This window comes from Bradyrhizobium tropiciagri (assembly GCF_018130505.1).
Taxonomy (GTDB): domain Bacteria; phylum Pseudomonadota; class Alphaproteobacteria; order Rhizobiales; family Xanthobacteraceae; genus Bradyrhizobium; species Bradyrhizobium tropiciagri_B.
Genome location: NZ_JAFCKH010000001.1, coordinates 115,344 through 173,014, shown reverse-complemented (window position 1 = coordinate 173,014; position 57,671 = coordinate 115,344). Strand labels below are relative to the sequence as shown.

45 protein-coding genes (1 of these 45 only partly in view) are annotated in these 57,671 nt (G+C 65.7%); 15 read left to right on the top strand and 30 right to left on the bottom strand.

From position 1 onward, the window contains the following. From mmsA to JQ633_RS00660, 10 genes are all read right to left on the bottom strand, one after another. Nucleotides 1–695, bottom strand: the beginning of a protein-coding gene (gene mmsA / locus JQ633_RS00705) for a multiple monosaccharide ABC transporter ATP-binding protein (protein ID WP_211981317.1). The gene continues 880 nt to the left of window position 1, outside the view; 695 of the gene's 1,575 nt are visible here — the first part of the coding sequence; its start codon is at nt 693–695; its stop codon lies beyond the left edge, outside the window. Between the two features lie 39 nt (nt 696–734). Continuing rightward, entirely contained in the window at nt 735–1,802 is a 1,068-nt protein-coding gene (gene chvE / locus JQ633_RS00700; protein WP_283812728.1) for a multiple monosaccharide ABC transporter substrate-binding protein, read from the bottom strand. A 349-nt stretch (nt 1,803–2,151) separates the two neighbouring features. Further along, nucleotides 2,152–2,868 carry an HAD family hydrolase gene (locus tag JQ633_RS00695; protein ID WP_211981315.1) on the bottom strand — a complete coding sequence of 239 codons (717 nt, stop codon included), beginning with the start codon at nt 2,866–2,868 and terminating at the stop codon, nt 2,152–2,154. Next, complete coding sequence (gene cbbX, locus JQ633_RS00690; RefSeq protein WP_211981314.1) at nt 2,865–3,806, bottom strand: CbbX protein; 942 nt, start codon at nt 3,804–3,806, stop codon at nt 2,865–2,867. The genes JQ633_RS00695 and cbbX overlap by 4 nt, the downstream gene beginning before the upstream one ends. A gap of 114 nt (nt 3,807–3,920) precedes the next feature. Beyond that, nucleotides 3,921–4,346 (bottom strand): ribulose bisphosphate carboxylase small subunit, encoded by a 426-nt coding sequence (locus JQ633_RS00685; protein ID WP_211981312.1) that lies wholly within the window; start codon nt 4,344–4,346, stop codon nt 3,921–3,923. A 12-nt stretch (nt 4,347–4,358) separates the two neighbouring features. Beyond that, entirely contained in the window at nt 4,359–5,816 is a 1,458-nt protein-coding gene (locus JQ633_RS00680; protein WP_433995623.1) for a form I ribulose bisphosphate carboxylase large subunit, read from the bottom strand. 36 nt (nt 5,817–5,852) lie between these two features. Next, on the bottom strand, nt 5,853–6,935 hold the full coding sequence (fba, locus tag JQ633_RS00675; RefSeq protein WP_211981308.1) for a class II fructose-bisphosphate aldolase: 1,083 nt from the start codon (nt 6,933–6,935) through the stop codon (nt 5,853–5,855). 15 nt (nt 6,936–6,950) lie between these two features. Beyond that, complete coding sequence (tkt, locus tag JQ633_RS00670) at nt 6,951–8,969, bottom strand: transketolase (RefSeq protein WP_211981306.1); 2,019 nt, start codon at nt 8,967–8,969, stop codon at nt 6,951–6,953. Further along, on the bottom strand, nt 8,966–9,841 hold the full coding sequence (locus tag JQ633_RS00665) for a phosphoribulokinase (protein WP_211981304.1): 876 nt from the start codon (nt 9,839–9,841) through the stop codon (nt 8,966–8,968). Before JQ633_RS00665 ends, tkt begins: the two co-directional genes overlap by 4 nt. 12 nt (nt 9,842–9,853) lie before the next feature. Next, nucleotides 9,854–10,885 (bottom strand): class 1 fructose-bisphosphatase, encoded by a 1,032-nt coding sequence (locus tag JQ633_RS00660; protein ID WP_433995622.1) that lies wholly within the window; start codon nt 10,883–10,885, stop codon nt 9,854–9,856. A 160-nt stretch (nt 10,886–11,045) separates the two neighbouring features. On the opposite strand from JQ633_RS00660, the gene JQ633_RS00655 reads away from it, so the two are divergent. Both JQ633_RS00655 and JQ633_RS00650 read left to right on the top strand, forming a co-directional pair. Next, nucleotides 11,046–11,972 carry a LysR family transcriptional regulator gene (locus tag JQ633_RS00655; protein ID WP_211981299.1) on the top strand — a complete coding sequence of 309 codons (927 nt, stop codon included), beginning with the start codon at nt 11,046–11,048 and terminating at the stop codon, nt 11,970–11,972. Nucleotides 11,973–12,235: 263 nt separating this feature from the next. Then, entirely contained in the window at nt 12,236–13,930 is a 1,695-nt protein-coding gene (locus JQ633_RS00650) for an ATP-binding protein (RefSeq protein ID WP_249158668.1), read from the top strand. Between the two features lie 21 nt (nt 13,931–13,951). Here JQ633_RS00650 and JQ633_RS00645 read toward each other — a convergent pair whose 3' ends face one another. After that, entirely contained in the window at nt 13,952–14,371 is a 420-nt protein-coding gene (locus JQ633_RS00645; protein WP_211981297.1) for a hypothetical protein, read from the bottom strand. Between the two features lie 11 nt (nt 14,372–14,382). Next, nucleotides 14,383–15,069: a TetR/AcrR family transcriptional regulator gene (locus JQ633_RS00640; protein WP_211981295.1), complete on the bottom strand. Its 687-nt coding sequence runs from the start codon at nt 15,067–15,069 to the stop codon at nt 14,383–14,385. Between the two features lie 159 nt (nt 15,070–15,228). On the opposite strand from JQ633_RS00640, the gene JQ633_RS00635 reads away from it, so the two are divergent. Beyond that, nucleotides 15,229–16,431 (top strand): HlyD family secretion protein, encoded by a 1,203-nt coding sequence (locus JQ633_RS00635; RefSeq protein WP_211981294.1) that lies wholly within the window; start codon nt 15,229–15,231, stop codon nt 16,429–16,431. A 20-nt stretch (nt 16,432–16,451) separates the two neighbouring features. Then, nucleotides 16,452–18,062, top strand: a complete 1,611-nt coding sequence (locus tag JQ633_RS00630; RefSeq protein ID WP_211981291.1) for a DHA2 family efflux MFS transporter permease subunit — start codon at nt 16,452–16,454, stop codon at nt 18,060–18,062. A 37-nt stretch (nt 18,063–18,099) separates the two neighbouring features. On the opposite strand, the gene JQ633_RS00625 is transcribed toward JQ633_RS00630, so the two are convergent. Continuing rightward, entirely contained in the window at nt 18,100–19,743 is a 1,644-nt protein-coding gene (locus JQ633_RS00625) for an AMP-binding protein (protein ID WP_211981290.1), read from the bottom strand. A gap of 166 nt (nt 19,744–19,909) precedes the next feature. Next, a complete protein-coding gene (locus JQ633_RS00620; protein WP_211981289.1) occupies nt 19,910–20,404 on the bottom strand; it encodes a MarR family winged helix-turn-helix transcriptional regulator in 495 nt (164 codons plus the stop codon). A 303-nt stretch (nt 20,405–20,707) separates the two neighbouring features. Between JQ633_RS00620 and JQ633_RS00615 the strand changes: the two genes are divergently transcribed. Both JQ633_RS00615 and JQ633_RS00610 read left to right on the top strand, forming a co-directional pair. After that, a complete protein-coding gene (locus JQ633_RS00615; RefSeq protein ID WP_211981288.1) occupies nt 20,708–21,874 on the top strand; it encodes an ABC transporter substrate-binding protein in 1,167 nt (388 codons plus the stop codon). A 19-nt stretch (nt 21,875–21,893) separates the two neighbouring features. Then, nucleotides 21,894–22,346 carry a cupin domain-containing protein gene (locus JQ633_RS00610; RefSeq protein ID WP_211981277.1) on the top strand — a complete coding sequence of 151 codons (453 nt, stop codon included), beginning with the start codon at nt 21,894–21,896 and terminating at the stop codon, nt 22,344–22,346. Nucleotides 22,347–22,589: 243 nt separating this feature from the next. Here JQ633_RS00610 and JQ633_RS00605 read toward each other — a convergent pair whose 3' ends face one another. The 5 genes from JQ633_RS00605 to JQ633_RS00585 form a co-directional block, all read right to left on the bottom strand. Beyond that, nucleotides 22,590–23,831, bottom strand: a complete 1,242-nt coding sequence (locus JQ633_RS00605) for a flavin-dependent oxidoreductase (RefSeq protein WP_211981275.1) — start codon at nt 23,829–23,831, stop codon at nt 22,590–22,592. Between the two features lie 227 nt (nt 23,832–24,058). Further along, nucleotides 24,059–24,454, bottom strand: a complete 396-nt coding sequence (locus tag JQ633_RS00600; protein WP_211981274.1) for a RidA family protein — start codon at nt 24,452–24,454, stop codon at nt 24,059–24,061. A gap of 1 nt (nt 24,455) precedes the next feature. Continuing rightward, nucleotides 24,456–25,295, bottom strand: a complete 840-nt coding sequence (locus JQ633_RS00595) for an enoyl-CoA hydratase family protein (RefSeq protein ID WP_211981272.1) — start codon at nt 25,293–25,295, stop codon at nt 24,456–24,458. 11 nt (nt 25,296–25,306) lie between these two features. Beyond that, entirely contained in the window at nt 25,307–26,086 is a 780-nt protein-coding gene (locus JQ633_RS00590; RefSeq protein WP_211981270.1) for an SDR family NAD(P)-dependent oxidoreductase, read from the bottom strand. Continuing rightward, nucleotides 26,083–28,398, bottom strand: coding sequence for a bifunctional salicylyl-CoA 5-hydroxylase/oxidoreductase (locus JQ633_RS00585; protein ID WP_211981263.1), 2,316 nt, complete (start codon nt 28,396–28,398; stop codon nt 26,083–26,085). Before JQ633_RS00585 ends, JQ633_RS00590 begins: the two co-directional genes overlap by 4 nt. A gap of 683 nt (nt 28,399–29,081) precedes the next feature. Between JQ633_RS00585 and ilvD the strand changes: the two genes are divergently transcribed. After that, the gene (ilvD, locus tag JQ633_RS00580) at nt 29,082–30,929 is read left to right on the top strand and encodes a dihydroxy-acid dehydratase (protein WP_211981261.1); all 1,848 of its coding nucleotides are present in this window, start codon (nt 29,082–29,084) and stop codon (nt 30,927–30,929) included. A gap of 97 nt (nt 30,930–31,026) precedes the next feature. On the opposite strand, the gene JQ633_RS00575 is transcribed toward ilvD, so the two are convergent. The 4 genes from JQ633_RS00575 to JQ633_RS00560 form a co-directional block, all read right to left on the bottom strand. Then, complete coding sequence (locus JQ633_RS00575) at nt 31,027–31,242, bottom strand: hypothetical protein (RefSeq protein WP_211981260.1); 216 nt, start codon at nt 31,240–31,242, stop codon at nt 31,027–31,029. 355 nt (nt 31,243–31,597) lie between these two features. Beyond that, nucleotides 31,598–32,647, bottom strand: coding sequence for a hydroxyacid dehydrogenase (locus JQ633_RS00570; RefSeq protein WP_211981259.1), 1,050 nt, complete (start codon nt 32,645–32,647; stop codon nt 31,598–31,600). Nucleotides 32,648–32,662: 15 nt separating this feature from the next. After that, complete coding sequence (locus tag JQ633_RS00565) at nt 32,663–33,559, bottom strand: amidohydrolase family protein (RefSeq protein WP_211981258.1); 897 nt, start codon at nt 33,557–33,559, stop codon at nt 32,663–32,665. Nucleotides 33,560–33,563: 4 nt separating this feature from the next. Then, nucleotides 33,564–34,529: a Bug family tripartite tricarboxylate transporter substrate binding protein gene (locus JQ633_RS00560; RefSeq protein ID WP_211981257.1), complete on the bottom strand. Its 966-nt coding sequence runs from the start codon at nt 34,527–34,529 to the stop codon at nt 33,564–33,566. 172 nt (nt 34,530–34,701) lie between these two features. Here JQ633_RS00560 and JQ633_RS00555 point away from each other — a divergent pair, with 172 nt between their 5' ends. Both JQ633_RS00555 and JQ633_RS00550 read left to right on the top strand, forming a co-directional pair. Further along, complete coding sequence (locus JQ633_RS00555; RefSeq protein WP_211981256.1) at nt 34,702–35,256, top strand: thiamine pyrophosphate-binding protein; 555 nt, start codon at nt 34,702–34,704, stop codon at nt 35,254–35,256. A gap of 8 nt (nt 35,257–35,264) precedes the next feature. Next, nucleotides 35,265–35,867 (top strand): thiamine pyrophosphate-dependent enzyme, encoded by a 603-nt coding sequence (locus JQ633_RS00550; RefSeq protein ID WP_211981255.1) that lies wholly within the window; start codon nt 35,265–35,267, stop codon nt 35,865–35,867. Nucleotides 35,868–36,061: 194 nt separating this feature from the next. Here the strand turns inward: JQ633_RS00550 and JQ633_RS00545 are convergent, their stop codons facing one another. The 5 genes from JQ633_RS00545 to JQ633_RS00525 all read right to left on the bottom strand — a co-directional run bounded on the left by JQ633_RS00545 (nt 36,062) and on the right by JQ633_RS00525 (nt 41,597). Beyond that, nucleotides 36,062–37,123, bottom strand: a complete 1,062-nt coding sequence (locus JQ633_RS00545; protein WP_211981253.1) for a ketopantoate reductase family protein — start codon at nt 37,121–37,123, stop codon at nt 36,062–36,064. A 248-nt stretch (nt 37,124–37,371) separates the two neighbouring features. Beyond that, the gene (locus JQ633_RS00540; protein WP_211981252.1) at nt 37,372–37,758 is read right to left on the bottom strand and encodes a DUF1236 domain-containing protein; all 387 of its coding nucleotides are present in this window, start codon (nt 37,756–37,758) and stop codon (nt 37,372–37,374) included. A 210-nt stretch (nt 37,759–37,968) separates the two neighbouring features. Further along, nucleotides 37,969–38,751 carry an NYN domain-containing protein gene (locus JQ633_RS00535; protein WP_211981250.1) on the bottom strand — a complete coding sequence of 261 codons (783 nt, stop codon included), beginning with the start codon at nt 38,749–38,751 and terminating at the stop codon, nt 37,969–37,971. Nucleotides 38,752–38,872: 121 nt separating this feature from the next. Then, nucleotides 38,873–39,280 carry a hypothetical protein gene (locus JQ633_RS00530; protein ID WP_211981248.1) on the bottom strand — a complete coding sequence of 136 codons (408 nt, stop codon included), beginning with the start codon at nt 39,278–39,280 and terminating at the stop codon, nt 38,873–38,875. A gap of 187 nt (nt 39,281–39,467) precedes the next feature. Next, nucleotides 39,468–41,597: an acetate--CoA ligase family protein gene (locus tag JQ633_RS00525; protein ID WP_211981246.1), complete on the bottom strand. Its 2,130-nt coding sequence runs from the start codon at nt 41,595–41,597 to the stop codon at nt 39,468–39,470. A 215-nt stretch (nt 41,598–41,812) separates the two neighbouring features. Between JQ633_RS00525 and JQ633_RS00520 the strand changes: the two genes are divergently transcribed. The 3 genes from JQ633_RS00520 to frc all read left to right on the top strand — a co-directional run bounded on the left by JQ633_RS00520 (nt 41,813) and on the right by frc (nt 45,648). Further along, a complete protein-coding gene (locus JQ633_RS00520) occupies nt 41,813–42,508 on the top strand; it encodes a GntR family transcriptional regulator (RefSeq protein WP_211982702.1) in 696 nt (231 codons plus the stop codon). 60 nt (nt 42,509–42,568) lie between these two features. Then, nucleotides 42,569–44,302 carry an oxalyl-CoA decarboxylase gene (gene oxc / locus JQ633_RS00515; RefSeq protein WP_211981244.1) on the top strand — a complete coding sequence of 578 codons (1,734 nt, stop codon included), beginning with the start codon at nt 42,569–42,571 and terminating at the stop codon, nt 44,300–44,302. 68 nt (nt 44,303–44,370) lie between these two features. Beyond that, a complete protein-coding gene (gene frc, locus JQ633_RS00510; RefSeq protein ID WP_211981237.1) occupies nt 44,371–45,648 on the top strand; it encodes a formyl-CoA transferase in 1,278 nt (425 codons plus the stop codon). Nucleotides 45,649–45,854: 206 nt separating this feature from the next. On the opposite strand, the gene JQ633_RS00505 is transcribed toward frc, so the two are convergent. Then, on the bottom strand, nt 45,855–48,053 hold the full coding sequence (locus JQ633_RS00505; protein WP_211981235.1) for an Ig-like domain-containing protein: 2,199 nt from the start codon (nt 48,051–48,053) through the stop codon (nt 45,855–45,857). Nucleotides 48,054–48,821: 768 nt separating this feature from the next. Here JQ633_RS00505 and JQ633_RS00500 point away from each other — a divergent pair. Continuing rightward, nucleotides 48,822–49,388 carry a hypothetical protein gene (locus tag JQ633_RS00500; protein ID WP_211981234.1) on the top strand — a complete coding sequence of 189 codons (567 nt, stop codon included), beginning with the start codon at nt 48,822–48,824 and terminating at the stop codon, nt 49,386–49,388. Between the two features lie 63 nt (nt 49,389–49,451). Here the strand turns inward: JQ633_RS00500 and JQ633_RS00495 are convergent, their stop codons facing one another. Then, entirely contained in the window at nt 49,452–50,324 is an 873-nt protein-coding gene (locus JQ633_RS00495) for a LysR family transcriptional regulator (RefSeq protein ID WP_249158666.1), read from the bottom strand. Nucleotides 50,325–50,424: 100 nt separating this feature from the next. Between JQ633_RS00495 and JQ633_RS00490 the strand changes: the two genes are divergently transcribed. Further along, the gene (locus JQ633_RS00490; RefSeq protein WP_211981232.1) at nt 50,425–50,823 is read left to right on the top strand and encodes a tautomerase family protein; all 399 of its coding nucleotides are present in this window, start codon (nt 50,425–50,427) and stop codon (nt 50,821–50,823) included. 341 nt (nt 50,824–51,164) lie between these two features. Beyond that, on the top strand, nt 51,165–57,629 hold the full coding sequence (locus tag JQ633_RS00485) for an autotransporter-associated beta strand repeat-containing protein (RefSeq protein ID WP_211981230.1): 6,465 nt from the start codon (nt 51,165–51,167) through the stop codon (nt 57,627–57,629). Nucleotides 57,630–57,671: the final 42 nt, after the last annotated feature.

Genomic DNA, 57,671 nt, shown 5'->3' with positions numbered 1-57,671 from the left:
TCGATCCGCTCGTTGCGGCAATCGAGGCTGTCGACGGTACGGCCGTCGCGCAGCACCGTGATGCGGTCGGCGACGCGCGCGACCTCGTTCAGCTTGTGCGAGATCAGGATCGAGGCGATGCCCTGGTCGCGAAACGCCAACAGGCGCTCGAGCAGCGCGGCGCTGTCGGCCTCGTTGAGGCTCGCGGTCGGCTCGTCGAGGATCAGCAGCCGCACCCGCTTCGACAGCGCCTTGGCGATCTCGACGAGCTGCTGCTTGCCGACGCCGAGATCGGTGACCAGCGTATCGGGCTGCTCCCGCAAGCCGACCTGCGCCAGCAGTTCGGCCGTGCGCCGGTGCACGATGTTGCGGTCGATCACGCCGAACCGCGACGGCGGGTGCGACAGGAAGATGTTCTCGGCGATCGACATCAGCGGGATCAGCGCCAGCTCCTGGTGGATGATGATGATCCCGAGCGCCTCGCTATCGTTGATGTCGCGGAAGCGGCGCTCCTCGCCATCGAAGATGATGGCGCCCTCATAGCTGCCGGCGGGATAGACCCCGCTCAGCACCTTCATCAGCGTCGACTTGCCGGCGCCGTTCTCGCCGACCAGCGCGTGGATCTGGCCGGCCTCCACGGAGAAGTTGACGTCGCGCAGCGCCTGCACGCCCGCAAAGCTCTTGCTGACGCCGCACATCTCAAGCATTGCCGTCATCGGATCACGTCCCGCAGCGCCCGCCTGCCTCGGTGCGCGCTAGTCGAATTGCGCGCGCTTGTAGTAGCCGCTGTCAATCAGGACTTTCTCCCAATTGGTCTTGTCCACCACAACCGGCTTGAGCAGATAGGATGGAACCACCTTGACGCCATTGTTGTAGGTCTTGGTGTCGTTGACGGCGACGTCCTTCTTGTTGAGCACGGCATCGACCATATCGGCCGTCACCTTGGCAAGGTCGCGGGTATCCTTGAAGATGGTCGAATACTGTTCGCCGCGCAGCATCGCCTTGATCGAGGGTACCTCGGCATCCTGGCCGCTAACGAACGGCATCGGCTGGTCCTTGCTGCCATAGCCGACGCCCTTCAGCGAGGAGATGATGCCGATCGACAGCCCGTCATAGGGCGACAGCACCGCATCGACGCGCTTCTTGCCGTAGAAGGCGCTGAGCAGATTGTCCATGCGCGCCTGCGCGGTGGCGCCGTCCCAGCGCAAGGTCGCGACCTTGTCCATGCCCATCTGGCCGCTGGCGACGACGAGCTTGCCGCTGTCGATGTAGGGCTTCAGCACCGACATCGCCCCATCGTAGAAGAAGTAGGCGTTGTTGTCGTCGGGCGAGCCGCCGAACAGCTCGATGTTGAAGGGGCCCTTGCCCTCCTTCAGCCCGAGCGCCTTCTCGATCGACTGTGCCTGCAGCACCCCGACCTGGAAATTGTCGAAGGTCGCGTAGTAGTCGACATTGGGCGTGTCGCGGATCAGGCGGTCATAGGCGATCACGGTGATGCCCTGCGTCTTGGCCTGCTTCAGCACATCCGACAGCGTGGTGCCGTCAATCGCCGCGATCACCAGCACCTTGGCGCCCTTGGCCACCATGTTCTCGACCTGGGAAAGCTGATTCGGGATGTCGTCCTCGGCATATTGCAGGTCGGTGCCGTAGCCGCGCTCCTTCAGCACCTTGACCATGTTGTTGCCGTCGTCGATCCAGCGCGCCGAGGATTTGGTCGGCATCGCAATGCCGATGCTGGGCTTGCCCTGGGCCAGCGCGTCCGATGCGGCGGCGGAAAGACCGGCCAACGCGAGCGCAAACAAGGTGGCCTTCAACCTGAACATGCGTCACTCCCTTTCTTGTTGAACTGTTTTCGTTTGGCGGACCGCGTCAGTCGTCGTTCACCGCGCGCCCGCTCGCAGCCTCACTGGGCGCAACGCCCCGGATTCAAGGTGTTATGGCACCGCTTGGCGACCCTCTTGCGGGGTACAGCGCTACTATTCCACGGAAGGAATGCCACGACTAGTCATATTATTTGACTATTGGCCGGTGACTAGCCGGGCGAGGCGGCTCTGGGGAGATTGAATAGCGGTTCAACACATCCAGTGTCGTCCCTGCCTAGTGCGCAATTGCGCACCAGGCAGGGACGACACCGAATGTTTGGTGCCGTTCGCGAGTCATCCATTCGCATTCTCAGATATCGATCTCCGAGAGATCATCGACGACCAACAGCGCCCCGGTCCAGTCGTCGTCGCTGAAATAGGCGCTGCGGGTGATGATGACGGGAATGCCGGCCTGCGAGGCCGAAGCCAGCCCGTTGCCGGAATCCTCGATGGCGATGCAGTCGGCGGGCCCGAGCTTCAGCCGGGCAAGGACTTCGACATAAACATCGGGCGCCGGCTTCTTGCGCGGAACATCGTCGCCGGCGACGATCGCCTCGAACAGTGCGGCCCAGTCCCTACCGAGCGCGATCGAGAGCAGCGCATCGATATTGCCGTGCGAGGTCGTGGTGGCGATCGCGAGACGCTGGCCGCGCTCGCGCGCAGCGGCAAGCCAGGCTTCCACGCCAGGCCGCAGCGGACAACCGCCGGCCGCGATCAGCGCGGCGTAATGCGCCGTCTTGGCCCGATGCAGCTCGGCGATCTCGGCAAAGGACAGCGCCGGCGCAGCGTTGCGCTCATCGAACGCACGGATGCGCTCCTTGCCGCCGGTGACGCGCAGCAGCCGGCCGTAGGTCGGCCGATCCCAGACCCAGTCGAGGCCGGCCTCGGCAAACGCGTCGTTGAAGGCGCGGCGATGCACCTCCTCGGTTTCGGCGAGCGTGCCGTCGACATCGAAGATCAGCGCCCGCGCGGTCGCGATGACGTTCCGCATGCCGGCGGTCCGGATCGCCGCGAGCGCCGGGTTCATCGCCCCTCGCCCGCCGCGCCCGTTCCCTTGGCGAACACGCGGCTGGCCAGCACGTCGCCGGCCTCGATCGCCATCACGTCGTCGGCGGTCAGCGTGCGGTCGAGCTTCGCCACGATCCGGTTGGCCTGGCGCAGCCGGATGCGGTCCAGCGCGTTGCGGATCGAGCGGGCGTTGGAGAACAGCGGCTGCGTCTTGCGCGCGGCGATGTAGCGAACGAAAGCCTCGCGTGCTTCCGGAGAGAAACGATAATTCTGCTGCTGCAGCATCAGTTCAGCAATCCAGAGCAGCTCCGCATCCGAATAATCGGGGAAGTCGACGTGATGGGCGATGCGCGAGCGGAAGCCGGGATTGCTCTGGAAGAACTTTTCCATCCGGTCGCCATAGCCGGCGAGGATCACCACCATGTCCTCGCGCTGCTGCTCCATCACCTGCAGCAGGATCTCGATCGCCTCCTGGCCGTAGTCGCGCTCGTTCTCGGGCCGGTAGAGATAATAGGCCTCGTCGATGAACAGCACGCCGCCCATCGCCTTCTTCAGGATCTCCTTGGTCTTCGGCGCGGTGTGGCCGATATATTGCCCGACCAGATCGTCGCGCGTGACGCTGATGACGTGGCCGCGGCGCACGAAGCCGAGCTTGTGCAGGATGCCGGCCATCCGCAGCGCCACCGTCGTCTTGCCGGTGCCTGGGTTGCCGGTGAACGACATGTGCAGGGTCGGAAACGTCGTCGCCAGCGCCATCTTCTGCCTGATGCGCTCGACCAGCAGCAGCGAGGCGATCTCGCGGATGCGCGTCTTCACCGGCTTCAGCCCGATCAATTCGGTATCGAGCTGGTCGAGCACCGTGCCGACGCCGAGGTCGGCGAATTCATGCCGGAGGTCGACGGACGCGAGCGGCGCCTCTTGGGTCTGTTCTTTGGTCTGTTCTTGCAATTGGGTCATCGTCCTCTCTCAATCGAAAAGCTCCGTCGCCGCACGGCGGGCGACGACGGAGAAGTGCATCCGGACCAGGGCGGTCGAGGGAGCAATCCACCCTGGCTTGTGTACCGGACGCGGTCACTGGTCTGCGTAACGCTCGCCCTCCGGGCGCGCGGCGGCATAGGAATGCGTGGCGTAGCGGATGTTGCGGCCGACGGATTCCTGGCGGTCGAGCCGGAAGCCGGGCTCCTCGCGTGGTCGGTTGACGATGAAGGAGATGCGGACCGACTCCCAGCCATGGCTCGAATCGAAGCCGGAGATCCGGATGTAACGGTCGCCATAGACCCGCCGGCAATCTGCGAGCTCCTTCATGATCCCTGCGGCATCGCGCAGGTCGAACATCGGCAGGCCCCACATGTCCCAATAGGTGTTGCGGGGATGCGGATCGTCGGTGAACTCGATGTTCACCGCGAAACCCTTGTCGAGGCAGTATTGCACTTGGGCCGCGATCTGATCGTCGGTCAGATCGGGCAGGAACGAGAAACAGCCTTGGGTGACGCGCATGAAAAACTCCTCTCAGACTGCCATGCTCGGCGTGGGGACGAAATCGGGGGCATCGGTCGATTCGTAGTTGAAGGTGACGTCCTTCCAGACGTCGAGCGCCTCGCGCAGCGGCGTGCAGGTCTGCGCCGCCTTGGCCAGGATCTCCGGGCCTTCATGGACGTAGTCGCGGCCCTCGTTGCGGGCGAGGATCATCGCCTCCAGCGCGACGCGGTTGGCGGTGGCGCCGGCCTGGATGCCCTTGGGATGGCCGATGGTGCCGCCACCGAACTGCAGCACGACGTCCTCGCCGAGATGGTCGAGCAGCTGGTGCATCTGGCCGGCATGAATGCCGCCGGAGGCCACCGGCATCAGCTTGTTGAGGCTCGCCCAGTTCTGGTCGAAGAACACGCCATGCTCGAGTTGCAGCGGGTTGAAGTCTTCGCGGCAGATGTCGTAGAAGCCGCGCGTCGTCTTCGGATCGCCCTCGAGCTTGCCGACCACGGTGCCGGCGTGGATGTGATCGACACCGGCGAGCCGCATCCATTTGGCGATGACGCGGAACGAGACGCCGTGGCTGCGCTGGCGTGTGTAGGTCGAATGGCCGGCGCGATGCAGGTGCAGGATCATGTTGTGCTTGCGCGCCCACTTCGCCATCGACTGGATCGCGGTGTAGCCGATCACCAGATCGATCATGATGATGTTGGAGCCGATCTCATTCGCGAACTCGGCGCGCTCGTACATGTCCTCCATGGTCCCGGCGGTGACGTTGAGATAGGTGCCCTTGATCTCGCCGGTCGCAGCCTGGGCGCGGTTGACCGCCTCCATGCAGTACAGGAAGCGCTCGCGCCAGTGCATGAAGGGCTGCGAGTTGATGTTCTCGTCGTCCTTGGTGAAGTCGAGCCCGCCTTTCAAGGCTTCATACACAACACGGCCGTAGTTGCGGCCGGACAGGCCGAGCTTCGGCTTCACGGTGGCGCCGAGCAACGGACGGCCGAACTTGTCGAGCCGCTCGCGCTCGACCACGATGCCGGTGGCCGGGCCCTGGAACGTCTTCACATAGGCGACCGGCAGCCGCATGTCCTCGAGCCGCAGCGCCTTCAGCGGCTTGAAGCCGAACACATTGCCGATGATCGACGCGGTCAGGTTCGCGATCGAGCCCGGCTCGAACAGATCGAGGTCATAGGCGATATAGGCGAAGTAGCTGCCCGGCGAATTCGGCACCGGATCGACGCGGTAGCACTTCGCGCGGTATTTCTCCGCGGCCGTCAGCCGGTCGGTCCACACCACGGTCCAGGTCGCGGTCGAGGACTCGCCCGCCACCGCGGCGCAGGCCTCGGTCGGATCGACGCCGTCCTGCGGCGTCACGCGGAACAGCGCGATGACGTCGGTGTCCTTGGGCTCGTAATTCGGCTCCCAATAGCCCATCCGCTTGTATTCCATCACACCGGACTTGTAGCGATCCTTGCCGCGCACGGTGATCGACTGCTGCATATTCATGTAACTCTCCTGTCGTTCGTGGCGGCCGGTTCAGGCGGCCTGGGTCATGCTTCCAATCTGCGGGTCGAGCGCGCCGGCCCGATAACGCCGCGCCATTTCCGGCAACGGCACCACCTTGATCTTCGCGGCATTGCCGGCGGTGCCGAACTGCTCGAAGCGGTCGCGGCAGAGTTCGCGCAAGGCATCCATCGCCGGCTTGAGGAACTTGCGCGGATCGAACTCGCTCTTCGACTGCACCGCGACCTTGCGGAACGCCGCGGCCATCGCGAGGCGACAGTCGGTGTCGATGTTGACCTTGCGCACGCCGTGGCGGATGCCGCGGACGATCTCCTCGACCGGCACGCCCCAGGTCTGCGGCATCTCGCCGCCGAACGCGTTGAACATGTCCTGCAGCGGCTGCGGCACCGAGGACGAGCCGTGCATCACCAGATGCGTGTTCGGCAGCCGGGTGTGGATCTCCTCGACCACGCGCATCGCCAGGATCTCGCCGTCGGGCCGCCGCGTGAACTTGTAGGCGCCGTGCGAGGTGCCCATCGCGATCGCCAGAGCATCGACCTTGGTGGCGCGGACGAAATCGACGGCCTGGTCGGGATCGGTGAGCAGTTGGTCGTGGCTGACCGTGCCTTCGACGCCGTGTCCATCCTCCTGCTCGCCGCCGCCATGCTCGAGCGAACCGAGCACGCCGAGCTCGCCTTCGACGGAGGCGCCGACCCAGTGCGCCATGTCGACGACCCGGCGGGTGATGTCGACATTGTAGTCATAGTCGGCCGCGGTCTTGGCGTCGGCCTTCAACGAGCCGTCCATCATCACGGAGGTGAAGCCGTAGCGGATCGCGGTGGCGCAGGTCGCTTCCTCGTTGCCGTGGTCGAGGTGCAGGCAGAGCGGGATCTGCGGGTGCATCTCCTCCAGCGCATCGATCATCCTGGCCAGCATGATGTCGTTGGCATAGGACCGTGCGCCGCGCGAGGCCTGGATGATGACCGGCGCATCGCAGGATGCCGCCGCCTCCATGATGGCAAGGCCCTGCTCCATGTTGTTGATGTTGAACGCGGGCACGCCGTAGCCACGCTCTGCGGCGTGATCCAGCAACTGCCTCAGGGTAATCCGCGCCATGGTGACGTCCTCCTTTCAGTTCGATCGACGGATCACGCGCTTCGCCGCCGCGGTGACGGCTGCCGGCGTGATGGCAAATTCGCGGTAGAGCACGTCGGCGGGCGCGGAGGCGCCAAAGCCGGTCATGCCGATGAATTCTCCGTCGTCGCCGAGCCAGCGCGCCCAGTCGCCTTCGACCGCCGCCTCGACGCCGACGCGCGGGACGCTGCCCAGCACCTTGGCGCGATAGTCGCGCGGCTGCTGGCGGAACAGGTCGAAGCACGGCGCGGAAACGACCGCCGCCTTCACCCCTTCTTCCGCCAGCAGCTTTGCGGCTTCGAGCGCGATCGTCACCTCCGAACCCGTTGCAATCAGGGTGACGTCCCGCCCGAAGGCCGGCTCGACGAGGACATAGGCGCCGAGCCCGACCTGGTTGTTCTTGCCGCCGTCGCGAACCGTCGGCAGCGCCTGCCGCGACAGACAGAGGATCGACGGCGAGGTCTCCGCCCGCAGCGCGCAGTCCCAGGCCTCCGCCGTCTCGACCGCATCGGCGGGACGGAACACCAGCAGGTTCGGAATCGCGCGCAGCGAGGCCAGATGCTCGACCGGCTGATGCGTCGGCCCGTCTTCGCCGAGGCCGATCGAGTCGTGCGTCATCACATGGATGACGCGGATGCCCATCAGCGCCGCGAGTCGGATCGCGGGCCGGTTGTAGTCGGCGAAGGAGAGGAACGTGCCGCCATAGGGAATGAAACCGCCATGCAGCGCGATGCCATTCATCGCCGCCGCCATGCCGTGCTCGCGGATGCCATAATGGATGTAGCTGCCGTCGAGCGTTCCCGGCCGCACCGGAACCTGGCTCTTCGCCATCGTCAGGTTGGAATGCGTGAGATCGGCCGAGCCGCCGAGCAGGTTGGGCAACGCCTCGGCGATCACGTCGATGACCTGCTGCGAGGCCTGCCTGGTCGCGAGCTTCGGCCGCTCCGTCGCGAACTTCGCAATCAGCCTCGCCATCGCCTCGGCATAGGCGCAGGGCAGCTTGCGGTTCAGCGCGTCGTGGAACGGCGAGCGGTCGCCATTGCCGGCACGTCGCGAGCGATCGATCCAGGCCCGCCGCGCCTCGCGGCCGCGCGCGCCGATCTCGCGCCATTCGGTCAGCACCGCATCCGGCACTTCGAACGCCGGATAGGGCCAGCCCAGCGCAGCGCGGGTCTTCTCGGTCTCGTCGGCGCCGAGCGGCGCACCATGCACCTTCTCGCTGCCCTGCCGGTTCGGCGCGCCGAACCCGATCACGGTGCGGCAGGCGATCAGCGACGGGCGATCGCTCCCCTTCGCCAGCCTGATCGCCGCCGCGATCGCCTGCGGATCGTGGCCGTCGATGCGGCAGACGTTCCAGCCGCTCGCCGCAAAGCGCGCGGTCTGATCGTCCGAACACGACAGCGAGGTGGCACCATCGATCGAGATCTGATTGTCGTCGAACAGCACGATCAGGCGGTTCAGCCGCAGATGGCCGGCAAACGAGATCGCCTCGTGGCTGATGCCTTCCATCAGGCAGCCGTCGCCGGCGATCACATAGGTGAAGTGATCGACCAGGTCGTCGCCGAACCGCGCGTTCATCAATCGCTCGGCGAGCGCCATGCCGACCGCGGTGGCAATGCCCTGCCCGAGCGGACCTGTCGTGGTCTCGACACCCGGCGTGTGGCCGTACTCCGGATGTCCGGGCGTCTTCGAGCCCCACTGCCGGAAGGCCTTGAGCTGGTCGAGCGTCATGCTCTCGTAGCCGGTCAGATAAAGCAGCGCGTACAGCAGCATCGAGCCGTGGCCGGCGGAAAGCACGAAGCGGTCGCGGTCAGGCCAGGCCGGGTCCGTAGGATCGAACTTCAGGAAATCGCCGAACAGCACGGTCGCGACATCGGCCATGCCCATCGGCATGCCGGGGTGGCCGGATTTCGCCTGCTCGGCCGCGTCGATGGCGAGGAAGCGGATGGCGTTGGCCATCTCGGCATGGCCGACGTCGGCGCGCGGGCGGCTGGCAACGGACGCAAGTGCGGTCATATCGTTCGCCTCTTTCGTTCGATCAGTTGCAGGATCAGCGGCGTGAGGATGAGCTGCATCGCAAGGTCGAGCTTGGCGCCGTGAATCACGATCGAATTGGCGCGCGACATGAAGCTGCCCGGGATCATCGACAGCAGATACGGGAAGTCGATGCCGCGCGGGTTCTTCAGCCGGATCACGACCATCGATTCGTCCGGGGTCGGGATCCAGCGCGCGATGAACGGGTTCGACGTGTCGACCGTCGGCACGCGCTGGAAGTTGATGTCGGTCTCGGTGAATTGCGGACAGATGTAGTTCACGTAGTCGGGCATCCGGCGCAGGATGGTGTCGGTCACGGCCTCGGTGGAGTAGCCGCGATGGCTGCGGTCGCGGTGCAGCTTCTGGATCCATTCGAGGTTGATCACCGGCACCACGCCGATCTTCAGATCCGCATGCTGCGCGACGTTCACCGTGTCGGTGACGACGGCGCCATGCAGGCCCTCGTAGAACAACAGATCCGAGTTCTCCGGCAGCGCCTCCCAGGCGGTGAAGGTGCCGGGCTTGGCGCCGTAGAGGCGGGCTTCCTCCTCGTCGTGAACATAGTGCCGCGTCGTTCCGGTGCCGGTCTCGGCATAGTCGCGGAACAGCTTTTCCAGGTCCTCGAACAGATTGGTCTCGGGACTGAAATGGCTGAAGTGCTTGTTGCCGCGCTCGGCCTCCTCCGACATCTTGCTGCGCATTTCGGCGCGATCGTAGCGGTGGAAGGCATCGCCTTCGATGTAGGCCGCGACCACGTTCTCGCGGCGGAAGATGTTTTCGAACGTCTTCCGCACCGAGGTGGTGCCGGCACCGGAGGACCCGGCGATCGAGATGATGGGATGTCGGCGAGACATGCGATTTCCCCGTCAGCGAAACAGGCCGCGCCGCGCGAACAGCGGGGCATCGCTGCTCTCGAACAAGGGCTCGACCGTGAGGTGGACCGCATCGACATCGCGCACGGCGCGGGTCGATCCCATGATCAGAGGCACGCGCTGGTGCGGCGTGCGTGCCGACAATTCGAGGATGCGCGAGCGGCCGTCCGAGGCGGCGCCGCCGGCCCATTCCATGATCAGCGCGATCGGATGCGCTTCGTACAGCAGCCGCAGCCGGCCCTCGCGATAGCCCTGGCGCGCGTCCGCCGGATACAGGAACACGCCGCCGCGCATCAGGATGCGATAGGCCTCGGCAACCAGCGAGCCGATCCAGCGCATGTTGTAGTCCTGCCCGCGCTCGCCGTTCACTCCGGCGAGGCACTGGTCGATATAGCCGCGCACCGCGCCGCTCCAGTGCCGCCGGTTCGAGGCGTTGATCGCGAACTCCGCGGTGTCCGGCGGCACCTGCAGGTCGCGCCCGGTGAGGACGAATTCACCGGTGCGCTGGTCGAGCGTGAAGCAGTCGACGCACTGGTCGAGCGCCAGCACCAGCACCGTCTGCGGGCCGTAGATAAAGCAGCCGGCGGCGCATTGCGCCGTGCCGGGCTCGAAGAAGGTCGAGATGGCGTCGCGGGTCTTCGGCCGGATCGAGAAGATGGTGCCGACCGAGATGTTGTTCTCCAGATTGGCGGAGCCGTCGAGCGGATCGATCGCAACGCAAAGCGGCGCATCGGCGTCGAGCGTCTCGGGGAGCTCGACTTCCTCCGACACCACGGCGGCGACCGGCGCTGTGCGCAGCGCGTCGCGCATCAGGCGGTCGGCCACGACGTCGAGAGCTTTCTGGCGGTCGCCGTCGGGATTGATGGCGCCGCTCTCGCCGCCGACCGAAGCAAGCGAACCGGCGGCGATGGTGCGGGCGAGCTCGATGGCGGCGCCGGCCAGCGCCTCGATCACGGCGACGGTGGCGGCGCGCGTCGGATTCTGCCGCGCCGGCCACTCCAGATAGGCATGCAATGCAGGACGAATCTCCACGGGTCTCTCCCTTTGATCACGCCCTCTGTGCCGAGGCTGCTTCGATCTGCGACCCGCATCGGAGTCGCCTTCGCCACTATCAACGCGCGATTTGCCGAATTAGGGAAATTTCTTTATCTTTGGCGACGCCAAAGTTTTTCTTATGGAGCCTGCGATGGCCGGCCACTTCACGCGAGACCTCACCATCCGCCAGCTGCGCGCGCTGTCCGCGGTGCACGAGGCCGGCTCGATCACCGCGGCGGCCAACCGCCTCAATCTGACGCAGCCCGCGGTGACGCTGCAGCTGCGCAATCTGCAGGAGCTGGCCGGCCTGCCGCTGATCCAGCGCACCGGCGAGGGCATGGCCGTGACCGATGCCGGCGCGCACGTGCTGTCGCTAATCGAACGGATCGAGGCGGCGCTAAAGGACTGCGAGCAATCGCTCGACATGATCGCGGGCCGCAGCGGCGGACGCGTGGCGATGGGCGCGGTCTCGACCGCGAAGTATTTCGTGCCGTTCGCGATCGCCGGGTTCTCGCGCCGTTTTCCCAAGATCGAGGTCACGCTTCGGATCGGCAACCGTGAGGAGATTCGCGACGCGCTGCGCGGCTACGATCTCGACATCGCGGTGATGGGCGCGCCGCCGGCCGACGTCGAGGTCGAGATGAAGCCGCTCGGCCGGCATCCGCACTACATCGTCGCCGCGTCCGACCACCGGCTGGCACGGCGCCGGCACGTCGAGATATCGGAGCTCGCCAACGAGACCTTCATCACCCGCGAACAGGGATCGGGCACGCGGATGCTGATGCAGCAGTTCTTCGAGCGGGTCGGCCTCGCGCCGAAGATCGGCATGGCGATGGACAGCAACGAGACCATCAAGCAGGCGGTGATGGCCGGGCTCGGCATCGCCTTCATCTCCCAGCACACCATCCATCACGAGCTGGAGGACGGCCGCCTCGTCGTGCTCAAGGTCCGCGGCCTGCCGATCGTCCGGCAGTGGCACGCCATCCGACGCGCCGACAAGGTCCTGCTGCCGCCGGCGAAGGCGATGCTGGACTTCCTCGGCAAGGACGGCTGGCGCTATCTGCCGAACACACGCTAGCGGGCACAAACATAGCGGAACGATTGGATCGCGTTGCTTGCGGCTCGCCTATCGCGCTTGCCACCTCGTTAACGCAACTGCCGGTGCGTGGAACCCGGTGCCACCCAGCGCTGCGCGCCGCAGCAAATGGCCGAAAAGCCAAGTCGACACCATACGTTAAGCATTGCGCTCGCCCGATGCGCGTGCCACATCTTTGGTCGTGGAGCGCGCGCTGGACCATAGCCACTGCGAGGGAGGCTGACCTGCAGACCCCGTCCCCGCCCATGCCTGACTTCAAGGCGCTGTTCGAAGGCGCACCCGGCCCTTATCTCGTGCTGACGTCGCCCGACTTCCGCATCGTGGCCGTCACCGATGCGTATCTGCGCGCCACGATGACCGAGCGTGCGATGATCGTCGGACGCTGGCTGTTCGACGTGTTCCCCGACAATCCCGACGATCCCGCCGCCGACGGCGTGCGGAACCTGCGGGCCTCGCTCGAGCGCGTCGTCCAGAATCGTCGCCCCGACACGATGTCGGTGCAGAAATACGATATCCGCAAGCCCGACTCGGAAGGCGGCGGTTTCCAGGAGAAGTTCTGGAGCCCGCGCAACACGCCGGTGTTCGGACATAACGGGCAGATCGCCTACATCATCCACCGCGTCGAGGACGTCACCGAATTCATCCAGCTGAAGCGGCGCGGCGCCGAGCAGGACAAGCTGACCGACCGGCTGCGCGAACGCACCGAGCAGATGGAAGCCGAGATCTTCATGCGCGCGCGCGAGGTCGAGGCCGCCCGCGAGCAGCTCGAGGCCGAACAGAAGCTGCGCCAGGTGCAGAAGATGGAGGCGGTCGGCCACCTCACCGGCGGCATCGCCCACGACTTCAACAACATCCTCACGGTCGTCACCGGCCTGATCGATATCCTCGCCGACGCAGTGGCGCATGATGCCGCGCTGTCCTCGGTCACAAAGATGATCAGCGATGCGGCCTCGCGCGGCGCCGAGGTGACCAAGCATCTGCTCGCCTTCTCGCGCCAGCAGCCGCTGCAGCCGCGTGAAGCCAACCTCAACACGCTGGTGCAGGACACCGCGCGCCTGCTGCGCCCCTCGCTCGGCGAGCAGATCGAGATCGACACCTCGCTCGAGCCCGATGCATGGCCGGCTTTCATCGATCCCAACCATCTGGCGACCGCGCTGCTCAACCTCGCAGTCAATGCGCGCGACGCGATGCCCGAGGGCGGCAAGCTGATGATCGAGACCAGCAACGTCATCCTCGACGAGACCTATGCCGCCAGCAATCTGGATGTGCGCGCCGGCGAATACGTGATGGTCGCGGTCAGCGACACCGGCGCCGGAATTCCGGAGGCGATCCGCGAGAAGGTGTTCGAGCCGTTCTTCACCACCAAGGACACCGGCAAGGGCACCGGCCTCGGCCTCAGCATGGTCTACGGCTTCATCAAGCAGTCCGACGGGCACCTCAAGATCTACTCCGAGGAGGGTCACGGCACGTCGGTAAAGCTCTATCTGCCGCGCAGCAGCGGCGACGGGGTCGACGCCGAGCCGGTGCCCGTCGTCGATGCCCGGGGCGGCAGCGAGTCCATTCTCGTCGTCGAGGACGATCCGCTGGTCCGCAACTATGTCAGCGCCCAGCTCGAGCAGCTCGGCTACCACACCATGGTCACCGCCAACGGCCCGGAGGCGCTGGCCGCGATCGACAAGGGCTTCGTCTGCGATCTGCTGTTCACCGATGTCATCATGTCCGGCGGCATGAACGGCCGGCAGGTGGCCGATGCCGTCACCGCCAAGCTGCCCTCAGTGCGTGTGCTCTTCACTTCCGGCTACACCGAGGACGCGATCTTCCATCACGGCCGGCTCGACCCTGACGTGACGCTGCTGCCGAAGCCCTATCGCAAATCCGACCTCGCCCGCATGATCCGGCAGGTCCTCGCGCAACCGCCTGCGTCGGTCGCGGCGAAGTGACGGCGATCAGGTGACGTCTGCTTACGGTCCAAAGCTCGAGCGGCTCTGGATCTTCCATTCGCCGCCGGACAGGCTCAACACATAGAGCGAGTCGTAGACGCCGATGATCGAGCCGTCCGCGCGATAGCGCGTGTAGCGCAGGGCATAGTGCGCCTTCACCGGCGACGACTGGACGAGCCTGATCTCGTTCCAGGCGCTGTGGTGCCAGCCGTCCTGCACCCGCAACCGCTCGAACAGATCCATCGGATTGCTGCCGGCCTGCTGATAGACGGTCACGCTACCGCCGGCGATCCGCGCATGCGGGAAGTGCATCAGGGCATCCATCGCCGCCGCATCGTAGCGATTGAGCGCCGTCATCCAGCGCGTCAGTACGTCCTGGCATTTCGCCTCGTCGTCAGGCGAGATCCGCGCATCGACGGTAAAGGTTTCGGCCGGCATCATGCATCTCCGCTCTACGTCTTGCTGTCGGCGCGCGTGGCGGCCCCCGAGAGGAAGAGCGCCGCGCAAGCTTTTGCGCGAACTTCGAGCTCCTGCCGCGACGGCGCCGGCCGGCGTCCGTACATGACGTCGCGCTGCGGCTGGAACACGAGCATGCCGAGCAGCATGCCGGCCGCTGCCTGTGCATTGTCGACCGTGATCCGTCCCCGCCTCTGCTGCGTACCCAACCACGCGGCCAGCGCACCGAGCGTGCGCTGCATCGCCTTCTCGTAGAACATCTCGGCGATGTCGGGGAATTTGTCGCTCTCGGCGAGGATGATCCGCTGCAGCGCGATCACCTCGGCATCGAGGATCAGTTCGGCGCAGCTCAGCAGCGCCGCCTCCAGCGCCGCCGCGATGTCGCGGCCGTCGCAGGCACCGAGACTCACGATCGACACGAAGTGGTCCATCCGGTCGGTGACCGTGCTCTCGAACAACGCGAGCTTGGTCGGGATCAACCGATAGAGCGTCTTGGTGGACACGCCGGCGCGGCAGGCGACGTCGGCCATGCTGGTCACGGCAAAGCCGCGAGTCGCGAATTCATGCCGTGCGGCCTCGTAGATGACGGCGCGCGTCTCGTCGTCGGAGCGAAGCTGCGGCCGCCCGCGGCCGCGCCGCTCCGTTGCGCTGCTCTCGGCCTGCGCCTTGTCCTTTCCGTTCATGCCGCGATCCGAGCCATGCTTTTAGATGATGCCTGTCATTCCATTGACAGTCCCAATATGCGCTCTATTTTGGAAAACATCAAGTTTCCTAATTAGCCGGACGAGATCCGGATGAATTTTGAAGACTTTCCAAAGGGATAGACGATCAGGAGCGCCGCCATGAGCCAGCACGAGACGTCCTTCGAGGCCGAGAGCAAGGTTCCGGCCGAAACCGCCAAGCAATTGATAGCCACCGCCGAAGTGGCGCCTCCCACCCCCGCCGCCGCGAAGGGCAAGCTTCGCCGCCTGCTGCTCGCCGGCGCCGCCGCCGTCGTTCTCGCGGGCGCGGCCTGGTACGGCTGGGACTACTGGACCGTCGGCCGCTTCGAGGTGTCGACCGACGATGCCTATGTGAAGGCCGACAACACCACGATCGCACCCAAGGTCTCCGGCTATCTCAGCGCCGTGATGGTCGGCGACAACGAGCATGTGCATGCCGGCCAGGTGCTGGCGCGGATCGACGATCGCGACTTCAAGGTGGCGCTCGATCAGGCCAAGGCCGATGTCGCCGCAGCCGAGGCCGCCGTCGCGAGCAAGCACGCCCAGCTCGACGTCCAGCAATCCGTGATCCAGGCGGCGCGGGCGACGCTCGACGTCGACACCGCGACGCAGACCTTCGCCGCGCAGGAAAACAAGCGCTACACCGACCTCGCCGGCACCGGCTATGGCAGCCTGCAGAACGCGCAGCAGGCCCAGTCGCGCTATGCCAGCGCCCAGGCCGCGGTCGCCCGCGATACCGCGAACCTCGCCTCCGCATTGCGCCAGGTCGAATTGCTCAAGGCCGAGATCGCCCAGGCCGTCGCGGCGTCGGGACGCGCCGCCGCGCTGCAGCGCCAGGCCGAGCTCAATCTCGGCTACACCACCATCACGGCGCCGATCGACGCTGTCGTCGGCAACCGCACGCTGCGCACCGGCCAGTTCGTCCAGGCCGGCACGCAGCTGATGTCGCTGGTGCCGGCGACCGGCGCCTATGTCATCGCGAACTACAAGGAGACGCAGCTCACCAACGTCCGCAAGGGCCAGCCGGTCGAGATCGAAGTCGACATGTTCCCCGGCCATCTCGTGCGCGGCCATGTCGACAGCCTGGCGCCGGCGAGCGGCCAGGAATTCGCGCTGCTGCCGCCGGACAATGCGACCGGCAACTTCACCAAAGTGGTGCAGCGCATTCCGGTGAAAATCGTGCTCGACGCCACTCCGGTCGAGCTGCGGCCGGGCATGTCGGTGATCCCGACCATCGCGACGCTGTCGCGGCCGGCGGAGCAGGCCCCGACCGCCAAAGCCAAGGTCACACCGAAGCTTGCTGTTGCCTCGTCCAATAGGTGATGCCGTAGATAGGTGATGTCATGTCCGACCTCGCGCTCTCCTCCCCCGCCGCGGCGCCTCGCCCAGTAGCCGCCGCCGATCCCAACCGCGCCAGCATGGCGGTCTGGATCTCGATCGTCGCCGCCATGATCGGCGCCTTCATGGCGATCCTGAACATCCAGATCACCAATGCCTCGCTGCTCAATATCGAAGGCGGCATCGGCACCGGCGTCGACAACGGCTCCTGGATCTCGACGTCGTACCTGATCGGCGAGATCGTGGTGATCCCGCTCACCGACTATCTCAGCCGCGTGTTCTCGTTCCGCAAGATCATCATCAGTTTCGCGACGCTGTTCGCGATCTTCTCGGTGGCCTGCGCCTTCACCCACGACCTGCCGTCGATGATCGCGATGCGCGGCTTGCAGGGCTTTTTCGGCGGCGTGCTGATCCCGATGGCATTCACGCTCGTCTTCACCAAGCTGCCGAAGGCCCAGCAGCCGATCGGCCTTGCGATGTTCGCGCTCGCCGTGACCTTTGCGCCGGCGATCGGCCCGACCATCGGCGGCTACCTCACCGAGAACTACGGCTGGCAGACCATCTTCTTCGTGAACGTGCTGCCCACCGCGGTGATGGTCGTCACGCTGTTCTTCACGCTGGAACGGCAGCCGATGCAGCTTGATCTGCTCCGCGAGGGCGACTGGCTCGGCATCATCACGATGGCGGTCGGCCTGTCGTCGCTGCAGGCGGTGCTCGAGGAAGGCAACAAGGACGACTGGTTCGGCTCGCCATTCATCGTCAAGCTCGCGGTGATCGCCGCGGTCAGCCTGACCCTGTTCATCTGGATCGAGCTCGTCGTCGAGAAGCCGCTGCTGCGGCTGCGGCTGTTGACCCAGCGCAGCTTCGGTTTCGGCACCATCTCGGCGGTGTTCGTCGGCTTCGCGCTGTTCGGCTCGGTCTACCTTTTGCCCGCCTATCTCGGCCAGGTGCAGCGCTACAACGCCGAGCAGATCGGCCAGGTGCTGGCCTGGACCGGGCTGCCGCAGCTGATCCTGATCCCGCTGGTGCCGAAGCTGATGCAGCGCTTCGATGCCCGCTTCATCGCCTTCACCGGCATGATCCTGTTCGCGGTGTCATCCTTCATGAACATCTCGATGTCGCTCGACTATTCCGGCGACCAGTTCTTCGTCCCGAACATCGTCCGCGCCGTCGGCCAGGCGATCATGCTGGCGCCGCTGTCCGCGGTCAGCCTCGGCAGCGTCGCGCCGCAGGACGCGGCCGCCGCCTCCGGCATCTCCAACATGATGCGCAATCTCGGCGGCGCGATCGGCACCGCGCTGCTCGCCACCATCGTCACCAAGCGCGAGCAGTTCCACTCCAACATCATCGGCCAGTCCGTCGACCTCGGCCGCGAGGAGGTGCGGAGCAGGATCGCCCAGGTGACCGACTACTTCCTCAGCCACGGCATCTCCGACCCGGCCACCGCGCACCACCAGGCGATCGTCGCGCTCGGCAATATCGTCAAGCGCCAGGCGCTGGTGCTCGGCTTCAGCGACACGTTTGCAGTGATCGGCATCGTGCTGGTGCTTGCCGCGATCGCGATCCTCTTGACCGGCAAGCCCAAGACCACGGCCGGCGGCGGCGCGGCGCATTGACTTTCGCGGGCGACGGTCACGCGCCGTTGCCCCGCCCTCAGCTCGCCTCGCGCAGCTTGAAGCGCTGGATCTTTCCGGTCTGCGTCTTCGGCAGGGCCTCCACGAACGAGACCGCGCGGGGATATTTGTACGGTGCGATCGTCGCCTTGACGTGATCCTGCAGCAGCTTGATCTCCGACTCGTCGCTGCATGCCCCGGGCTTCAGCACCACGAACGCCGAGACGATCTGTCCGCGCTCGTCGTCCGGCGCGCCGATGACGGCGCATTCGGCAACATCGGGATGGCCCAGCAATGCGGCCTCGACCTCGGGACCGGCGATGTTGTAGCCGGCTGAGATGATCATGTCGTCGGCGCGCGCGACGAAGGACAGCCGGCCGTTCGCGTCACAGACGAAAGCGTCACCAGTGATGTTCCAGCCATCGCGAACATATTTGCTCTGCCGTTCGTCCGCGAGATAGCGGCAGCCGGTCGGGCCGCGCACCGCCAGCTTGCCGATTTCGCCGGCCGGCAAATCATTCATGTTGTCGTCGACGATCTTCGCCTCGTAGCCGCCGACCGGCGTTCCCGTCGTTCCGCCGACCGCGCTGCCGACGCGGTTGGTGATGAAGATGTGCAACAGCTCGGTGCTGCCGATGCCGTCGAGAATCGGCTTGCCGGTCTTCTTGGTCCAGCTCTCGAACACCGGCGCCGGCAGGGTCTCGCCCGCCGAGACCGCAAGCCGCAGCGACGACAGGTCGGCGCCCTTGTCCATCGCCGCCATCATCGCCCGATAGGCGGTCGGCGCGGTGAAGCAGATCGTCGCCTTGTAGGTCTCGATGATCCTGATCATCTCGCTCGGCGCCGCGTTCTCCAGCAGCGTCGCGGTGGCGCCGAAGCGCAGCGGGAAGATCGCGAGCCCGCCGAGGCCGAAGGTGAAGGCAAGCGGCGGCGAACCGACGAACACGTCGTCCGGCGTCACCTTGAGCACTTCCCGGGCATAGCCGTCCGCGACGATCAGGAGATCGCGGTGGAAATGCATCGTCGCCTTCGGCTCGCCCGTGGTGCCTGAGGTGAAGCCGAGCAGCGCGACGTCGTCGCGGCCGGTCTTCACCGCGTCGAACTTCACCGGCTTGTTCAGCGCGATGCGGTCGAGCTCGGCATCGTGGTTCTGGGTGCCGTCGAAATTGACCACTTGCTTGAGGAATTTGCTGGTCTTGGCGCAGGCCACCAGCTCATCGGCGATGCGGCTGTCGGTCAGCGCCAGCGCGATCTCGGCCTTGTCGACGATCTTGGCGAGCTCACCGGCGCGCAGCATCGGCATGGTGTTGACGACGACGGCGCCGGCCTTGGTCGCGGCGAGCCAGGCGGCGACCAGCGCCGGATTGTTGCCGGAGCGGATCAGCACGCGATGGCCCGGCTTGACGCCGTAATTCTCCACCAGCGCATGCGCAAGGCGGTTCGACCAGTCGGTGAGCTCCTTGTAGGTGCGCTGGCGGCCATTGCCGATCAGCGCGATGCGATCGCCCATGCCCTGCTCGACGATGCGATCGGTCAGCTCGACCCCGGCGTTGAGATAATCAGGGTACTGGAATTCCGGCCGGTCGAGCAGCAGCTTCGGCCACTGGTGAGGTGGCGGCAGGTTGCGCCGCGCGAAATCGTCGACGTGCCCCGATGGGCCCAATCCGGAAAATTCAGCAGACATTCGATTGCCCTCGCTTTCCATCCAGAAAGGCCAAGACCCTATCGAAGAGACCAATATCGACACTCACCCGGCAGTGAGCCAATCGCCAATCATTTTATACTTAAAATAATTTGGCGCAAGCGTGGAAATGACGCATCCCGTCGGCCGCCGATCCCGGTGAGCGCGGTCAGGCCGTCCTCGCCTTGGCGGAGCGCTGCGCCGAGCCCTTGGCCTTGGCGAGCAGCCGCATCAGCTCGCGGATGTCCTTCGGCGAGAGGTCGGCGAAGATGTCCGCGATCCACGTCTCGTGCTCGGCGGCCATCTTGCGGAACTCGGCACGGCCGAGCTTGGTCAGCCGGATGAACTGCACCCGGCGATCCGTCTCCGAGGTGCGGCGATCGATATGGCCTGATTCGACGAGGCGTTCGACGAGGCCGGTGACATTGCCGTTGGAGACCATCATGCGCTTCGACAGGTCCGACAGCGTCATGCCGTCGGCAACCTTGTCGAGCTGGGCCATCAGGTCGAACCGCGGCAGCGTGACGTCGAACTTCTCGCGCAGCTGGCTGCGCACCTCGCCTTCGATCAGGGTGGTGCAGGTCAAAAGGCGGAGCCACAGCCGCAGCTCGGTGCCGTGGTCGTCGGGCAGCTCGACGGCTTTGGTTTCGGAATCGAGGTTCATGCGACGATCGCGCCTCCGCGGCGGGTTCCCGCCGGACCTGATATTTTGAGCTTCAAACAATTTGCGGCACGCCGCAAGGACAATTGCGAATCGCGGCACCGTCACCGGCCGATCATGCAATTTCTTTAACCTTCAAGCAATTGGCGCGGCGCTTGCATGCGGCGCCTACATGGAGCGTGCCGTCTGCCTCGGCGCGACGCCGCATCGCTTGCAGCGATCGCGCTCGTCAGAATAAGCTGCGGCGAAGGCATCGAGACAAGGCATCGAGAGACGAGCCGTCAAGAAATCAGCCGGGGGAGCTAAATGAAGCAACTGACGACGTTGGCGGGACTGGCAGCGCTGCTGAGCGTTGCGATCACCCCGGTGGCCGCGCAAGACAAGATCAAGATCGGCGTGCTGGTGACGACATCGGGCCCGGCCGCGGCGCTCGGCCAGCAGGTGCGCGACGGCTTTGCGCTCGCGGTCAAGGACCTCGGCGGCAAGATGGCCGGCCGCGATGTCGAGATCATCAATGCCGACGACGAGCTGAAGCCCGACGGCGCGGTGGTCAAGGTGCGCGGCCTGCTCGAGCGCGACAAGGTCGATTTCGTGGTCGGCCCGATCTTCTCCAACATCCTGCAGGCGATCCACCGCCCGGTCACCGAGAGCAAGACCTTCCTGATCAGCCCGAACGCCGGCCCCTCCAGCTACGCCGGCAAGGACTGCAATCCGTTCTTCTATGTGACCTCGTACCAGAACGACCAGGTGCACGAGATCCTCGGCAAGGTGGCGCAGGACCGCGGCTACAAGCGCGTCTATCTGCTGGTGCCGAACTATCAGGCCGGCCGCGATTCCGTCGCCGGCTTCAAGCTCGACTACAAGGGCGAGATCGTCGAGGAGTCCTACACGCCGCTGAACACGCTGGATTTCCAGCCCGAGCTGTCCAAGATCGCCTCGCTGAAGCCGGATGCGCTGTTCACCTTCATGCCCGGCGGCATGGGCGTCAATCTGGTCAAGCAGTACAAGCAGGCCGGGGCGACCGTGCCTGTGCTGTCCGCTTTTACCGTCGATGAATCCACCCTGCCCGCGCAGCAGGATGCCGCGGTCGGCATGTTCGGCGGCGCCAACTGGGCGCCGAACCTCGACAATCCCGCGAGCAAGAAGTTCGTCGCCGCCTATGAGGCGGCCTATGGCGGCGTGCCCGGCACCTACGCGATGCAGGCCTATGACGCGGCGATGCTGATCGACAGCGCGGTCAAGGCGGTGAAAGGCGACCTCTCCAACAAGGACGCGGTCGCGGCCGCGCTGAAGAAAGCCGACTTCACTTCGCTGCGCGGTCACTTCAAGTTCAGCAACAACGGCTATCCGATCCAGGATTTCTACCTCACCAAGGTCGCGAAGCGGCCGGACGGCAAATTCCAGACCGAAATCGTCGAGAAGGTGTTTTCGGACTACGGCGACCGCTACGCCAAGGACTGCGCGGCAAAATAAATCCAAAGGAGACGCAATCATGAAAGACGAGATCGCCGGCATCACCCGCGCCAATGAGGGCATCCAGGGCATTTCCTGGAGCATCCTCGGCCAGACCTACGTGCCGAAGACCCGCAGCGAGCATTCCTTCTCGTGGCACGCGACCTTCCCGCCCGGCACCTTCGTGCCGCCGCACATCCATCCCGACCAGGACGAGTATCTCTATATTCTCGAGGGCAAGCTCGATTTCATGCTCGACGGAGCCGACGAATCCGCAACGCCCGGCGACCTGGTGCGGCTGCCGATGGGCAAGCCGCACGGCATCTTCAACAAGTCGCAGCAGCCGGCCAAGACGCTGTTCTGGGTGTCACCGACGCGCCGGCTCTACGACCTGTTCTGGGCGATCCACAACATGAAGGAGCAGAACCCGGACGACGTGGTGCGGCTCGCCGCCGAGCACAACATCCACTTCCTGCCGCCGCCTCCCGGCTAGCGAACAGCGGTGCCACTAACTCGTCCCTGCGAAAGCAGGGACGACATCGGATACATTGCACCGCTGTACAATCCGTCATCCTGAGGAGCGTGCACTTGCGCGCGTCTCGAAGGATGCACGGCCCGGCTGATGGCCGTCGACCCTTCGAGACGGCCGCGTTGCGGCCTCCTCAGGGTGACGGGTCGAGTGCTGCCTCCGCCATGAAGTCTCGGCCCCGATGCACTCTCTGTCCCGGAGTCGTCCCTACTGCCGCGCCACCACGCGCGCGGCAAAGCCGGCCTTGGCCGCATAGCCGCGCACGATCGCCTCGCGGGCCTCGTAATTGAGGATGGTGTCGACGTCGGTAAAGCCCTGCGGCGCGAGCTGCTCGACGGCGTCGATCACGCCCTCGGGCCCGCCGCGGCGGTTGGAGGCGACGACGTCGGCGGTCATCGGCAGACGCTGCCGCTCATAGGCAGCCAGCGCCTGGCGCGGATGCTCCGATCGCGCCAGCATGTCCGCGAGGCACCGCGCGTCGAGCACCGCCTGCGATGCGCCGTTCGAGCCGACCGGATACATCGGATGCGCGGCGTCGCCGAGCAGCGTGACGCGGCCGCTCGACCAGTAGGGCAAGGGATCGCGGTCGCAGCACGGATACTCCCAGAACTCCGGCGTCGCGTTGATCAAGCCGGCGAAGTCGACCTGCGGGATGGTGAAGCTCGTCACGTAAGGCATCATCTCCTCGCGGCGGCCGAGGTTCGACCAGCCTTCGCGGCGCGGCGGTGGCGAGGAGCCATCGCCGATCCGCACCAGCACCGCCCAATTGGTGAGCCGGCTTGCCGGGCTCGATCCCGGCGCGATCGGATAGATCACGGCCTTCGCATTGAGCCCGCCGGCGATGATCATCGAGCGTCCGGTCAGGAACGTCGGCCAGTCGGTAGCGCCGCGCCACAGCATCAGCCCGTTCCAGCACGGCCCGCCCTCGTCGGGGAACAGCGTCTGCCGCACTTTTGAATGAATGCCGTCGGCGCCGATCAGGATGTCGCCGCGCGCGGTGTGCACATGGCTGCCGCTGCGATCGAAGAAATAGGCCGAGACGCCCCCCTCGTCCTGCGTGAAGGAGCCGAGCCGGCAGCCGGTGCGGATCGCCTCGGCGCCGAGACGCTCGATCACCGCCTGATGGATCACGCCCTGCAGGCGGCCGCGATGGATGGAAAACTGCGGCACCTCGTGGCCGGCATCGAGCCCACGCTTCTCGTGCCAGACCTGCTGGCCATGCCGCGTCAGGTAGAACAGCTCATAGGTGCGGATCGCGACCTCGTCGAGCCTGTCGAGCAGGCCGAGGCCCGCAAGCTCGCGGATCGCATGCGGCAGCGTGTTGATGCCGACACCGAGCTCGCGGATGGTCTCGGATTGTTCGTAAAGCTCGCACTGGATGCCGCGCGCACGCAGCATCAGCGCAGTGGTGAGGCCCCCGATGCCGCCTCCGACGATAATCGCTTTCATCGTCCCTTACTCCACTCACAACAGGACGGTTAACCAGCTCCGCCTAGGGTCGCATGCGCGAGCGTCGGGCCGCAAGCGGGTTTGTTGTCCCGGGCGCGAGCGAAGCCGACGTGTTTTTGGCTTAGGATTAACATTCTCGCAGCACATTCGCTGTCGTCCCGGCGAAGGCCGGGACGACAGTGGATGTGTTGCATCGCTGTTCGCCCGTCACCCTGAGGTGCGCCCCATCAATCCGGCACCACGGCGATGGCCTGGATCTCCACCTTGGCGCGGTCCTCGATCAGGCCGGAGACCTGGATCGCGGTCATCGCCGGAAAGCGCCGGCCCATGACGTCGCGGTAGACGGCGCCGATCTCCTTCAGCCGCGCCGAGTATTCCTTGCGGTCGAGCAGGAACCAGGTCATCGACACGATGTGCTCCGGTCCCGCGCCGCCGGCCGCGGCGACCGCGACGATGTTCCGCAGCGTCTGCCCGATCTGCGCGACGAGATCATCGGTCTCGAACACGCATTGCCCATTCCAGCCGATCTGGCCGGCGATGAAGATCTGCTTGCCCCGCGCGGCGACGCCGTTGGCGTAGCCGGCCGGCTTAGCCCATCCGTCCGGTTGCAATATCTCGATCATCTCAATTGCCCTCGAACACCGGTTTCTGCTTGGCGGCGAACGCGTCGAAGGCGCGGCGGAAATCGCCGGTGACCATGCAGATCGCCTGCGCCTGCGCCTCGGACTCGATCATCTCGTCGACACCCATCGCCCATTCCTGGTTGAACATGGTTTTTGTCACCCCATGCGCAAACCACGGGCCGTCGGCGAGTGAGCGCGCAAGGTCGTGCGCGGCGCCGGCGAGTTCGGCCGACGGCACCAGGCGATTGTGAAAACCCCACGCCAGGCCTTCGTCCGCACTCATTGCACGGCCCGTATAGAGCAGATCGGCGGCGCGGCCCTGCCCGATCACGCGTGGCAACAGGCCGCACGCGCCCATGTCGGCGCCGGCAAGGCCGACGCGGGTGAACAAGAACGCGGTCTTGGCCTGTGGCGTCGCCAGCCGAAGATCGGAGGCCAGCGCCAGCATCGCGCCGGCGCCGGCACAGACGCCGTCGATCGCGGCGACGATGATCTGCGGACATTTGCGCATCGCGCGCACCACCTCGCCGGTCATCCGGGTGAAGGCGAGCAGGTCCGGCATCGCCATCCGCGTCAGCGGCTCAATGATCTCGAACACGTCGCCGCCCGAGCAGAAATTGCCGTCGGCGCCGGTCAGCACGATGGTGCGGACGTCGGAGGCGTATTTGAGATTGGTGAAGAGATCGCGCAGCTCCTCGTAGGACTCGAACGTCAGCGGGTTCTTCTTGTCCGGGCGGTTCAGCGTGATGGTCGCGACGCGGCCGCTGGCGTCGGTCTCCCAGCGGAAGTGCTTCGCGGGATAATCCCTGAATGCACGGAGCTTTGCTTTCATCTCGGACATGTTGTGTTCCTTCACCCGGTAAGGACTTCGCCGCCGGCGACCGCGACGGCTTGTCCGTTGATTGATGCTGCGCCTTCGGACGCGAGCCAGAGGATGGCATCGGCCACCTCCTCCGGCGTCACCAGCCGCTGCATCGGATTGACCTTCGCCAACGCCGCGCGCGCCTCGTCCTCGCTGCGGCCGGTCTTGGCGACGATGTTGGCGGTGGCGTCCGCCACCAGCGGCGTGTCGGTATAGCCGGGGCAGACCGCGTTGATGGTGACGCCGCGCCGCGCATATTCCAGCGCCAGCGAGCGCGTCAGGCCGACGACGCCATGCTTGGCCGCGACATAGGCCGGGACATAGGCATAACCGGTGAGGCCCGCGGTGGAGGCGACATTGATCACCCGGCCGCGGCCACGCTTGGCCATGCCTGATAGCACCGCCTGCGTCACCAGAAAGACGCTGGTGAGATTGCTCGCGATCATATCCGCCCACAGCGCCGCATCCGTCTTGTCGAACGGCGCGCTGCCGGCCTTGCCGGCATTGTTGACGAGGATATCGATCGGGCCGGCCGCGGCCTCGATCTGCGCGACGCCCTTGCGCACCGCCGCTTCAACCGTCACGTCAATCGCGACGACGGCGCCCGCCTGCTCGCCGAGCATCGCGGCGGTCGCCTTCAACGCATCGATCCGGCGGCCGGCGATGCTGACGCGCACGCCCGATTTGGCGAGCGCGATAGCGGTCGCGGCGCCGATGCCGGAGCCGGCGCCGGTGACGAACGCATGGGCGTTGGGCCAGAACCGCGTCATGCCTTGCCTCCGGCGGCTGCGCGTTCGAGGTTGGCCTCGTATTGCGGCTTGCCCGACAGATACTGTTTCGGCCAGGCGATCGACTTGACGCCGATCTTCGCGGCCTCGTGCAGCGTCCAGGCGGGATCGGCGAGATGCGGCCGGGCGATGGCGCAGAGATCGGCGCGTCCGGCGGCGATGATCGAGTTGGCGTGATCGGCTTCCGAGATCGCGCCGACCGCGATGGTGGCGATGCCGAGCTCGTTGCGGATCTTGTCGGCGAACGGCGTCTGGTAGAGCCGGCCGTAGACCGGATGATCATCGGCCCAGACCTGACCCGACGAGCAATCGATCAGATCGGCGCCGGCCTCCTTGAACAATCGCGCGAAGGCGAGCGCGTCCTCCGGCGTGTTGCCGCCCTCGGCCCAATCGTGACAGGACAGCCGGACCGACATCGGCTTGTCCGCCGGCCACACCGCGCGGATCGCGCGGAACACCTCCAGCGGATAGCGCGCGCGGTTCTCGATCGAGCCGCCATACGCATCGGTGCGGCGATTGGTCAGCGGCGAAAGGAAGCTCGACAGCAGATAGCCGTGGGCGCAGTGCAGCTCGAGAATATCGAAGCCCGCCTTTGCCGCGCGCATGGCCGCGGCGACGAACTGGTCACGCACCTCGTCCATCTCGGCGCGGGTCATCGGCTCCGGCACCTGGCCGTCAGGCAGGTAAGGAACCGCCGAAGCGGACACCAGCGGCCAGTTGCCGTCAGGCAGCGGCGCGTCCATGCCTTCCCAGGCGACGCAGGTCGAGCCCTTGCGGCCGGCATGGCCGAGCTGGATGCCGATCCGCGCTTGCGAATTGCCGTGCACGAAGTTGACGATGCGCTTGTAGGCCGCCGCCTGTTCATCGTTCCACAACCCGCAGCAGCCGGGCGTGATCCGCGCCTCGGGCGAGACGCAGGTCATCTCGGTGAACAACAGGCCGGCGCCGCCGAGCGCGCGGGAGCCGAAATGCACCAGATGGAAATCGCTCGGCACGCCCTCCTCCGCCGAATACATCGCCATCGGCGAGACGATGATGCGGTTGTTGAGCGACAGGCCGCGGATGTGGAACGGGGTCAGCATCGGCGGCGTGACGCGGTCGTTGCTGACAGGCACGCCGTTGCGCTCGGCGAACCAGCGCTCATAGCCTTCCAGCCAGGCCTTGTCGCGCAGCCGCAGATTCTCGTGGCTGATGCGCTGCGAGCGCGTCAGCAGCGAATACATGAACTGCTCCGGCTCCAGCGTATCGGCATAGCGCGAGCCGGCCACCTCGAACCATTCCATGGCGTTGCGCGCCGCGTTCTGGATCCGCGCCACGTCGACCCGGCGCAGCGCCTCATAGGCGGCCAGCACCGCGGGAATGTTCTCCTTCGCGGCGCCGTGGATCTTGAACTGGTTGGTCAGCTCGATCGCGTCCTCCAGCGCGAGCTTGGTGCCCGAGCCGATCGCGAAATGCGCGGTGTGGGCGGCATCGCCCATCAGCACGACATGGCTGCTGCCGTTGAACGCCGTCCACTTGCCGCAGATCAGCCGCGGGAATGACAGCCAGGCCGAGCCGCGCAGATGGCGTGCATTGGAGACCAGCGAATGTCCCTCGAGTATCTCGGCGAACACGTTCTCGCAGAACGCGATCGACGCGTCCTGCTCCATCTTGTCGAGACCGTGGGCGAGATAGGCCTCTTCGGTGGTCTCGATGATGAAGGTCGCTGCGCCCTCCTCGAACTTGTAGATGTGCGCCTGGAACCAGCCGTGCTCGGTCTTGCGGAAGTCGAAGGTGAAGGCGTCGAACGGGCGCTTGGTGCCGAGCCAGATGTAGCGGTTCGGCCGCATCTGCATGTCGGGCTTGAAATCATCGGCGTATTTGACGCGCAGTTTCGAGTTCACGCCGTCACAGGCGACGATCAGATCGGCGTCGGGAAATTCGAGATCGGAATTCACCTCGCGCTCGAAGATCAGCTCGACGCCGAGTTCCTCCGCCCGCGCCTGCAGGATGTTGAGCAGCCGCTTGCGGCCGATGCCGACGAAGCCGTGGCCGGTGGTGCGCATGCGGCGGCCCTTGATCAGGACCTCGATGTCGTCCCAGTGATTGAACGCCTGCTCGATCGTGTCGGCGGTGGTCGGATCCCATTTGCGCATGTTGTCCATGGTCGCATCGGAGAACACGACGCCGAAGCCGAACGTGTCGTACGGCCGGTTGCGCTCGACCACGGAAATCCGGTGCGCAGGATCCAGCATCTTCATCAGGATGCCGAAATAGAGCCCGGCCGGCCCGCCCCCAATGCAAACGATGCGCATGGCGATCTCCCGTTTGGCGGCGCCGGGGCAATGCTCTCCAGCGTGCCGATGCCGGATATTATTTTATACTTAAAATAATTGTCAAGGGTGGTGGCGCCCCAACCCCACCGTCGTCCTGGCGAATGCCAGAACGACGGTCGGTTGGTTTCGCATCGCCCGCCACACAACCCGGCGTCATCACCCGGCTCGACCGGGTGATCCAGTATTCCAGAGGCAGTCGTTGTTGAACCGAGAGGCCGCGGCGTACTGGATCGCCCGGTCGAGCCGGGCGATGACGGCAGTGGTGCGGCCCGACTTCAAGCAGACCCGTAGCCCGGATGAGCGAAGCGATATCCGGGGCCGCAACTGACACCGCTCCCGGATGTCGCTTCGCTCGTCCGGGCTACAGGGTTCTGCGGCTCCGCCCGCCACACAACGCGGCGTCATCACCCGGCTCGACCGGGTGATCCAGTATTCCAGAGGCAGCAGTGCTTGAGCCGAGAAGCCGCGGCGTACTGGATCGCCCGGTCGAGCCGGGCGATGACAGCGGTGGTGGGGACGCAGCTTCGCACTCTCGCGATCGCGCCTGTCAGCGGGGTTCAGCCATGCGGTTCCGCGCTTGAATCAACGGCCTCAGGCAGGCATAAGGAACGCCGTCTTCCTAAAAAAGCGCCCATAGCCCAAGGATTTGAGAAGGATTTACCATGCCCGCCTATCGCTCCCGCACCACCACCCACGGCCGCAACATGGCGGGTGCTCGCGGCCTCTGGCGCGCCACCGGCATGAAGAACGAGGACTTCGGCAAGCCGATCATCGCGGTGGTCAATTCCTTCACGCAATTCGTTCCCGGCCACGTCCATCTGCAGAATCTCGGCCAGCTCGTCGCACGCGAGATCGAGAAGGCCGGCGGCGTCGCCAAGGAGTTCAACACCATCGCGGTCGATGACGGCATCGCGATGGGCCATGACGGCATGCTCTACAGCCTGCCCTCGCGCGAGCTGATCGCCGACAGCGTTGAATACATGGTCAACGCGCATTGCGCCGACGCGATGGTGTGCATCTCCAACTGCGACAAGATCACGCCCGGCATGCTGATGGCGACGCTGCGGCTCAACATCCCGACCGTGTTCGTCTCGGGCGGCCCGATGGAGTCGGGCAAGATCCTGCTCAAGGGCAAGAAGCGCGCGGTCGACCTGATCGACGCGATGGTCGCGGCCGCCGACGCCAACGTCACCGATGAAGAGGTCGAGGTGATCGAGCGCTCGGCCTGCCCGACTTGCGGCTCCTGCTCCGGCATGTTCACCGCGAACTCGATGAACTGCCTGACCGAGGCGCTCGGCCTCGCGCTGCCCGGCAACGGCTCGGTGCTGGCAACCCATGCCGACCGCAAGAGCCTGTTCGTCGAGGCCGGCCATCTGATCGTCGACCTCGCCCGCCGCTACTACGAGCAGGACGATGCCAAGGTGCTGCCGCGCAATATCGCGAGCTTCAAGTCGTTCGAGAACGCGATGACGCTCGACATCGCGATGGGCGGCTCGACCAATACCGTGCTGCATCTGCTCGCCGCCGCGCGCGAGGGCGAGGTGCCGTTCACGATGGCCGACATCGACCGGCTCTCGCGCAAGGTGCCGGTGCTGTGCAAGGTCGCCCCTTCGGTGCAGGACGTCCACATGGAGGACGTGCATCACGCCGGCGGCATCATGGCGATCCTCGGCGAGCTCGACCGCGCCAAGTTGATCACGACCGAAGGGCCGACCGTGCACAGCGCGACGCTCGACGATGCGCTGAACCGTTGGGACGTGGTGCGTACCACGAGCGACAAGGTGCGCAATTTCTACATGGCGGCACCGGGCGGCGTGCCGACCCAGGAAGCCTTCAGCCAGGATCGCCGCTTCGACGAGGTCGATCTCGACCGGGCCAAGGGTGTCATCCGCAGCGCCGAGCATGCCTATTCCAAGGACGGCGGTCTCGCCGTGCTGTTCGGCAACCTCGCCGAGGACGGCTGCATCGTGAAGACCGCCGGCGTCGATGAGAGCATTCTGAAATTCTCCGGCCCGGCCCGCATCTTCGAGAGCCAGGACGCGTCGGTCGACGCCATCCTCGGCAACAAGGTGAAGGCCGGCGATGTCGTGCTGATCCGCTATGAGGGTCCGCGCGGCGGCCCGGGCATGCAGGAGATGCTGTATCCGACCAGCTATCTGAAGTCGAAGGGCCTCGGCAAGGCCTGCGCGCTGATCACCGACGGCCGCTTCTCCGGCGGCTCGTCGGGCCTGTCGATCGGCCACGTCTCGCCGGAAGCCGCCGAAGGCGGACTGATCGGTCTGGTCGAGGAAGGCGACGTCATCGAGTTCGACATCCCGAACCGCAAGGTCAACCTCAAGGTCGACGATGCCGAGCTGACGCGCCGCCGTGCGGCAATGGTCGCGAAGGGCAAGGCGGCCTGGAGGCCGGCCGCGCCGCGCAAGCGCGCGGTGTCGACCGCGCTAAAGGCCTATGCCGCATTCGCCAGCAGCGCGGCCAAGGGCGCAGTGCGCATCCTGCCGGAGGAATGAGCGGCAGCGCCCGGCCGCGCTGGGCTTCGGTCGCGCCGCACCTCTCCCGCAAGCGGGAGAGGAAGTACGTGTGCATGTAGTTGCTATTCGACCTGACTCAGGTCACGTGCAAATCGGCCGCTTCGATCCGGACGCGGTCGGCACGCAGCGACCAGTCGCACAGCGACTGTTCCTGACAGAATTTGATCTTGGCCATTTCGGTGGCCTGACCTTCGCTCAGCGCGTCGATCTCGAGCGCGCCCTGGCAGACCTCGCGCTGGCGGCCATTGCCACCGAGCACGTCCTTCATGAAGTGGACGACGAAGCGTGACATGGAACCCTCCCTGCTGAAACCGGCAGAGCCCGGGGGTCACGCATTAGCACGGTCGCGAGGTCGAGTTGAGTTAATTCGACGCGAAACCGTGCGCCTGTTCGCAGTGGGGATAACTCCGCGCCGCCCTCGGCTAAGCCGTCGATATCGCGGAGGAAATAACATCGGACTGCGGCGCAGTTCCGCACCTTCACCGTGCCCGCACAAGCAGATCGGGTTCCCCCTGGGCAGATCAGGCACAGTTTCGGAATAATGGAATAATACATCTGAGTTGCCCGACATGTCAAGTTGCTGGCAGCCGCCGGCTACTTTGCATGGGGTTGTTCTCGCTGTTTTGACCGTGCGCCCGGCGACGGGGCTACCCCGGCATAAACCCGAACGCTTTCTCGAACCGCTTCGCATACACCGGCCACACTTCCGGATTGATGATCCGCGGCGGGCGCTTGCCGTCGAGGGCGTCGAGCAGCTGCTCGGCGGCGATGCGGCCCATGTTGATGCGGGCCTCGCGGGTGACGCCGGCGGTGTGCGGGCTGGCCAGCACGTTGTCGAACTGCAGCAGCGGATGATCCGGCGGCGGCGGTTCCTTGGCCCAGACGTCGAGCCCGGCGCCGGCGATGCGCTTTTCGCGCAGCGCCTCCTCAAGCGCCTTCTCGTCATGGATGAAGCCGCGCGCGGTGGTGACGAAATAGGCGTGCGGCTGCATCAGCGCGAATTCGCGGGTCGAGATCATATTCCGGCTCTTGCCGTCCAGCGGGCACGAGATCGAGACGAAATCCGAACGGCGCAGGAGATCGTCGAGCTCGACCTTCTCCCCACCCCGCTTCGCCATCTCCTCCGCGGTGAGATAGGGATCGTAGGCGATCACCTTCATGTGCAGCAGGCCCTTGCACAGCTCGGCGATGCGGCGGCCGACATTGCCGAGACCGACGATGCCGACGGTCTTCTCCTTCAGCTCGTTGCCGATCAAATCATTGCGGTTGACGTTGCGCTCGCGGCGTAGCGTCCGGTCCGACTGGATGATGCGCTTCGACAGCGTGAGCATCATGGCGAGCGCGTGCTCGGCGACCGAATTGGCATTGCCGCCGGACTGGTTGACGACGAGTACGCCAGCCTTGGTGCAGGCCTCGACGTCGACCGGATCGAAGCCCGCGCCGTTCGAGGACACGACCAGCAAGTTCGGCGCACGCTTGAGCAGCTCGGCATGGGCATGGAAGTGCGGCGCCAGCTCGTCGCGCGCGGCGCCGATCTGGTAAGCATGCGCATCGGCAAGGATCGGCGCAAACGTCGCCTCCGGCGTCTCGTTCTCGATCCGGTCGAGCCGGACGTCCGGCCGCTGCTTCATGATGTCGACGTAGATCTCGTGGGCGAGGTATTTGACGTAGAACACGCGCTTGTTGTTGACGGTCATGTCTGCGGGCAGCTTTCAGTTGGGGAAGCCATAGAGTCGTGCGGGATTGTCGACGAGGATGCGCTGGCGGTTCGTGGCATCGGGCGTCCATCGCTGGAACAGCGTCAGCAGGTGGCCGGCGTCGGGCATCTCGCCCTCGACCCGAGGATGCGGCCAGTCACCGCCCCACACCAGCCGTTCAGGGTTGGCCGCGACCAGCGCTTCGTGGAACGGCCGCGCATCGGGATAGTCCGGCGCCCGCTGGCTGAGGCGATGCGCGCCCGACAGCTTCGACCAGCACCAGCCCTCGCCGAGGGCGCGCAGCAGGCTCTGAAAGCCCGCGGTGTTGACCCCAGCACGCGCGTCGGTGCGGCCCATGTGATCGACGACGACCGGCATGCCCAGCGCCTTCAGCGTCGGGATCGTCGCCGGCAGATCCTTTACATCGATCCAGAGCTGCAGATGCCAGCCGAGTTCGGCCATGACAGGCGCATGGGTTTCGGCGACGCTCAACGGGATGCCGCCGCGATAGTGCAGCTGCCCGTCGCGGAAGAAGTGATTGAAGCGCAGCGCGCGGACGCCGAGCACATGCCATTGCCGCAGCGTGCCCGGCGCGACGTCGGCATCGGCGACCGCGACGCCGCGCAGCCGTGCCGGCTCGCGCTGCAGCGCATCCAGCATCGCCGAATTGTCGCGGCCATGCGCGCTGCCCTGCACCAGCACGCCGCGCGCGAAGCCGAGCGCATCGAGCATACCGAGATAGTCCTGCAGCGGCGCGTCCGGCGGCGTGTAGCTGCGATCGGCGGCATAGGGGAAGCGGTCCGCCGGGCCGAACACATGCGCATGCGTGTCGCAGGCCTTCGGCGGCAGCTTTTCGCCGGGCGGCGTCACCGGACGCGGCGGCAGGCAGGCGGGAATCTCTGACGCAGCCATCAGTTCATTCCGCCTTCATGCCGGCGGCCTTGATGATCGGGCCCCATTTGTCGTAGTCGGCCTTGATCTTGGCCGCGAACTTGTCCGGCGCAGAACCGATCGGGATCGCGCCGAGCTTGCCGAGCCGCTCCTTCACCGCATCGGTGTTCAGCGCCGCGACGAAATCGCGCGAGATCTTTGCCACGAGATCGGCGGGCATGCCGCCGGGACCGAGCAGGCCCCACCACACCTCGGTGTCGTAGCCCGGCACGGTCTCCGACATGCTCGGCACATCGGGCAGGAACGGCGCACGGGAGCCGGTCGTCACCGCGAGCGCGCGCACCGTGCCGGCCTGCAGCTGTCCGACCGATTCAGGTCCGTTGTTGAACGACATCGGAATCTGCCCGCCGAGCAGATCGTTGATCGCGGGCGCGCCGCCCTTGTAGGGGATCGGCTCCAGATTGATCGTTGCCAGGTTGTTGAGCAGCTCACCGGCGAGATGCGTCGAGGTGCCGTTGCCGGCATGGGCGAACGACAGGCTGCCGGGCTTCGCCTTCGCCGCGGCGATGATGTCGCCGACCGACTTGAACGGCGAGTCCGCGCGCACCAAGAGCACGTTCGGCGACGACGCCAGCAGCGAGACCGGCGAAAAGTCCTTGAACGTGTCGTAGGGCAGCTTCGGATAGAGGAACGGATTGGTGGCGTGGCCGCTCGCCACCATGATCAGATTGTAACCATCGGGCGCGGAGGTTGCGATCGCCTGCGAGGCGATCACGCCGCCGGCGCCCGGCCGGTTCTCGACCACGATCGACTGGCCCCAGCTCTTTGAGACGACGTCGGAGAGCGTGCGCGTCAGCACGTCGACGCCGCCGCCGGGCGGATAAGGGACGAGAATGTGAACGGCCTTTGACGGGAACGGCTGGGCCGATGCGACGCCGGCCGCGAACATCGCAGCCAGCCCAATGGCCGTCCGCCAGATCCATCCGGCCATGCACGCCTCCCGTCGTTATCGTTGCCGTCTGTATCGCATGTCGGACCGGCAGCCGGACCGCCGAATTCCGCAGATCGCGTTGCGGCCGGGGCATGTTGACAATCGCATGCGCCGCGTCAAGTTTTGGCCCTCGCAAGCGGCCGTTCAGCGTCGCGCGTTCAGGGAGAACAGGATGGCTGCCGCCACGGAACAAAGCTCAGCCCAGGGCACAGCGCCGACCTGGCACGGCATCGTGCTCGAGACACTGAAGCGCAACGAGATCCGGCTCACGCCCTATGTGCCCGACAAGGTGCTGACGCCGCTGATCAAGAACCTGCACGCCGATCCCTATTTCAATACGTTTCCGACCGCGCGCGAGGAAGAGGCCGTCGGCATCGTCTCCGGCGCCTGGATGGCCGGGATGCGCGGCGCGGTGCTGATGCAGACCTCGGGCTTCGCCACGCTCGCCAACGTGCTGGCCTCGCTCGCGGTGCCCTACCAGATTCCGCTGATCATGTTCGTCTCCGAGCGCGGCACGCTCGGCGAGTTCAATTACGGCCAGGCGCTGGTCTGCCGCACCATGCGCCCGGTGCTGGATTCGCTCGCGATGGAGCACCACACCATCACCCGGCTCGACGAGCTCGAATTCATCGCCGACCGCTCGATCAAGCAGGCCATCACCACCCAGGCGCCGGTGGCGCTGATCCTCAATCCGCTGCTCACCGGCGGCAAAGTGTTCAACAAGTGAGCGCAGCCATGACCAACACACAAGCGCGCAACACCAAGGTGATGAACCGCTTCGATCTCACCCAGCGTCTCGTCACGAAGCTGAAGGACGAGGCCGTGATCGGCGGCATCGGCAACACCAATTTCGACCTCTGGGCCGCCGGCCATCGACCGGAGAACTTCTACATGCTGGGCAGCATGGGCCTCGCCTTCCCGATCGCGCTCGGCGTCGCGCTGGCGCAGCCCAAGCGCCGCGTGTTCGCGCTGGAAGGCGACGGCTCGCTGCTGATGCAGCTCGGCTGCCTCGCGACCATCGCCACGCTGGCACCGAAGAACCTCACCATGGTGGTGATGGACAACGGCATCTACCAGATCACCGGCAGCCAGCCGACCCCGGCCGCCGGCCATACCGACCTCATCGCGGTCGCAGTGGCGAGCGGCCTTGCCAACTCTTCCTGGGCCGCCGACGAGGATGATTTCGAGCGCCTGATCGAGCAGTCGATGAGCGCCACCGTGCCGACGCTGATCGGCGTCCGCATCGACGACAAGCCCGGCACCGGCACCACACGGCGCGATCCGGTGCAGATCCGCGAGCGGTTCATGCACGGCATGGGCGTGAGGCAGCCGTTGTAGGCAATCGACTGCCGCAAGTGCTATGACGTGGAGCAAGCCTGCCGTCTCACTCGCTGTCATCGCCCGGCTCGACCGGGCGATCCAGTATCCCAGAGACGCCTGTATTTGAGCCGAGAGGCCTCGGCATACTGGATACCCCGCATGCGCGGGGTACGACACGGAGCGAGAGGCGGGTTTAGCTGCCCAACTCTACCTCAGTTCATCCGCAGCTCAGTAATATGCTTCGGATCCGCCTTCAGCTCCCCGCGCTCGACGCGCTTGACGATGTCGGTCAGCGCAGCGTTGGCGGCGCAGGCGATGCCGAGCTTCTCGCCCTCGCGCACCACGAAGCCATTGAGGAATTCGATCTCGGTGCGGCGGCCCTTCTGCATGTCCTGGCCCATCGAGGGGCGCTGCGCGGATGAGGTGCGTTTGGAATCCTTGAAGCGCTGCTCGTCGCAAGCGTGTATTGCGGCCTCGTCCCCCTCGCCGGCGCGGGCGATCGTCTCCGGCGGCAGGTGCAAGACCTCCTCGAGCTGATAGCCGTGGGCCTGGCCGACGCGGATCGCCTCGCTGCCGAGCCGCGTCGAGAAGCGGCGCAGCGGCTCGCTCGCAAGAATCTCGCCACCCGGCAAGCCGGTGCAGGCCGACAGCCCGTTCTGCATCGCGTTGGCGACCAGTTTTGACCAGCGCTCGCCCCAAAGGTTTTCGGTCACCTTGGCGCTGTCGGAATAGCCGACCAGGCGGCATACCTCCTTGGCGCGCGCCGTGATGCGGCCGTGCACCTCGCCGGCGCGAAACACGGTGTGCGCCGCGCCGCCCTTGCCGGCGCCGCGATGGATGTGGCCGGGCTCCGGCAGATTGACCGTGATGCTGCTGGCGATGCAGCCGAGCGTCTTGCCCCAGCCGACCACGCCGGCGATGGTCTCCTCGTTCATGCAGTTCTGCAGCGACACCACATAGCCGTCCGGCGCGAGGTATTGCCGGATCAGCATGGTGGCCCAGGCGGTGTCGTAGGATTTCATGCAGACGAAGGCGATGTCGACCGGCCGCTCCTTGGCGAGCTGCTGCGCGTCGGTGACGTGCAGCGCGCGGACCGGGACCGAGAATTCGGCGACATCCATCGCGTGGGTGACGCGCAGTCCGTGCTTGCGCATGTGCTCGACATGCTCAGGCCACGGATCGATGAAGGTGACGTCCTCACCCGCCTGCACCATGTGCGAACCGGCGTAGCCGCCGACGGCGCCCGCCCCGACGATTGCGATCTTCCGACCCATATTGTCCTCCCCAGGATTTTTCGGCGGACGCAGGTCGCGTCATCCGTTTGGGGCAGTCTATGTGATCGGACAGTCAGGCCAAGCGGGCCCAGCATGCCAAAAGCGCGGCCGTGCCATGCCGCTGGTCATGGCGGAGCCGAAAAATGATCCCCGCGGGCCGATGAGCCCGCGAGGATTGTTGTCATCCGTTATTGCGAGCGAAGCGAAGCAATGTTTGGCGCCGCAAGCGGGAGCATGGCTTTGTCGCGTCAGTCGATGACCCTGATCACCCGGCGGGTGCGCGGCTCCACGATCACACGACGATCGTTGACGATCGCGTAGCGATACTCCTTGTAGCGCGGCACCGGATGCAGCACGACCGTGTCGGGCAGCGGCTCGCCGACCACTACGCGCTCGCGCACCACCACCGACGGCTCGTCACGTGGGATCGCGCCGATCACTGCGTTCGGGATTTCGAGACCGGCGCCGACGGCTGCACCAACCGTACCGCCGACGATCTCGCCCACGGGGCCTGCGATGTCGTGACCTGCCCGCGCGCCGTTCGCCGCCCCCGCAGCCGTGGTCGACTGCGCAAGGGCCGAACCGGACGCGAGCAGCGACGCGGCAACAAGGGAAACGGTAAGACGCTTGTTCATGATTCTCTCCTCCGGGTTGACCGATGCCCCTCAACATCCAGAGGTATGAGAACGTTCCGGTTCCGACGCGGGTATCATCATGCGCGAGACGCGGTTCCGCCGGTTCCAGGCACGATTGAAATGCCGCCCCGGATCATCCCGAAGCAGCATTCATGATTGGTTCAGGCCGACGTTGAATCAGATCTTCCGCAGTCGCGCGCGGCGTACTTTTCATTCCGGAGGTTTTGGCGGGGCTCGCCGTCTCCGAGGTGCTCTTGGCTGCGGCGCGGCCGCAGGCTTGATGCGGATGCGCATCGCCCCGCCCTTGGGTTGATCGATCTCGAACGCGTTGGTCTTGCGCACCAGATCACTCAGGGTGCGGAAGCCGTAAGTCCTTTGATCGAAATCGGACGCGAGGTTGGCAAGCTGGCGCCCGACTTCGCCGAGCGTCACCCAACCGTCCTCGCTTGCCATCTGGCTGATGACGTTCTTGATGATCGGCGTTGCTGCCTCCGGCGGCTGCAACGGCTGGGCGCGCACGGCCGCGTCCTGGTTGCTGGTCGCGCCGCCGCGCAGGTTCTCGGTGTAGACGAATCTGCGGCAGGCCTGCCGGAAGCTCTCCGGCGTCTTCTGCTCGCCGAACCCGAACACGTCGATGCCGTGCTCGCGGATGCGGGCGGCAAGACGGGTGAAGTCGCTGTCCGACGACACCAGACAGAAGCCATCGAAACGGCCGCTGTGCAGCAGGTCCATGGCGTCGATGACCAGGGTGATGTCGGACGCATTCTTCCCAGTCGTGTAGGCGAACTGCTGCTGGGGAATGATGGCGTGCTTGGACAGCACGTCGGCCCAGCCTTTGGATCGGGCACTGGAGAAGTCGCCGTAGATGCGGCGAACGCTGGCTTCGCCGATCTTGGCGATCTCCTCGAACAGCCCGTCGGCGATCTTCGCAGAGGCATTGTCGGCGTCGATCAGGACCGCGAGACGCGGCGAGCGGAGATCAGAGGAAGGCATGGCTATTCTCACCTGGGAAACGGCTCCGGAACGGGAGCAGCCGCCGCATCGGAGCACATCGCGCGTCCCAGGCATAGGCTCCGCGGCCGTCAGCCCGACTTTTGCGGCTACGGCTCGCGGATCAGAGCACTTCGCCGAGGTCGATCGCGCGCCTTGCGAACTCGACGGCCTTCTCGGCGGTGATCGCATCCGACGTCGTCGTTGCCTCGTCGCGCACCGACGGTGGGAACGCGATCCGGATTTTCTTGCCGTTGGAGCGGCGGATGGTCGCGCGCCAGCGATCGACATCGCGCCGATAGGCATCGATCACGAAATCCCGGTAGGTGACGCCGATCATCAGCGACCGGTTCGATGTGGCCGCGGAATCGGGCGACCGGCTGGCGACGCCGCGAACCGTCTCGATGATCGTCTCGACGACATGGTCGCGCGCCGCGCCGGCGGCGTTCCTGAGCAGATAGCTCACTGCCGCGTCGATCTGCGCCCTGGCCTGATCGTCGCTGGCAAAATCCAAATCGAGTTGAGCTGACATGACGGGGTAAGTGCCTCCTGCCGACGCAACATCCGGCGCCATCCAGGCATCAGACCGTTGCAGGAGATGGTCTATTCGGCCCCCGTTAAAGCCGAATTATCCGACAGGCCCCGATTTCTCGGATGCCGTTAACCGGTTCGATGCCGCTTCGGATGACGTCCGAAGCGGCATCGACGTGTCGATCAGATCAGAGCAGGCCCGCGCCGCGCGCCCACTTGTACTTGGCGCCGAGCACCTCGACCGGCAGTTCGGTCGAATAGGCGTAGGCCGGGATGCCGTTCTGATAGAGATATTCGGCGGCCTCTTCGACCTCGACGTCGCCGGCAAGCGAGGCGACCATCGGCTTCACGAAGCCCTTGGCCTCCATCTCCTTCTTCACCTCGACCATGTTGCGCGCGAACACCATCGGCGGCGTCACGATGGTGTGCCAATAACCGAGGATCAGCGCGTGGATGCGCTCATCCGACAGGCCGAGCTTCACCGTGTTGACATAGGTGATCGGCGGCTCGCCACCGGTGATATCCACAGGATTTCCTGCGGCGCCGAACGGCGGGATGAACTTGCGGAAGGCCGCATCGAGATCCGGCGGCATCTGCATCAGCGAGAGGCCGTTGTCGACGACCGAGTCGGAGAGCAGCACGCCGGAGCCGCCGGCGCCGGTGATGATCAGGACGTTCTCGCCCTTCGGCGTCGGCAGTACCGGCACGCCGCGGGCAAATTCGAGCAGCTGCCGCAGGCTGCGCGCCCGGATCACGCCGGACTGCTTGAACACGTCCTCATAGATCTTGTCGTTGCCGGCGAGCGCGCCGGTATGCGACGAGGCCGCCTTCGCGCCGGCCGAGGTGCGGCCCGCCTTGAGCACGACCACCGGCTTCTTCTTGGCGACACGCTTGGCCGCCTCCGCGAAGGCGCGGCCGTCCTTCAGATCCTCGCAGTGCTGCGCGATCAGATTGGTGTTGGGGTCCTGCTCGAAGAAGGCGAGCAGATCGTCCTCGTCGATATCCGACTTGTTGCCGAGACCGACGATCGCGGAGACGCCCATCTTGGCCGAGCGCGAGAAGCCGATGATCGCCATGCCGATGCCGCCCGACTGCGACGACAGCGCGGCGTGGCCCTTGACGTCATAGGCGGTGCAGAAGGTCGCGCAGAGATTGGCCGGCGTATAATAGAAGCCGTAGATGTTCGGCCCCATCAGGCGGATGTTGTACTTCTTGCCGACCTCGACGATCTCGGCCTGCAGCTCGGGCGCGCCGGCTTCGGCGAAGCCCGACGGAATCAGCACCGCGCCGGGGATTTTCTTCTCGCCGCATTCGGCGAGCGCGCCGGCGACGAACTTGGCCGGGATCGCGAACACCGCCGTGTCGATCACGCCGGGGACGTCCTTGACGCTCTTGTAGGCCTTGTAGCCGAGAATCTCCGCTGCCTTCGGGTGGATCGGATAGATCTCGCCCTTATAGCCGCCGTTGATGAGGTTCTTCATCACGGAGTTGCCGATCTTGCCGTCCTCGGCGGAAGCGCCGATCACGGCGACGCCCTTCGGCTGCATGATGCGGCTCATTGCCGCGACGATCTCTTCGGTCGGACGCGGCGCCGGGCGCGGCTTGTAGTCGAAGTCGACGACGATGCGGACGTCGGCCGCGATCGCGTTCTTGCTGGTGGCGAACACCGGATTGAGGTCGAGCTCGACGATTTCGGGGAAATCGCTGACCAGCTGCGACACCTTGACGATGACGTCGGCAAGTGCCTCGCGGTTGACGGGCTCGCCGCCGCGCACGCCCTTCAGCATCTCATGGGCCTGGATGCCGTCGAGCATCGACAGCGCATCGTCCTTGGTCGCCGGCGCGAGACGGAAGGTGATGTCCTTGAGGACCTCGACCAGCACGCCGCCGAGGCCGAAGGCGACCAGCTTGCCGAACGAGCCGTCGGTGATCGAGCCGACGATCACCTCGGTGCCGCCGCCCAGCATCTGCTGCACCTGGATGCCGTCGATCTTGGCGTCGGCCTTGTACTTCTTGGCGTTGGCGAGAATCGTCTCGTAGCTCTTCTCGGCGTCGGCAGCGGTCTTGACGCCGACCACGACACCGCCGGCTTCCGTCTTGTGGAGAATGTCCGGAGACACGATCTTCATCACGACCGGGAAGCCCATGTCGGAAGCGATCCGGGCGGCTTCGGCGGCCGACTTGGCGACGCCCTCCTTCGGCACTGGAATGCCGTAGGCATCACACACCACCTTGCCCTCGGGCGCGGTGAGACTCGTGCGTTTATCGGCCTTCACCGCATCGAGAACTTTGCGGACCGCATCCTTTGAGTTTGACATAGGCTTCCTCCTGGGACAAATTTTATGGCATTTGGTATGCCAGAGAAGCAATTGTCAAGGTGGCAGACCACTCAAAAACGCCGAAAAAATGCACGTCTTGACATCCTGGTATTTGGCATGCCAAAAACTACGGTACTTTCTTCTGCTAAGAAGGCGTCTCCAAGAGGAGGAGACGAATCGTGCCCGAACCAACGCAGACCAAGGCGTCGCCCAACATGGCTGACACTGACATCGCCATCGTCCGGATCGCGCCGGAGACGAGCTTCAAGAACAAGGCCTATGAGGCCTTGAAAGAGGCGATTCTGAAGATGGACATCTATGCGACGCCGGAGCCGGTAATGCTCGACGAGCGCGCGCTGTCCGAACGTCTCGGTGTCAGCCGCACGCCGATCCGCGAAGCGATCGCGATGCTCGAGCAGGACGGTTTCGTGAAGACCGTGCCGCGCCGCGGCATCGTCGTGGTCCGCCGCACCAAGGCCGAGATCGTCGACATGATCCGCGCCTGGGCCGCGCTGGAAAGCATGGCCGCGCGCCTGATCACCACCACCGCGCGCAAGAAGGACATCACGGCGCTGCGCGACTTCTTCAAGGATTTCGGCCCCGACCGGCTGCCGCAGGATCACGTCGAGGAATATTCCAAGGCCAACATCGCCTTCCACCAGGCGCTGATCTCGCTGTCGGAATCGCCTGTTCTGGTCGACCTCACCAATGACCTGCTGCTGCACGTGCGCGGCTATCGCCAGCTCACGATCGGCCGCAAGGACCGCACCGCGACCTCGCTGCCCGAGCATCTCGGGATGATCGAGGCGCTGGAAGCACGCGACACCGAGCTCGCCGAAAAGCGGGCCCGCGACCACACCCTTGGCCTTGCGGCTTATGTCGAGGCGCACGGCCAGGAACTGTTCACTTAAGTCCACTCGCTTCAGACGACAACAGATCGTCCGAACAAGAACGTCAGGGAGACGATGCCGATGCTGAATACCGCTGTGAAGTCCGAGGCACCGGGCACCGAGCAAGAGCTCACCGATGGCTTCCATCTCGTCATCGATGCGCTCAAGCTCAACGGCATCAACACCATCTATGGTGTGCCGGGCATCCCGATCACAGACCTGGGCCGCATGGCCCAGGCGGAAGGCATTCGCGTGCTGTCGTTCCGCCACGAGCAGAACGCCGGCTATGCGGCCTCGATCGCCGGTTTCCTGACCAAGAAGCCCGGCGTCTGCCTCACGGTGTCGGCACCCGGCTTCCTCAACGGCCTCACGGCGCTCGCCCACGCCACCACCAACTGCTTCCCGATGATCCTGATCTCGGGCTCCTCCGAGCGCGAGATCGTCGACCTGCAGCAGGGCGACTATGAGGAGATGGACCAGCTCGCGATCGCCAAGCCGCTGTGCAAGGCCGCGTTCCGCGTGCTGCACGCCCAGGACATCGGTATCGGTTTGGCCCGCGCGATCCGCGCCGCAGTGTCGGGCCGTCCGGGCGGCGTCTATCTCGATCTGCCGGCCAAGCTGTTCGGCCAGGTGATGAACGCCGACGCCGGCCAGAAGTCGCTGGTCAAGGTGATCGACGCGGCACCCGAGCAGTTCCCCTCTCCGTCGGCGGTCAAGCGCGCGCTCGAGGTGCTGAAGAACGCCAAGCGGCCGCTGGTGATCCTCGGCAAGGGCGCGGCCTATGCGCAGGCGGATGAAGCGATCAAGACCTTCATCGAGAAGAGCGGCGTGCCGTTCCTGCCGATGAGCATGGCCAAGGGCCTGCTGCCCGACCTGCATCCGCAATGCGCGGGCGCGGCGCGCTCGACCGTGCTGAAGGACGCCGATGTCGTGATGCTGGTCGGCGCCCGCCTCAACTGGCTGCTCTCGCACGGCAAGGGCAAGACCTGGGGCGACGCCCCGAAGAAATTCATCCAGGTCGATATCGAGCCGAAGGAAATGGATTCCAACGTCGAGATCGTCGCTCCCCTGGTCGGCGATATCGGCTCCTGCGTCACCGCGCTGCTCGACGGCATGGGCGCGAACTGGACGGCGGCGCCGAGCGATTGGCTCGCCACCGTCGCCAAGAAGCGGGACGACAACGTCGCCAAGATGGCGCCGAAGCTGATGAGCAACGCCTCCCCGATGGACTATCACGGTGCGCTCGGCGCGCTGCGTGCGATCATCGCGGAGCGTCCGGAGACCATCTTCGTCAACGAAGGCGCCAACACGCTCGACCTCGCCCGCGGCGTCGTCGACATGCACAAGCCGCGCAAGCGGCTCGACGTCGGCACCTGGGGTGTGATGGGTATCGGCATGGGCTATTCGATCGCGGCCGCGATCGAGACCGGCCACCCGGTGCTGGCGGTCGAAGGCGACAGCGCGTTCGGCTTCTCGGGCATGGAGGTCGAGACCATCTGCCGCTACAAGCTGCCGATCTGCGTCGTGATCTTCAACAATGACGGCATCTATCGCGGCACCGACGTCAACAGCGCCGGCGACGATCCGGCCACCACGGTGTTCGTCAAGGGCTCGCGCTACGACAAGATGATGGAAGCGTTCGGCGGCGTCGGCATCAACGCGACCTCGCCCGACGAATTGAAGCGCGCGGTCAATGCGGCGCTGGATTCCGGCAAGCCGACCCTGATCAACGCGGTGATCGATCCGGCCGCCGGCTCGGAGAGCGGCCGCATCGGCAATCTCAATCCGCAGAGCGTGTTGCAGAAGAAGAAGTAAGTCACCCCCTAACCCCAATCACTCCCTGCGGGTGCAGGGGCAGACAGACAGAGTACGGAGCAAACGACATGACAAAGGCGCTCAAGGGCGTTCGCATTCTCGATTTCACCCACGTCCAGTCGGGGCCGACCTGCACGCAATTGCTGGCCTGGTTCGGCGCCGACGTGATCAAGGTCGAGCGCCCCGGCGTCGGCGACATCACGCGCGGCCAGCTGCAGGACATCCCGAACGTGGACAGCCTGTATTTCACCATGCTGAACCACAACAAGCGCTCGATCACGCTCGACACCAAGAACCCGAAGGGCAAGGAAGTGCTCACGGCTCTGATCAAGAGCTGCGACGTGCTGGTCGAGAACTTCGGCCCCGGCGTGCTCGATCGCATGGGCTTCCCCTGGGAGAAGATCCAGGCCATCAACCCGAAGATGATCGTCGCCTCGATCAAGGGTTTCGGCCCCGGCCCGTATGAGGACTGCAAGGTCTACGAGAACGTCGCGCAGTGCACCGGCGGCGCCGCCTCGACCACCGGCTTCCGCGACGGCCTGCCGCTGGTCACCGGCGCGCAGATCGGCGACAGCGGCACCGGCCTGCATCTCGCGCTCGGCATCGTCACCGCGCTCTACCAGCGCACCCATAGCGGCAAGGGCCAGAAGGTCACCGCCGCGATGCAGGACGGCGTGCTCAACCTCGCCCGCGTCAAGATGCGCGACCAGCAGCGCCTCGCCCACGGCCCGCTCAAGGAATACAGCCAGTTCGGCGAAGGCATCCCGTTCGGCGACGCCGTGCCGCGCGCCGGCAACGATTCCGGCGGCGGCCAGCCCGGCCGCATCCTGAAGTGCAAGGGCTGGGAGACCGACCCGAATGCCTACATCTACTTCATCACCCAGGCCCCGGTCTGGGAGAAGATCTGCGACGTGATCGGCGAGCCGACCTGGAAGACCGATCCGAACTACGCCAAGCCGCCGGCCCGCCTGCCGCGCCTCAACGAGATCTTCGCCCGCATCGAGCAGTGGACGATGACCAAGACCAAGTTCGAGGCGATGGAGATCCTCAACAAGGACGACATCCCCTGCGGCCCGATCCTGTCGATGAAGGAGATCGCCGAGGACGAGTCGCTGCGCGCAACCGGCACCGTGGTCGAGGTCGATCACCCGACCCGCGGCAAGTACCTCTCGGTCGGCAACCCGATCAAGCTGTCGGATTCGCCGAGCGACGTGCAGCGCTCGCCGCTGCTCGGTGAGCACACCGACGAGATCCTGCGCCAGGTGCTCGGCTTCTCCGACCACCAGGTCGCCGAGATCCACGATTCCGGCGCGCTCGATCCGCCGCAGAAGCAGGCCGCCGAGTAACCGTCGCAGCTTTGAGTGAGACCAAAGGGCCGCCCGACGGGGCGGCCCTTTTTGTATGGGGATACCGCAGGCGCAAAAGCTGAAGAACAACCCCATGCAAAGTAGCCACCCCTCTGGTTCAGGAGGGTTGCAGGCCGCCGCAATGGCCGCGGGATACCGCGGCCATTTCTTGTGACGCGACCCTGACAGCCGTAGTCTGATAACGGTCAGGCCGACAGCAGGTAGTTCTGCGAGTCGAAATCGAGCCCGAACGTGTTCGTATAGATCGGAATTTCCCCGAGCGGGAAATCGCCGCCCAGGCTGACCAGTGTTCCCACGGGGTCCGGGAATTTGAGCAGGTCGAGCGATGCGCCGACGTTGAATCCAATTCCCGTGTGGTTGGTCAGGTCGACGTGGGGCGTCAGCAGCAGGTCCATGCCGATCAGCCCGTCGTGATTGGTGTCATGTGTAGAGGCGTTCTGGATGACGTCGAGCGGCGTGCCGAACGTCACCGGAATCATCGTGTTGTCCTCCAGTTTCAGCGAGGCATCGAGACCGAGCGAGGTGAGATCGAAATGCTGGGTCATGTTGACGCCGCCGTTGACCGACAGGCTGAGCAGGTTGACGAAGCCGAGGTCGAGCGGGTTCGGGCTGATGCCGAGTGCGGCAAGCGCCAGCGCGACCATGTCGACGTTGAGGTTGACGATGTCAGGGCTTGCCCCGTCGGAATGCAGGCTGTTCACCCCGTTCTGGGAGCCGACCGTATCGACCTGCGGCCACTGCAGGGTGAGCGTCGCCACCGGATTGAGCGGCGGGATATCGATCGTGTCGCTGAACGTCGCGCTGTCGATGCCGAAGATGTTGAAGCCGAGATCAAGCGGCCCGACGGTCGCGCTGCCCCCGATACCTGCTATGTCGGCGTGTGCCGACAGCAGCGCATGGAAGATGAAGTCGAGGTTGTAAGAGCCGCCGGGACCGGTGGTGTTGAAGAACCCGCCGGACGCCAGCGCGTCGTTGGGCGTGATCAGGAGCGAGTCGGTGGTTCTGTTGTAGGCGGTGTCGATCGTGATGTCGTAAGGCAGCGTCGCGTCGATATCGCCCAGCGTGGCGTGCAACGTCGACTGGAAGCCGACCTTCAGCTCGTAATGTCCGCCGGCCGACCCAAGCGGTTCGAGATCGACGCCGGGATCGCCGCTGACGTCGATGCCGAGAAAGCGGCTGTCATCGATGCCGCCGGGCAGGCTCGGGTCCCAGATACTCTGGTTGGTCGCCGTGAACGTCTCCTGCGTCGCATTGTGCGCGACATCCAGCTGGATGTGTTTTGAGGCCATGACCGATGCCGTGTCGGGATCGCCATTGCCGTTTTCGTCGGCGGTCGCCGTCACCGAGAAATCGAAATTGCTCGAATGATCGGTCGGCAGGAACAGCACGACATCCTCGGAGGCGGAATCCCTGACACCGTCGACGAGCGAGTGTGTGATGGCGCCGGCGCTCATGGTCACGCCGGCCGGTAAGTCGGCGAAGACGAGACTGCTGAGCAGCTCGGAGCCGTCGATGTCGGCCGTCGTCGCCGTGACATGGAGACGGATCTCGTTGACGGGATCGCCGTCCTGCGGTGCGAGGACTTCGAAGCTGATCGTCGGCTGGTCGGCGACCGGAATGATGTGCATGTTGACGGTGGCGTGGTCCTCGCCGCCATTGGCATCGGTGATGCAATAGGTGAATGAATCGTCGATGCTGTTGGGATCGGTATTGAGCCCGGCAAAATCGTGGTTCGGCGTATAGAACAGGCTCTTGCCGTCGGCCGCGATCGTCACCGTGCCGTGGGCGCCGGGCTCCTGATGGATCTCGGTGATCTTCAGCGAGGCGGTGCCGTCGGCATCGGTATCGTTGGCGAGCACGAAGAGCTGCACCGGCGTGTCCTCATGCGTGGTGCCGGTGTCATCGATCGCGTCGGGTGCGGCGGGAGCGAACGCGGTGATCTTGTCGCCGACGCTGGTGAGCCGCGCGCCGAACTGAAGATGCGCAATGTCGTCGAGCGTGATGTCCTGCGCGGCATCGAGCGTGAAATGCACCGGCCCGGTGATGAGATCGTGGCCCTTGCCGGGCGTGCCGAAGGCGATGCCGACGTCGAACGGCCCCGCGGCGCCGTTCATGTTGACGCCGCCTCCGAGATTGCTGACGCCGTTCGCCTTGATCTGCTCATCCGTGATGACGCCGTCGCTGTCGATGATCTTCAGTCCGGGAATATCGCTCTCGTTGAGATGAAAAAACAAACCGCGAAGGTCGGCGGTCTTGCTCGGCGAGCCCAGCACTTCAACGGTGAAATCTATATTGCCTGCATTTTCGACCGCCGTGACGTCGACGACGATGCCTTGTTTCGCAAGGAGCTTGAAGTGAATGCTGCGTGGACAGAACTCGGCCATGGATAATCCTCCAATGATGGCGGTTGAGTCGCGCGATGTCGCAGAGGACTGGGAGAGGGACGGAACTGAAACAAATAACTTAAAATTGTTTTCATCTACGACACAATCTCAGCTTAGGAGGCGCATCGCGTGAGTGCAACTATTTCCCGAAGCCGCTTCGAATTTATGACAGCTGTACGATCGCGCGCCGGATGCTTTCGGTTCCGAATGTGCGCGCCGTCACACCTGAGCTCGTGCACCGAGATCAGGGAGAAACGAACGACCAGCAGGCAATGAACATTTCACCCGGCCACGCCACTAAGCTCATGATGGGCGCAAGACCCGAGGCGCCGATCGAGACTGCCGTGGAGAATGGATCCGGCGATGAAGCGTCGAACGAAAGCCGTTCTGCTGATCGGCAGCCTCGCAGTGACGGCGGTCGTCGCGACCGTCGTCGTGCTGCCGGCGGCGCTCGCACGTGCCTTGGATCCTCACCAATATTGCGCGGCCGGATTTTCTCCGCTGGTCGAATGCAGCTACCATTGGTCATCGCGGACCACCGGACGATCGGATCCGGCATTCGCGACTCCGTCGAGCTCGACAAGCGCCGCGCCAAGCTCGGCTCCCGGGTTCCAGGTCACGTCCGTCGATGTCACATCGTGGGCCATCGCCGCTTGTCCCGAGAGCAGCATCGCGAAGCGCTTGCTCTGCCCGGTCCCATCGGTCGAAGCGCCTGCTCAGTCTGCAAGCGACGATCTCGCCAGCGGTCTGCCGAGGCCGAAGCCATGGGTGCTCACGACCGGGAAGAATTCACCATCGATCGATGCGGTCCACGTCGAGACACCGCTCGCACTGGCGGCTGCGCTCCGCTTCTATCGTGCCGAGCTCGGCAAGCGCGGCTGGACGGAGAACGACGGCGCCGTCGTCACGCCCGACAGGGCCGCGATCGCGTTCACCACATCGCATGGACCGGCGCTGCTGCGCCTCACCCATCAGGACGGCAGGACGATCGCCGATCTGTCGCTGCGCAAGTCTGCCGCCACGACCGAAGGCACCGCACCGACGCAGGGACAGGTGCGGCTGCTGCTCGGCAACGCCACCGATCAGGCAGCCGTCATCACCATCAACGGGCAGACCATCAGGCTGGCGGCGCATGCCGGACACGAATTGACTCACGACGCCGGACGCAAATCGCCCGACAGTCCCGAACTCGATCTGCCGCCGGGCAACTACAAGGTCACCCTCAAGACCGCCGACGGCGCGACCCAGGCCCGCGAGTTCGAGGTCGCCGCCGACGAGACCTGGGGCATGCTGGTCGGTCCGGCCGCTGCCCCGCTTGCCATGCGCCTGAATTGACGACTGACGGGAACACGGCGCAGGTGCCTAGCGCGACAGCCGGATAATCGCAGCTCCGCCGCCTCACGCGAATTGCGCGACCAGCAGCCGCCTCACCTCGCCCACCAGCGCCGGCTCGTTCGGCTTCGGCGGCAGCAGGGAAAACTCGGCGTCGGGCATCTCCGGCAGTTCGTCCGAGACGAAGCGCCGCGCGTCCGGCGGCGCGGCCGAGGCGTTGAGGCAGGTCACGCCGAGGCCGGCGGCCACCGCCATGTGCAGGCCGGCGACGCCGGACGCCGTCAGCACGACGTCGAACTTGACCTTGTTCCGGTTCAGCGCGCGCACGATCGCGCGCTGCAGCGAGCAGGTTTCGGGCAGCGTCACCAGCGGCCAGCGCGCCGCCTTGCCGCGCTTGAAGCCGTCAGGCGCGATCCACGACACGGGCTCGCGCGCGATCAGGATTCTTCCGTCGTCGGGCGTCTTGCGCCGCGCGGCGGCATCGACCAGCCGCATCGAGATGCCGATGTCGAAATCGTCGGGGTCCTCCTCGATCAGTGCGCTCTTGCGCACCGAGACCTGCAGGCGCAGCCGCGGATAGCGCGCGCGGATCCGCGCCAGCACGTCGATCACCTGGGTCGGGCGAAAATAGTCGGTCATCGCGAGCCGCAGCGTGCCTGATATCTCGATGCCCTGGACGTCCTGATAGGCCAGCTCGGACAGGCCGAGCAGCTGACGCGCGTGCTGCAGCAGCCGCTCGCCGGCCGGAGTCGGATGCGCGCCGCTCTTGCCGCGCACCAGCAGCTGACGGCCGCAGGCTTCCTCCAGCTTCTGCATCTGCTCGCTGAGCGCGGATTGCGAGCGGTGCACGCGGCGCGAGGCCGCGGTCAGGCTGCCGGCATCGCAGATCATGACGAAGGCATGCAACAGATCGAGGTCGAGGCGCATCGTACAATCCATCGGTAATTCCGATGGATCATACCATATATTCCCGCTTTTCCGGAAGATGCTCCGTGCCTAGGCTGCCGTCCGCGGGTTGAAAGAACGATTGGAGACAGCAATGCCCGGACTCAAGCTGACCGTGTCGGGAGCTCCCGACGAATCCCTGAGCCGCCGCCTGGCCGCGGAACTCACGGCGCTCACCTGCACCACGCTGCGCAAGAAGCCGGAGCGGACCATGGTGCAGGTGACCTATCTCGCGCACGAACACTGGTTCATCGCGGCGCGCTCGCTCGCCGATCACGGCAAGAACTCGTTCCGCCTCGAGCTGACCATCACCGAGGGAACCAACACGCGGGACGAGAAGACGGTCTACCAGAAGAGAGCGTTCGCGCTGCTGTCGGAGCTGATCGGCAACCTGCACCCGCACTCGAACATCCACATCATCGATTGCGGTGCGGTGTCCTACGGCTATGGCGGACTGAGCCAGGAATATCGCTACAACCACGGAGGCGCGTGACGGCTCCGCCCTGCAGGCGGGGCTTCCACAGCAGCGGCAGACCACAGAAACGGCGGCTGGCATGCGCGATCGCGGCACGCCGGCTGAGTGCGCCTCGTCACAATGTCGCCAAGCACGCGTGCCCGACGCAGAAAACTTGAGTCAATTCGAATTTTCGCGCGCCAACCGCACCGGTTGCGAAACCGACCTGTTGCAACAAAGCCTCGCTCGCCGGGTGATTGTATTCGCGCGGGCATTTGTTCGCCGCAACCTATGGCCAGATCGTGATTCATGACGGTACATGTCTAGGCGTGTCCATCCCGACACGTTGCGCTGCGAAGAGCGCGCAACAATGCGAGTGAATGCCGGAACTGAATGCCGTGACGACGGAATACGCAGCGAACGCGCCCGCTGTAGGACAGTTCGGCGGCCCGAACGCTGCCCGGATCAAGGCACGGTCGCGCGCGTCATATCTGCGGGCCTTGGCGACGGTCTCTCCACTTGCACTCATCGTCGGCCTCGCCGGCCCGATCCACCCCGCCGCTGCGGCGTCCTGCACGCCCGACACCACGAACTGCGACGCTGCCGGTGGTGTTAATCTCGCCGATCCGAACCGCGGCGGCATCGGCGGCCCCGGCAACGGCAACGGGGGCGGCGCCAACGCGCTCGATAATGGCGTCACGATTCCGGTGCCCGGCAACCCCAACATCGTCGGCACCGGCGGGACCGGCGCTGCCGGCGAAAGCCCGGGCGTACCCGGAGGCGCCGTCGGCGCGACGGACCAGTCGGTCGTTGCGGGCGCGCTCAATGGCGGCACCGGAACCAACGGACCCAACGGATTCAACTTTGCGTCCGGAGGCGGCGGTGGCGGGGCCGGCGTTTACATCGCATTTGGCGTTATCAATCTGGGCATCCAGAGCACGGGAAGCGTAACAGGCGGCGATGGCGGAGCCGGTGGCGCGGGCACGTCCGGCTTTCTGAGCAACGGTGGCGGCGGCGGTGGCGGCGGCGCGGGCGTGATCATGGACCGGGGGGCCACGACCAACAACCTCGGCACGATCACGGGCGGAAATGGTGGCGCGGGCGGCGCTGGTGGCTTCGCCGGAGGCGGCGGCGGAGGCGGTGACGGCTTTTTGGCAACGGGCGGGGTACCGACCCTTATAAATGTCGGCAGCATCACCGGCGGCAAAGGCGGCAGCGGCGGGATCGGCAGCACTGCCAGCGCGGCCGCCGGTGACAGCGGCGCCGGCGTCAACATGGTCGTCCATGCCGGGTCGGTATTCAACGTACCCGGTGGCACCATCACCGGCGGCGACGCAAACGGCGGGGCCGCGGGTGTCGGCGTCATGACCAATGGTGGCACAGCCATCATCAATTCCGGCACGATCAGCGGCGGCCTCAACAACGACGGCGTGACCCACGCGGCAGCAATCCGTTTCGGCGGAGCCACCAACAGTCTGGCGATCGCCACCGGCTCGACGATCGTCGGCGATATTCAACTGATCCCCGGCGCCACCGCGACCATCGAGGCACGAAACGCCGGACTGACGCTGACAAGCAACGTCGTGCTCGGCTCCGGGTCTCGCGCCACCTTCATTACGCCCGACAACGATATTTCGGCCTCCGGAGTGGTGTCCGGTTCGGGTGGTGTGGGTGTATCCGCCAGCGGCCACACGGTCACATTTTCCGGCGCCAACACCTACACCGGCGGAACGACGCTTACGGCCGGCAAGCTGTCGGTATCCTCCGATGCCAATCTCGGCGCGGCCTCGGGCGCCCTCACCTTCAACGGCGGCACCCTGCAGGTGACCGGCACGACCTTCACCGGGACGTCGCGAACCATCAATTGGGGCGGTGGCGGATTCGAGATCGTCAACGCCGCCAGCAGTTTCGTCGTCAGCAGCTCGTTTTCGGGCGTCGGCGCGCTGACCAAATCCGGCGCCGGAACGTTGATCTTGACGGGCGACAACAGCTTCACCGGCGGCACCACGATCTCCCAGGGCATCCTGCAACTCGGCGGTTTCGGCACGACCGGTTCGATCACCGGCGACGTGGTGAACAACGGCCTTTTGATCGTCAGTCGCTCCAATGCCCTTACGCTCGACGGCAACATCTCGGGCAGCGGCACGTTCCTCAAGAGCGGCAGCGGCACCACCACCCTGACCGGCACCAACAGCTACAGCGGTGGCACAACGCTCTCAGCGGGCGCACTGTCGGTATCCTCCGATTCCAATCTCGGCGCAGCCTCGGGCGTGCTCTCCTTCTCGGGCGGCACCCTGCAGGTGACCGGTACGAGCTTCACCGGTACGACGCGAACCATCAGTTGGAGCGGCGGCGGCTTTGACATCGTCGACGCAGCCAACAATTTCGTCGTGACGTCGGGGGTTACAGGCGCCGGCGCACTGACCAAGTCCGGCGCCGGAACCCTGACCTTGATGGGGACCGCCGGCAACTACACGGGCGGCACCACCATCTCCGCCGGCACGCTGCAGCTCGGCGACAACAACTCGGGCGCCTTCAACGGCAACGTCCTCAACAATGGTACCTTCGCCATCAACCGCTCCGACATTGTCATGGTCGCGGGCAACATCTCAGGCAGCGGTGCGCTCGTGCAGAAGGGCACCGGCACCACTCTGCTCGGAGGCACCAACACCTACAGCGGCGGCACCACCATCGCGGCCGGCACGCTCGGGGTGTCGTCCGACGCCAATCTCGGCGCAGCCGCGGGCGCCCTTACCTTCAGCGGCGGCACCTTGCAGGTGGCCGGCGATGCCTTCAACGGCACCGCGCGGACCATCAACTGGAACGGCGGCGGTTTCCAGATCCTCAGTGCGACCAACAATTTCGTCTTGAGCAGTTCGTTCACCGGCGGCGGCGGGCTGACCAAGTCAGGCGATGGAACACTGTCCTTCACCGGCAACGTCAGCACCACCGGCGGCACCACCATCTCGGCCGGCACGCTGCAGATCGGCAACGGCGGCACCTCAGGCTCGCTCACCGGCGACGTCACCAACAACAGCCTGCTGGCCGTCAACCGATCCGACGCCTATACATTCGCGGGCAACATTTCCGGCAACGGCGCGTTCCAGCAGCGCGGCACCGGCACCACGATCCTGACCGGCACCAGCAATTATGCCGGCGGCACCACGATCTCCGCCGGCACGCTGCAGCTCGGCAATGGCGGCACGTCGGGCTCGATCACGGGCGACGTCAGCAACAACGGCACGTTCGCCGTCAACCGTTCCGACAGCTACACATTCGCAGGCAACATCTCGGGCAACGGCGCCTTCGTGCAAAGCGGCACCGGCACCACGATCCTGACCGGCAACAACATCTATGCCGGCGGCACCACCATCTCGGCCGGAACGCTGCAGCTCGGCAATGGCGGCACGTCGGGCGCCATCATCGGCGACATCACCAACAACGGCACCCTGGCCGTGAACCGGACCGACATTTTCAGCCTCGGTGGCGTGATCTCGGGTAGCGGCGCGTTCGTGCAGAAGGGCGCCGGCACCGTCATCCTGACCGGCACCAACAGCTATGCCGGCGGCACCACCGTTTCGCTCGGCACGTTGTCGGTGTCCTCGGACGCCAATCTCGGCGCTGTGTCGGGCGCCCTCAACTTCAACGCCGGCGGCACGCTGCGGGTCACCGGCACGGGCTTCACCGGCACGACGCGGGCCGTCGACCTCGGCAGCGGCGGCGGCGCCTTCGACATCGCGGACGCTGCCAACAATTTCACCCTGAGCCAGTCGATCACGGGCAATGGCTCGTTGTTCAAGCTCGGCGCCGGAATGCTGACGCTGACCGGCGACAGCAGCCTGACCGGCGGCGTTGGAATTTCCGCGGGCACACTGCAGCTCGGCAATGGCGGCACCACAGGCTCTTTCCTGGGACAGGTGGCGGTCGCGGGCGGCCTGTTCGCGATCAACCGGTCCGACAGCTACACCTTCGGCAACACGATCTCCGGCAACGGCGCGTTCGAGCAAAGGGGCACCGGCACCACCATCCTGACCGGCACCAACACCTATCTCGGCGGCACAACCATCACCGCCGGCACGCTGCAGCTCGGCAACGGGGGCACGTCAGGCTCGATCGTCGGCGACGTGGCGAACAACGGCGCCTTCGCCATCAACCGCTCCGACACCTACACCTTCGCGGGTATCGTCTCGGGCAGCGGCGCCTTCGCGCAGATCGGCAGCGGCACCACCATCCTGACCAGCACCAACAGCTACACCGGCGGCACCACGATCGCCGCCGGCACGTTGCAGCTCGGCAATGGCGGCACCACCGGCTCGATCGTCGGCGATGTGACCAACAACAGCATCTTCGCCGTCAACCGTTCCGATACATTCACGTTCGGCGGCACGATCTCGGGCACCGGCGCATTCACTCAGAGCGGCACCGGCACCACCATCCTCACAGGCACCAACACCTATGCTGGTGGCACAACGCTCGCCGCCGGAACATTGTCGGTGTCGTCAGACACCAATCTCGGCGCGGCCTCAGGCGCCCTCACCTTCAATGGCGGCACCCTGCAGGTGACCGGCGCCGGCTTCACCGGCACGGCGCGAACCATCAATTGGAGCGGCGGCGGTTTCGACATCGCCGATGCCGCCAACAATTTCGCCGTGAGCCAGTCGTTTGCAGGCACCGGCGCACTGACCAAGACCGGCGCCGGAACGCTGACCTTCACCGGCAACAACAGCTATGTGGGCGGCACCACCATCGCCGCCGGCACGCTGCAGCTCGGCAATGGCGGCACCTCCGGTGCAATCACCGGCGACGTCACCAACAACGGCACCTTCGCGGTGAACCGCGCCGACATCTACGCATTTGGCGGCGCCATCTCCGGCAGCGGCGCGTTCGCGCAGCGCGGCACCGGCACCACGGTTTTCACCGGCACCAACAACTACACCGGCGGCACCACCATCGCGCAGGGCACCCTGCAGATCGGCGACGGCGGCACCACCGGCGCCATCACCGGCGACGTCTTCAACAACGGGACCCTCGCCTTCGACCGTGCCGATGCGATCGGCTTCACCGGCGCGATCAGCGGCACCGGCAACCTCGTCAAGCTCGGCGCCGGCACGCTCACCCTGAATGGCCAGTACAGCTACACGGGCGCAACGTCGGTCAATGCCGGCAAGCTCGTGGTCGGCGACGACAGCCACGCCAATGCAAGCCTTGCCAGTGCCGTGACCGTGAACGGCGGCGGCACGCTCGGCGGCATCGGCACCATCGGCGGCCTCAACGTTGCGAGCGGCGGCATGGTGACGCCGGGTAACTCGATCGGCACCCTGAACGTCGCGGGCAATGTCAGCTTCGCGGCTGGCTCGATCTACCAGATCGAGGCCAATGCCGCCGGCAAATCCGACAGGATCGTCGCGACCGGCACCGCGACGCTTGCCGGCGGCAACGTGCTGGCGCTGGCGCAGACCGGCGTCTATGCGCCACAGACCGTCTACAACGTGCTCACGGCGAATGGCGGCGTCAGCGGCACGTTCACCGACGTGACCACAAATCTCATCTTCCTCACCCCGTCGCTGACCTATGACGCCAACAACGTCTTCCTGACGCTCGGCCGCAACGACACTGCGCTTGCGAGCGTCGCGCAGACGCCGAACCAGATCGCCGTGGCCGGCGCGCTCGATGCAAGCGGGCAGCTGACCAATCCGCTGATGGTTGCCGTGCTGAACCAGGGCGCCGCCGGCGCGCGGCAGGCGTTCGATGCGTTGTCGGGCGAAGTGCATGCCAGCGCACAGACGGCGATGCTCGACGATTCCCGCTACCTGCGCGACGCGGTGCTGGGACGGCTGCGGCAATCGTCCTTTGCCGGCAGCACGGGACCGATGGCGGCACTCGCCACGGGCGGCCCGCAGCTCGCGGAAGCGGACTCGCTGGTCGCCTCCGCCGCCCTCGCCTATGCCGGCACCGCTCGGCCGGCCTTCCCGGTCAAGGCCCGGCCGCCTGCCGTGCCGGCGCGGATTCCCGAGACCACGTTCTGGACCCAGGGCGTCGGCGCCTGGGGCCAGCTCGACGGCAACGGCAACGCCGCGCGCATGACGCGCGATCTCGCCGGCTTCTTCAGCGGCGTCGACCACCGCTTCGCCGCCAACTGGGTCGCCGGCATCGCCGGCGGTTACACCAGCTCGACCGTTCGTGTCAGCAATCGCGCGAGTTCGGCCGACATCCAGACCGCGCATATCGCCGGCTATACCGGCGCCAGCTACGGCGCGTTCAATCTGCGCGGTGGTGCCGGTGCAAGCTTCAGCACGCTCGACACCAGCCGCTCGATCGTCTTCCCCGGCTTCGTCGACAGCGCGCGCGCCCGCTATGACGCCACCACCGCGCAGGTGTTCGGCGAGATCGGCTATGGCGTCGCGCTCGGCAACGCCGCGCTCGAGCCGTTCGCCGGCCTTGCCTATGCGCATCTCGACACCGACGGTTTTGCCGAGACCGGCGGCAGCGGCGCCGCCGCGCTGCGCGGCGGGCGCAACAACGAGGACGTCGGCTACTCCTCGCTAGGCGCGCGCATCGCCACCAGCTTCGCGCTGACCAGCGGCATGCAGCTGACGCCGCGCGCCTCGGTGGCCTGGCAATACGCCTTCGGCGATGTGACGCCGACCGCGGCGTTCACGTTCCAGAGCCTTGGAACCGGCTTCACGGTGGCCGGCGTGCCGCTGGCGCGCAGCACCGCGCTGGTCGAAGGCGGCCTCGACCTGCGGGTCACTTCGCAGGCCACCGTCGGCGTCGCCTATGTCGGCCAGCTCGGCGACCGCGTGCAGGATCACTCGGTGAAGGCCAATTTCAGCTGGAAATTCTGAGCAAACCGCTTGGTCCGCGCCTTTCGGAGGCGTCCAGAGGTA

Excerpts from the sequence above, each read along its gene's own strand:
- chvE (WP_283812728.1), bottom strand. The coding sequence starts at position 1,802 with ATGTTCAGGTTGAAGGCCACCTTGTTTGCGCTCGCGTTGGCCGGTCTT.
- JQ633_RS00695 (WP_211981315.1), bottom strand. The coding sequence starts at position 2,868 with ATGAACCCGGCGCTCGCGGCGATCCGGACCGCCGGCATGCGGAACGTC.
- cbbX (WP_211981314.1), bottom strand. The coding sequence starts at position 3,806 with ATGACCCAATTGCAAGAACAGACCAAAGAACAGACCCAAGAGGCGCCG.
- JQ633_RS00685 (WP_211981312.1), bottom strand. The coding sequence starts at position 4,346 with ATGCGCGTCACCCAAGGCTGTTTCTCGTTCCTGCCCGATCTGACCGAC.
- JQ633_RS00680 (WP_433995623.1), bottom strand. The coding sequence starts at position 5,816 with ATGCAGCAGTCGATCACCGTGCGCGGCAAGGATCGCTACAAGTCCGGT.
- fba (WP_211981308.1), bottom strand. The coding sequence starts at position 6,935 with ATGGCGCGGATTACCCTGAGGCAGTTGCTGGATCACGCCGCAGAGCGT.
- tkt (WP_211981306.1), bottom strand. The coding sequence starts at position 8,969 with ATGACCGCACTTGCGTCCGTTGCCAGCCGCCCGCGCGCCGACGTCGGC.
- JQ633_RS00665 (WP_211981304.1), bottom strand. The coding sequence starts at position 9,841 with ATGTCTCGCCGACATCCCATCATCTCGATCGCCGGGTCCTCCGGTGCC.
- JQ633_RS00655 (WP_211981299.1), top strand. The coding sequence starts at position 11,046 with ATGGCCGGCCACTTCACGCGAGACCTCACCATCCGCCAGCTGCGCGCG.
- JQ633_RS00650 (WP_249158668.1), top strand. The coding sequence starts at position 12,236 with ATGCCTGACTTCAAGGCGCTGTTCGAAGGCGCACCCGGCCCTTATCTC.
- JQ633_RS00645 (WP_211981297.1), bottom strand. The coding sequence starts at position 14,371 with ATGATGCCGGCCGAAACCTTTACCGTCGATGCGCGGATCTCGCCTGAC.
- JQ633_RS00640 (WP_211981295.1), bottom strand. The coding sequence starts at position 15,069 with ATGAACGGAAAGGACAAGGCGCAGGCCGAGAGCAGCGCAACGGAGCGG.
- JQ633_RS00635 (WP_211981294.1), top strand. The coding sequence starts at position 15,229 with ATGAGCCAGCACGAGACGTCCTTCGAGGCCGAGAGCAAGGTTCCGGCC.
- JQ633_RS00630 (WP_211981291.1), top strand. The coding sequence starts at position 16,452 with ATGTCCGACCTCGCGCTCTCCTCCCCCGCCGCGGCGCCTCGCCCAGTA.
- JQ633_RS00625 (WP_211981290.1), bottom strand. The coding sequence starts at position 19,743 with ATGTCTGCTGAATTTTCCGGATTGGGCCCATCGGGGCACGTCGACGAT.
- JQ633_RS00620 (WP_211981289.1), bottom strand. The coding sequence starts at position 20,404 with ATGAACCTCGATTCCGAAACCAAAGCCGTCGAGCTGCCCGACGACCAC.
- JQ633_RS00615 (WP_211981288.1), top strand. The coding sequence starts at position 20,708 with ATGAAGCAACTGACGACGTTGGCGGGACTGGCAGCGCTGCTGAGCGTT.
- JQ633_RS00610 (WP_211981277.1), top strand. The coding sequence starts at position 21,894 with ATGAAAGACGAGATCGCCGGCATCACCCGCGCCAATGAGGGCATCCAG.
- JQ633_RS00605 (WP_211981275.1), bottom strand. The coding sequence starts at position 23,831 with ATGAAAGCGATTATCGTCGGAGGCGGCATCGGGGGCCTCACCACTGCG.
- JQ633_RS00600 (WP_211981274.1), bottom strand. The coding sequence starts at position 24,454 with ATGATCGAGATATTGCAACCGGACGGATGGGCTAAGCCGGCCGGCTAC.
- JQ633_RS00595 (WP_211981272.1), bottom strand. The coding sequence starts at position 25,295 with ATGTCCGAGATGAAAGCAAAGCTCCGTGCATTCAGGGATTATCCCGCG.
- JQ633_RS00590 (WP_211981270.1), bottom strand. The coding sequence starts at position 26,086 with ATGACGCGGTTCTGGCCCAACGCCCATGCGTTCGTCACCGGCGCCGGC.
- JQ633_RS00585 (WP_211981263.1), bottom strand. The coding sequence starts at position 28,398 with ATGCGCATCGTTTGCATTGGGGGCGGGCCGGCCGGGCTCTATTTCGGC.
- ilvD (WP_211981261.1), top strand. The coding sequence starts at position 29,082 with ATGCCCGCCTATCGCTCCCGCACCACCACCCACGGCCGCAACATGGCG.
- JQ633_RS00575 (WP_211981260.1), bottom strand. The coding sequence starts at position 31,242 with ATGTCACGCTTCGTCGTCCACTTCATGAAGGACGTGCTCGGTGGCAAT.
- JQ633_RS00570 (WP_211981259.1), bottom strand. The coding sequence starts at position 32,647 with ATGACCGTCAACAACAAGCGCGTGTTCTACGTCAAATACCTCGCCCAC.
- JQ633_RS00565 (WP_211981258.1), bottom strand. The coding sequence starts at position 33,559 with ATGGCTGCGTCAGAGATTCCCGCCTGCCTGCCGCCGCGTCCGGTGACG.
- JQ633_RS00560 (WP_211981257.1), bottom strand. The coding sequence starts at position 34,529 with ATGGCCGGATGGATCTGGCGGACGGCCATTGGGCTGGCTGCGATGTTC.
- JQ633_RS00555 (WP_211981256.1), top strand. The coding sequence starts at position 34,702 with ATGGCTGCCGCCACGGAACAAAGCTCAGCCCAGGGCACAGCGCCGACC.
- JQ633_RS00550 (WP_211981255.1), top strand. The coding sequence starts at position 35,265 with ATGACCAACACACAAGCGCGCAACACCAAGGTGATGAACCGCTTCGAT.
- JQ633_RS00545 (WP_211981253.1), bottom strand. The coding sequence starts at position 37,123 with ATGGGTCGGAAGATCGCAATCGTCGGGGCGGGCGCCGTCGGCGGCTAC.
- JQ633_RS00540 (WP_211981252.1), bottom strand. The coding sequence starts at position 37,758 with ATGAACAAGCGTCTTACCGTTTCCCTTGTTGCCGCGTCGCTGCTCGCG.
- JQ633_RS00535 (WP_211981250.1), bottom strand. The coding sequence starts at position 38,751 with ATGCCTTCCTCTGATCTCCGCTCGCCGCGTCTCGCGGTCCTGATCGAC.
- JQ633_RS00530 (WP_211981248.1), bottom strand. The coding sequence starts at position 39,280 with ATGTCAGCTCAACTCGATTTGGATTTTGCCAGCGACGATCAGGCCAGG.
- JQ633_RS00525 (WP_211981246.1), bottom strand. The coding sequence starts at position 41,597 with ATGTCAAACTCAAAGGATGCGGTCCGCAAAGTTCTCGATGCGGTGAAG.
- JQ633_RS00520 (WP_211982702.1), top strand. The coding sequence starts at position 41,813 with ATGGCTGACACTGACATCGCCATCGTCCGGATCGCGCCGGAGACGAGC.
- oxc (WP_211981244.1), top strand. The coding sequence starts at position 42,569 with ATGCTGAATACCGCTGTGAAGTCCGAGGCACCGGGCACCGAGCAAGAG.
- frc (WP_211981237.1), top strand. The coding sequence starts at position 44,371 with ATGACAAAGGCGCTCAAGGGCGTTCGCATTCTCGATTTCACCCACGTC.
- JQ633_RS00505 (WP_211981235.1), bottom strand. The coding sequence starts at position 48,053 with ATGGCCGAGTTCTGTCCACGCAGCATTCACTTCAAGCTCCTTGCGAAA.
- JQ633_RS00495 (WP_249158666.1), bottom strand. The coding sequence starts at position 50,324 with ATGGATTGTACGATGCGCCTCGACCTCGATCTGTTGCATGCCTTCGTC.
- JQ633_RS00490 (WP_211981232.1), top strand. The coding sequence starts at position 50,425 with ATGCCCGGACTCAAGCTGACCGTGTCGGGAGCTCCCGACGAATCCCTG.
- JQ633_RS00485 (WP_211981230.1), top strand. The coding sequence starts at position 51,165 with ATGCCGGAACTGAATGCCGTGACGACGGAATACGCAGCGAACGCGCCC.